The 56,627-nt window shown below is 71.3% G+C and carries 52 protein-coding genes, 3 tRNA genes and 1 pseudogene (1 of these 56 only partly in view); 18 read left to right on the forward strand and 38 right to left on the reverse strand.

The genetic code is table 11. From position 1 onward, the window contains the following. The first annotated feature begins 114 nt into the window (after window positions 1–114). Window positions 115–1,341, forward strand: a complete 1,227-nt coding sequence (locus tag ACZ4TV_RS01660) for a pyridoxal phosphate-dependent aminotransferase (RefSeq protein WP_468129517.1) — start codon at window positions 115–117, stop codon at window positions 1,339–1,341. A gap of 283 nt (window positions 1,342–1,624) precedes the next feature. Further along, window positions 1,625–2,644 carry an adenosine deaminase gene (locus ACZ4TV_RS01665; protein WP_468129519.1) on the forward strand — a complete coding sequence of 340 codons (1,020 nt, stop codon included), beginning with the start codon at window positions 1,625–1,627 and terminating at the stop codon, window positions 2,642–2,644. Here ACZ4TV_RS01665 and ACZ4TV_RS01670 read toward each other — a convergent pair. From ACZ4TV_RS01670 to ACZ4TV_RS01700, 7 genes are all read right to left on the reverse strand, one after another. After that, window positions 2,634–3,050: a hypothetical protein gene (locus tag ACZ4TV_RS01670; RefSeq protein WP_362395262.1), complete on the reverse strand. Its 417-nt coding sequence runs from the start codon at window positions 3,048–3,050 to the stop codon at window positions 2,634–2,636. The genes ACZ4TV_RS01665 and ACZ4TV_RS01670 overlap by 11 nt on opposite strands. Window positions 3,051–3,066: 16 nt before the next feature. After that, entirely contained in the window at window positions 3,067–4,182 is a 1,116-nt protein-coding gene (locus tag ACZ4TV_RS01675) for a UDP-N-acetylmuramate dehydrogenase (protein ID WP_468129902.1), read from the reverse strand. A gap of 448 nt (window positions 4,183–4,630) precedes the next feature. Next, window positions 4,631–5,059: a MaoC family dehydratase gene (locus ACZ4TV_RS01680; protein WP_468129521.1), complete on the reverse strand. Its 429-nt coding sequence runs from the start codon at window positions 5,057–5,059 to the stop codon at window positions 4,631–4,633. Between the two features lies 1 nt (window position 5,060). Next, window positions 5,061–5,513, reverse strand: coding sequence for an FAS1-like dehydratase domain-containing protein (locus tag ACZ4TV_RS01685; protein WP_468129523.1), 453 nt, complete (start codon window positions 5,511–5,513; stop codon window positions 5,061–5,063). Between the two features lie 159 nt (window positions 5,514–5,672). Further along, window positions 5,673–5,837, reverse strand: coding sequence for a 50S ribosomal protein L33 (gene rpmG, locus ACZ4TV_RS01690; protein ID WP_003956487.1), 165 nt, complete (start codon window positions 5,835–5,837; stop codon window positions 5,673–5,675). A gap of 88 nt (window positions 5,838–5,925) precedes the next feature. Then, window positions 5,926–5,998: transfer RNA gene (locus ACZ4TV_RS01695), tRNA-Met, on the reverse strand. A gap of 48 nt (window positions 5,999–6,046) precedes the next feature. Beyond that, window positions 6,047–6,119, reverse strand: a tRNA-Thr gene (locus ACZ4TV_RS01700). Between the two features lie 364 nt (window positions 6,120–6,483). Between ACZ4TV_RS01700 and ACZ4TV_RS01705 the strand changes: the two genes are divergently transcribed. Further along, complete coding sequence (locus tag ACZ4TV_RS01705) at window positions 6,484–7,752, forward strand: amidohydrolase family protein (RefSeq protein WP_468129525.1); 1,269 nt, start codon at window positions 6,484–6,486, stop codon at window positions 7,750–7,752. A gap of 53 nt (window positions 7,753–7,805) precedes the next feature. Next, window positions 7,806–8,462: an SDR family oxidoreductase gene (locus ACZ4TV_RS01710; protein ID WP_468129527.1), complete on the forward strand. Its 657-nt coding sequence runs from the start codon at window positions 7,806–7,808 to the stop codon at window positions 8,460–8,462. A gap of 24 nt (window positions 8,463–8,486) precedes the next feature. Here the strand turns inward: ACZ4TV_RS01710 and ACZ4TV_RS01715 are convergent, their stop codons facing one another. Further along, complete coding sequence (locus tag ACZ4TV_RS01715) at window positions 8,487–8,927, reverse strand: DUF3574 domain-containing protein (protein ID WP_468129529.1); 441 nt, start codon at window positions 8,925–8,927, stop codon at window positions 8,487–8,489. 412 nt (window positions 8,928–9,339) lie between these two features. Then, window positions 9,340–9,421 (reverse strand) — tRNA-Tyr (locus ACZ4TV_RS01720). A gap of 200 nt (window positions 9,422–9,621) precedes the next feature. On the opposite strand from ACZ4TV_RS01720, the gene ACZ4TV_RS01725 reads away from it, so the two are divergent. The 3 genes from ACZ4TV_RS01725 to ACZ4TV_RS01735 all read left to right on the forward strand — a co-directional run bounded on the left by ACZ4TV_RS01725 (window position 9,622) and on the right by ACZ4TV_RS01735 (window position 12,987). Continuing rightward, entirely contained in the window at window positions 9,622–10,110 is a 489-nt protein-coding gene (locus ACZ4TV_RS01725) for a YajQ family cyclic di-GMP-binding protein (protein ID WP_030009008.1), read from the forward strand. 195 nt (window positions 10,111–10,305) lie between these two features. Next, window positions 10,306–11,733, forward strand: coding sequence for a SulP family inorganic anion transporter (locus tag ACZ4TV_RS01730; protein ID WP_468129531.1), 1,428 nt, complete (start codon window positions 10,306–10,308; stop codon window positions 11,731–11,733). A gap of 18 nt (window positions 11,734–11,751) precedes the next feature. Beyond that, window positions 11,752–12,987, forward strand: coding sequence for an APC family permease (locus tag ACZ4TV_RS01735; protein WP_468129533.1), 1,236 nt, complete (start codon window positions 11,752–11,754; stop codon window positions 12,985–12,987). On the opposite strand, the gene ACZ4TV_RS01740 is transcribed toward ACZ4TV_RS01735, so the two are convergent. From ACZ4TV_RS01740 to ACZ4TV_RS01800, 13 genes are all read right to left on the reverse strand, one after another. After that, window positions 12,971–13,495 carry an SMI1/KNR4 family protein gene (locus ACZ4TV_RS01740; RefSeq protein ID WP_468129535.1) on the reverse strand — a complete coding sequence of 175 codons (525 nt, stop codon included), beginning with the start codon at window positions 13,493–13,495 and terminating at the stop codon, window positions 12,971–12,973. The genes ACZ4TV_RS01735 and ACZ4TV_RS01740 overlap by 17 nt on opposite strands. Before the next feature lie 88 nt (window positions 13,496–13,583). Beyond that, window positions 13,584–13,976 (reverse strand): YccF domain-containing protein, encoded by a 393-nt coding sequence (locus ACZ4TV_RS01745; protein ID WP_468129537.1) that lies wholly within the window; start codon window positions 13,974–13,976, stop codon window positions 13,584–13,586. Further along, entirely contained in the window at window positions 13,973–14,836 is an 864-nt protein-coding gene (gene htpX / locus ACZ4TV_RS01750; protein ID WP_468129904.1) for a zinc metalloprotease HtpX, read from the reverse strand. The genes ACZ4TV_RS01745 and htpX overlap by 4 nt, the downstream gene beginning before the upstream one ends. Before the next feature lie 200 nt (window positions 14,837–15,036). Continuing rightward, the gene (locus ACZ4TV_RS01755; protein ID WP_468129539.1) at window positions 15,037–16,596 is read right to left on the reverse strand and encodes an NADH-quinone oxidoreductase subunit N; all 1,560 of its coding nucleotides are present in this window, start codon (window positions 16,594–16,596) and stop codon (window positions 15,037–15,039) included. Then, the gene (locus ACZ4TV_RS01760; protein WP_468129906.1) at window positions 16,593–18,146 is read right to left on the reverse strand and encodes a complex I subunit 4 family protein; all 1,554 of its coding nucleotides are present in this window, start codon (window positions 18,144–18,146) and stop codon (window positions 16,593–16,595) included. The genes ACZ4TV_RS01755 and ACZ4TV_RS01760 overlap by 4 nt, the downstream gene beginning before the upstream one ends. Before the next feature lie 38 nt (window positions 18,147–18,184). Beyond that, on the reverse strand, window positions 18,185–20,212 hold the full coding sequence (locus ACZ4TV_RS01765) for an NADH-quinone oxidoreductase subunit 5 family protein (RefSeq protein WP_468129541.1): 2,028 nt from the start codon (window positions 20,210–20,212) through the stop codon (window positions 18,185–18,187). Continuing rightward, window positions 20,209–20,556 (reverse strand): NADH-quinone oxidoreductase subunit NuoK, encoded by a 348-nt coding sequence (nuoK, locus tag ACZ4TV_RS01770; protein ID WP_030726044.1) that lies wholly within the window; start codon window positions 20,554–20,556, stop codon window positions 20,209–20,211. The genes ACZ4TV_RS01765 and nuoK (ACZ4TV_RS01770) overlap by 4 nt, the downstream gene beginning before the upstream one ends. Next, a complete protein-coding gene (locus ACZ4TV_RS01775; RefSeq protein ID WP_468129544.1) occupies window positions 20,556–21,164 on the reverse strand; it encodes an NADH-quinone oxidoreductase subunit J family protein in 609 nt (202 codons plus the stop codon). The genes nuoK (ACZ4TV_RS01770) and ACZ4TV_RS01775 overlap by 1 nt, the downstream gene beginning before the upstream one ends. After that, window positions 21,161–21,775 (reverse strand): NuoI/complex I 23 kDa subunit family protein, encoded by a 615-nt coding sequence (locus ACZ4TV_RS01780; protein ID WP_468129908.1) that lies wholly within the window; start codon window positions 21,773–21,775, stop codon window positions 21,161–21,163. Before ACZ4TV_RS01780 ends, ACZ4TV_RS01775 begins: the two co-directional genes overlap by 4 nt. Next, complete coding sequence (locus ACZ4TV_RS01785; RefSeq protein WP_468129546.1) at window positions 21,772–22,740, reverse strand: complex I subunit 1/NuoH family protein; 969 nt, start codon at window positions 22,738–22,740, stop codon at window positions 21,772–21,774. Before ACZ4TV_RS01785 ends, ACZ4TV_RS01780 begins: the two co-directional genes overlap by 4 nt. Then, a complete protein-coding gene (locus ACZ4TV_RS01790; RefSeq protein WP_468129548.1) occupies window positions 22,737–24,065 on the reverse strand; it encodes an NADH-quinone oxidoreductase subunit C in 1,329 nt (442 codons plus the stop codon). Before ACZ4TV_RS01790 ends, ACZ4TV_RS01785 begins: the two co-directional genes overlap by 4 nt. Beyond that, complete coding sequence (locus ACZ4TV_RS01795) at window positions 24,062–24,664, reverse strand: NADH-quinone oxidoreductase subunit B (RefSeq protein WP_468129550.1); 603 nt, start codon at window positions 24,662–24,664, stop codon at window positions 24,062–24,064. Before ACZ4TV_RS01795 ends, ACZ4TV_RS01790 begins: the two co-directional genes overlap by 4 nt. Next, a complete protein-coding gene (locus ACZ4TV_RS01800; protein WP_030710243.1) occupies window positions 24,655–25,062 on the reverse strand; it encodes an NADH-quinone oxidoreductase subunit A in 408 nt (135 codons plus the stop codon). Before ACZ4TV_RS01800 ends, ACZ4TV_RS01795 begins: the two co-directional genes overlap by 10 nt. 147 nt (window positions 25,063–25,209) lie before the next feature. On the opposite strand from ACZ4TV_RS01800, the gene ACZ4TV_RS01805 reads away from it, so the two are divergent. The 8 genes and pseudogenes from ACZ4TV_RS01805 (at window position 25,210) to ACZ4TV_RS01840 (ending at window position 35,042) form a co-directional block, all read left to right on the forward strand. Then, window positions 25,210–26,388, forward strand: coding sequence for a sensor histidine kinase (locus ACZ4TV_RS01805; RefSeq protein WP_468129552.1), 1,179 nt, complete (start codon window positions 25,210–25,212; stop codon window positions 26,386–26,388). A 242-nt stretch (window positions 26,389–26,630) separates the two neighbouring features. Next, a complete protein-coding gene (locus tag ACZ4TV_RS01810) occupies window positions 26,631–27,935 on the forward strand; it encodes a sensor histidine kinase (protein WP_468129554.1) in 1,305 nt (434 codons plus the stop codon). Window positions 27,936–28,200: 265 nt separating this feature from the next. Further along, complete coding sequence (locus ACZ4TV_RS01815) at window positions 28,201–28,860, forward strand: response regulator transcription factor (protein WP_468129910.1); 660 nt, start codon at window positions 28,201–28,203, stop codon at window positions 28,858–28,860. Window positions 28,861–29,012: 152 nt separating this feature from the next. Beyond that, on the forward strand, window positions 29,013–30,956 hold the full coding sequence (locus ACZ4TV_RS01820; RefSeq protein WP_468129556.1) for a 2-oxoacid:acceptor oxidoreductase subunit alpha: 1,944 nt from the start codon (window positions 29,013–29,015) through the stop codon (window positions 30,954–30,956). Further along, the gene (locus ACZ4TV_RS01825) at window positions 30,949–32,037 is read left to right on the forward strand and encodes a 2-oxoacid:ferredoxin oxidoreductase subunit beta (protein WP_468129558.1); all 1,089 of its coding nucleotides are present in this window, start codon (window positions 30,949–30,951) and stop codon (window positions 32,035–32,037) included. Before ACZ4TV_RS01820 ends, ACZ4TV_RS01825 begins: the two co-directional genes overlap by 8 nt. Before the next feature lie 73 nt (window positions 32,038–32,110). Then, a pseudogene (locus tag ACZ4TV_RS01830) lies at window positions 32,111–32,386 on the forward strand (KR domain-containing protein); the annotation flags it as partial. A gap of 124 nt (window positions 32,387–32,510) precedes the next feature. Continuing rightward, window positions 32,511–33,455, forward strand: coding sequence for an EamA family transporter RarD (gene rarD, locus ACZ4TV_RS01835; protein WP_468129560.1), 945 nt, complete (start codon window positions 32,511–32,513; stop codon window positions 33,453–33,455). A 270-nt stretch (window positions 33,456–33,725) separates the two neighbouring features. Continuing rightward, window positions 33,726–35,042: a M28 family metallopeptidase gene (locus ACZ4TV_RS01840; protein WP_468129563.1), complete on the forward strand. Its 1,317-nt coding sequence runs from the start codon at window positions 33,726–33,728 to the stop codon at window positions 35,040–35,042. A gap of 26 nt (window positions 35,043–35,068) precedes the next feature. Here the strand turns inward: ACZ4TV_RS01840 and ACZ4TV_RS01845 are convergent, their stop codons facing one another. The 4 genes from ACZ4TV_RS01845 to ACZ4TV_RS01860 form a co-directional block, all read right to left on the reverse strand. Then, complete coding sequence (locus ACZ4TV_RS01845) at window positions 35,069–35,467, reverse strand: hypothetical protein (protein ID WP_468129565.1); 399 nt, start codon at window positions 35,465–35,467, stop codon at window positions 35,069–35,071. Then, window positions 35,464–35,667, reverse strand: coding sequence for a hypothetical protein (locus ACZ4TV_RS01850; RefSeq protein WP_234343264.1), 204 nt, complete (start codon window positions 35,665–35,667; stop codon window positions 35,464–35,466). Before ACZ4TV_RS01850 ends, ACZ4TV_RS01845 begins: the two co-directional genes overlap by 4 nt. Before the next feature lie 128 nt (window positions 35,668–35,795). Next, entirely contained in the window at window positions 35,796–37,025 is a 1,230-nt protein-coding gene (locus ACZ4TV_RS01855; RefSeq protein ID WP_468129567.1) for a LolA family protein, read from the reverse strand. 220 nt (window positions 37,026–37,245) lie between these two features. After that, window positions 37,246–38,256 (reverse strand): polyprenyl synthetase family protein, encoded by a 1,011-nt coding sequence (locus tag ACZ4TV_RS01860; protein ID WP_468129569.1) that lies wholly within the window; start codon window positions 38,254–38,256, stop codon window positions 37,246–37,248. Window positions 38,257–38,511: 255 nt separating this feature from the next. Here ACZ4TV_RS01860 and ACZ4TV_RS01865 point away from each other — a divergent pair, with 255 nt between their 5' ends. Beyond that, entirely contained in the window at window positions 38,512–40,545 is a 2,034-nt protein-coding gene (locus tag ACZ4TV_RS01865; protein WP_468129571.1) for a CocE/NonD family hydrolase, read from the forward strand. 72 nt (window positions 40,546–40,617) lie between these two features. Here the strand turns inward: ACZ4TV_RS01865 and ACZ4TV_RS01870 are convergent, their stop codons facing one another. After that, complete coding sequence (locus tag ACZ4TV_RS01870; RefSeq protein WP_468129573.1) at window positions 40,618–41,436, reverse strand: Cof-type HAD-IIB family hydrolase; 819 nt, start codon at window positions 41,434–41,436, stop codon at window positions 40,618–40,620. Window positions 41,437–41,577: 141 nt separating this feature from the next. Between ACZ4TV_RS01870 and fahA the strand changes: the two genes are divergently transcribed. Both fahA and ACZ4TV_RS01880 read left to right on the forward strand, forming a co-directional pair. Continuing rightward, window positions 41,578–42,801 (forward strand): fumarylacetoacetase, encoded by a 1,224-nt coding sequence (gene fahA / locus ACZ4TV_RS01875; RefSeq protein WP_468129575.1) that lies wholly within the window; start codon window positions 41,578–41,580, stop codon window positions 42,799–42,801. A gap of 178 nt (window positions 42,802–42,979) precedes the next feature. Continuing rightward, window positions 42,980–43,555 (forward strand): hypothetical protein, encoded by a 576-nt coding sequence (locus ACZ4TV_RS01880; RefSeq protein WP_468129577.1) that lies wholly within the window; start codon window positions 42,980–42,982, stop codon window positions 43,553–43,555. A 93-nt stretch (window positions 43,556–43,648) separates the two neighbouring features. On the opposite strand, the gene nuoN is transcribed toward ACZ4TV_RS01880, so the two are convergent. The 11 genes in view from nuoN to ACZ4TV_RS01935 are tightly spaced (at most 9 nt apart) and all read right to left on the reverse strand, a layout consistent with a single transcriptional unit that may run on beyond the window. Beyond that, window positions 43,649–45,304, reverse strand: coding sequence for an NADH-quinone oxidoreductase subunit NuoN (gene nuoN / locus ACZ4TV_RS01885; RefSeq protein ID WP_468129579.1), 1,656 nt, complete (start codon window positions 45,302–45,304; stop codon window positions 43,649–43,651). Further along, window positions 45,301–46,872, reverse strand: coding sequence for an NADH-quinone oxidoreductase subunit M (locus ACZ4TV_RS01890; RefSeq protein ID WP_468129581.1), 1,572 nt, complete (start codon window positions 46,870–46,872; stop codon window positions 45,301–45,303). Before ACZ4TV_RS01890 ends, nuoN begins: the two co-directional genes overlap by 4 nt. A gap of 1 nt (window position 46,873) precedes the next feature. Beyond that, on the reverse strand, window positions 46,874–48,814 hold the full coding sequence (nuoL, locus tag ACZ4TV_RS01895; RefSeq protein WP_468129583.1) for an NADH-quinone oxidoreductase subunit L: 1,941 nt from the start codon (window positions 48,812–48,814) through the stop codon (window positions 46,874–46,876). Window positions 48,815–48,823: 9 nt separating this feature from the next. Continuing rightward, the gene (gene nuoK, locus ACZ4TV_RS01900; protein WP_045946785.1) at window positions 48,824–49,123 is read right to left on the reverse strand and encodes an NADH-quinone oxidoreductase subunit NuoK; all 300 of its coding nucleotides are present in this window, start codon (window positions 49,121–49,123) and stop codon (window positions 48,824–48,826) included. Continuing rightward, on the reverse strand, window positions 49,120–49,938 hold the full coding sequence (locus tag ACZ4TV_RS01905; RefSeq protein ID WP_468129585.1) for an NADH-quinone oxidoreductase subunit J: 819 nt from the start codon (window positions 49,936–49,938) through the stop codon (window positions 49,120–49,122). Before ACZ4TV_RS01905 ends, nuoK (ACZ4TV_RS01900) begins: the two co-directional genes overlap by 4 nt. Beyond that, window positions 49,935–50,555 (reverse strand): NADH-quinone oxidoreductase subunit NuoI, encoded by a 621-nt coding sequence (nuoI, locus tag ACZ4TV_RS01910; RefSeq protein ID WP_468129587.1) that lies wholly within the window; start codon window positions 50,553–50,555, stop codon window positions 49,935–49,937. The genes ACZ4TV_RS01905 and nuoI overlap by 4 nt, the downstream gene beginning before the upstream one ends. Before the next feature lie 3 nt (window positions 50,556–50,558). Further along, window positions 50,559–51,932, reverse strand: a complete 1,374-nt coding sequence (gene nuoH / locus ACZ4TV_RS01915; RefSeq protein ID WP_468129589.1) for an NADH-quinone oxidoreductase subunit NuoH — start codon at window positions 51,930–51,932, stop codon at window positions 50,559–50,561. Continuing rightward, window positions 51,929–54,436 (reverse strand): NADH-quinone oxidoreductase subunit G, encoded by a 2,508-nt coding sequence (locus tag ACZ4TV_RS01920; RefSeq protein ID WP_468129591.1) that lies wholly within the window; start codon window positions 54,434–54,436, stop codon window positions 51,929–51,931. The genes nuoH and ACZ4TV_RS01920 overlap by 4 nt, the downstream gene beginning before the upstream one ends. Then, window positions 54,433–55,782 (reverse strand): NADH-quinone oxidoreductase subunit NuoF, encoded by a 1,350-nt coding sequence (gene nuoF, locus ACZ4TV_RS01925; RefSeq protein WP_468129593.1) that lies wholly within the window; start codon window positions 55,780–55,782, stop codon window positions 54,433–54,435. The genes ACZ4TV_RS01920 and nuoF overlap by 4 nt, the downstream gene beginning before the upstream one ends. Next, window positions 55,782–56,573, reverse strand: coding sequence for an NADH-quinone oxidoreductase subunit NuoE (nuoE, locus tag ACZ4TV_RS01930; protein WP_468129595.1), 792 nt, complete (start codon window positions 56,571–56,573; stop codon window positions 55,782–55,784). The genes nuoF and nuoE overlap by 1 nt, the downstream gene beginning before the upstream one ends. Next, window positions 56,570–56,627 carry the final stretch of an NADH-quinone oxidoreductase subunit D gene (locus ACZ4TV_RS01935; RefSeq protein WP_468129597.1) on the reverse strand. 1,286 nt of this gene lie beyond the right edge of the window, so the window shows 58 of its 1,344 coding nt (coding positions 1,287–1,344); its start codon lies beyond the right edge, outside the window; its stop codon occupies window positions 56,570–56,572. The genes nuoE and ACZ4TV_RS01935 overlap by 4 nt, the downstream gene beginning before the upstream one ends.

Raw genomic sequence — 56,627 nt, forward strand, 5'->3', positions numbered from 1 at the left:
GGTGAGTGTACGTGAACCACGCCCTGACGTCGAACAGAACCCTTCCCGCCATGCTCCGGTCCGGTAACTGAAACGTTGTGCGGCGCATCTTGGCCGTCTGGGACGATTGCCCGCATGACCTCTGACACGCCTTCCTCCGAGCGCCGGGTGTCCGCCCGTATCGGCGCCATTTCCGAGTCCGCCACCCTCGCCGTCGACGCCAAGGCCAAGGCCCTCAAGGCCGCCGGGCGCCCGGTGATCGGTTTCGGCGCCGGCGAGCCCGACTTCCCGACCCCGGACTACATCGTCGAGGCCGCGGTCGAGGCCTGCCGCAACCCCAAGTACCACCGCTACACGCCGGCCGGCGGCCTGCCCGAGCTGAAGGCCGCGATCGCCGCCAAGACGCTGCGCGACTCCGGCTACGAGGTGGACGCGTCGCAGGTCCTGGTGACCAACGGTGGCAAGCAGGCGATCTACGAGGCCTTCGCCGCCATCCTGGACCCGGGTGACGAGGTCATCGTCCCGGCTCCGTACTGGACCACCTACCCGGAGTCCATCCGTCTCGCCGGCGGTGTCCCGGTCGAGGTCGTCGCCGACGAGACCACCGGCTACCGGGTCTCCGTCGAGCAGCTGGAGGCCGCGCGCACCCCGCGCACCAAGGTCGTCCTCTTCGTCTCCCCGTCCAACCCGACGGGCGCGGTCTATAGCGAGGCGGAGACCGAGGCGATCGGCCGCTGGGCCGTCGAGCACGGCCTGTGGGTGCTGACGGACGAGATCTACGAGCACCTGGTCTACGGCGACGCGTCCGCCGCCTCCCTCCCCGCGGTCCTGCCCGAGCTGCGCGACAAGTGCATCGTGGTCAACGGTGTCGCGAAGACGTACGCGATGACCGGCTGGCGCGTGGGGTGGATCATCGGCCCGAAGGACGTGGTGAAGGCCGCGACCAACCTGCAGTCGCACGCCACGTCCAACGTGAGCAACGTGGCACAGGTGGCCGCGCTGGCGGCCGTCTCGGGCAACCTGGACGCGGTCGCGGAGATGGGGCGCGCCTTCGACCGGCGCCGCCAGACGATCGTGCGGATGCTCAACGAGATCGAGGGCGTCATCTGCCCCACCCCCGAGGGCGCGTTCTACGTGTACCCCTCGGTCAAGGCGCTCCTCGGCAAGGAGATCCGCGGCAAGCGCCCGCAGACCTCCGTAGAGCTCGCCGCCCTGATCCTGGACGAGGTGGAGGTCGCGGTCGTCCCCGGCGAGGCCTTCGGCACCCCCGGCTACCTGCGCCTGTCCTACGCCCTGGGCGACCAGGACCTGGTGGAGGGCGTCTCCCGCATCCAGAAGCTCCTGTCCGAGGCCAAGTCCTAGCCCCCCACACCCAAGCCCTGAGCGGCGCCCTCCCCCAAGGGAAGGCGCCGCTCAGGCACATCCAGCCCCGCCGGCGCTTGAGGCGCGGGGTCTGGGGCGGAGCCCCGCTCTCTCAGCCCCGCCGGGCACAATCCAGCCCCGCCGGCGTTTGAGGCGCGGGGTCTGGGGCGGAGCCCCAGGAAGCCGGCCCGCAGGGCGCACACACCCCGCTCGCACGTTCGGGCAAGCCCCCGATCGGTAAAACCCCCTCCCGCCAAGCGCAGCGGTACGGCAGGATCACCCAATGGAGCACGCACGCGATCTCACGCTTCTGCCGAAGGCCCACCTCCACCTCCACTTCACCGGCTCGATGCGACCATCGACCCTCCTCGAGCTCGCCGACAAGTACGGCGTGCGCCTCCCCGACGCCCTCACCGCCGGCGAGCCCCCCAAGCTCCGCGCCACCGACGAGCGCGGCTGGTTCCGCTTCCAGCGGCTCTACGACGCGGCCCGCTCCTGCCTGCGCGAGCCCGACGACATCCGCCGCCTGGTGCGCGAGGCCGCGGAGGAGGACGTACGGGACGGCAGCGGCTGGCTGGAGATCCAGGTCGACCCCACCTCGTACGCGCCCCTGCTCGGCGGGATGATCCCGGCCGTCGAGATCATCCTCGACGCCGTGGACGCGGCCTCCCGCGAGACCGGCCTCGGCATGCGGGTCCTCATCGCCGCCAACCGCATGAAGCATCCCCTCGACGCCCGCACCCTCGCCCGCCTCGCCGTCCGCTACGCCGACCGCGGCGTCGTCGGCTTCGGGCTCTCCAACGACGAGCGCCGCGGCATGGCCCGCGACTTCGACCGGGCCTTCGCCATCGCCCGCGAGGGCGGCCTCCTCGCGGCCCCGCACGGCGGCGAGCTCACCGGCCCGGCCTCGGTCCGCGACTGCCTCGACGATCTGCACGCCGCCCGCATCGGCCACGGCGTACGGGCCGCGGAGGACCCCCGCCTCCTCAAGCGCCTCGCCGACCGGCAGGTCACCTGCGAGGTCTGCCCGGCCTCCAACGTCGCCCTCGGCGTCTACGAACGGCCCGAGGACGTCCCGCTGCGCACCCTCTTCGAGGCCGGAGTCCCCATGGCCCTCGGCGCCGACGACCCCCTCCTCTTCGGTTCCCGGCTGGCGGCCCAGTACGAGATCGCCCGCCGCCACCACGCCTTCACGGACGCGGAGCTCGCCGAGCTGGCCCGGCAGTCGGTACGCGCTTCGGCCGCGCCGGACGACGTACAGGCCAAGCTGCTGGCCGGGATCGACCACTGGCTCACCGGGTGAGCCGCAGGTCCCCCTCGTAGCAGTCGGCCCGCACCCGGCCACCGTCCGGAAAGCCGATCTCCAGGTGGGTGCGGCCCTGCTCGGGCAGCGCGAACTCGGCGACCGAGGCGACGGTCTCGCCGAGGTGCCGCAGGAAGGGGTGGTCACCGAGGTCCTCGCCGACCTCGATGCGGCCCCACTCCCCCATGTCGTACGGCTCGTGCGGCGCGGCGGACTCGACGATGAGGCACTGGTCGGACCCGGTGGTGATGCGGATGGAGTCGCCGACGCTGTCGATCAGCCAGACGTCGAGGGGCGCCTCGGAGCGTTCGCCGTCGCTGATGTGCCAGGACGCGACGACTCTGCTGAGCGTGCGACCCACGAGCCGGGTGGGGTCCGTACCGGCCCCGTGCAGGGGACAGAGCATGGGCGGCCGGCGCTCCTCAGATGCTGACGCCGACCGTCACCGGCTCGTTGACCAGGGTGACGCCGAAGGCCGCGTGGACGCCCGCGACGACCTCGCGGGCCAGGGCGAGGAGGTCCTCGGTGGTGGCCTCGCCGCGGTTCGTCAGCGCGAGGGTGTGCTTGGTGGAGATGCGCGCGGGGCCGGCGCCGTAGCCCTTGGTGAAACCGGCCTTGTCGATCAGCCAGGCCGCGCTGGTCTTCGTACGGCCGTCGCCGGCGGGGTACGCGGGCGGGGCGGTGTCGGGGCCGAGGCGGTCCTGGACGCGGCCGAGGAAAGCGGCGTACGCCTCGTCGGTCAGGATCGGGTTGTGGAAGAAGGAACCGGCCGACCAGGTGTCGTGGTCCGCGGGGTCGAGGACCATCCCCTTGCCGGCACGCAGGCGCAACACGATCTCGCGGGCGGTGGCGGCGGGCACCCGGTCACCGGCCTCGACGCCGAGGGCGCGGGCGGTCTCCGGGTACTTGATCGGCGCGGACATGCCCCCGGCGTCCTCCAGGGCGAAGCGCACGCGCAGGACGACGTACCGCTCGGGCCGGTGCTTGAAGAGGCTGTCGCGGTACGAGAACGCGCACTCGGCGGCGCTCAGCGTGACCGTCTCGCCGCGGGTGCGGTCGTAGGCGACGACCTCGGTGATCGTGTCGCAGACCTCCTGGCCGTACGCCCCCACGTTCTGGATGGGGGTGGCGCCGGCCGAGCCGGGGATTCCGGCCAGGCACTCGATTCCGGCGAGGCCGGCCTCGACGGTGCGGGCGACGGCGTCGCTCCAGTTCTCGCCGGCCGCGAGCTCCAGGGTGGTGCCGTCCAGGACGAAGCCGGTGGTCGCGATGCGCAGGGCGGTGCCGTCGAAGCCCTTGTCTCCGATGACCAGGTTGCTTCCGCCGCCGATGATCAGGAGCGGGGTGCCGCTCTCGTCCGCGGCGCGCACGGTGTCGACCACTTCGGCGTCGGTGGTCGCGATGACCAGGCGGGCGGCGGGGCCACCGAGGCGGAAGGTGGTCAGCGGGGCGAGGGGGGCATCGTGGAGTTCCTGCACGTGGACAAGAGTACGGTCCGTACCCCTCGCATCCCTGCGGGGCCACGGACCGTGGCTCAGTAGCCCGACCGCGCCATCAACGAGAGGCGTAGCAATCGGTGGCGGCCCACTCCCACCCCCAGACGGCCGTCGGTCGCCGTCGTCGAGAAGCGCGTAGCGATCCGTGGCGGCCTACGCCCAGCCCCACACGGCGGCCGGACGCCAAGCCGTGCGAAGCGCGTAGCGATCGGACGCGCCCCCCGCCCCACCCGTCCACCGCCGACCGCCCCGTCCCTGAAAAGGAACCCCCGGCCCGTTCCTTTGGGGGTTTCCCGGCTGTCCTCGTATGTCCGTGGCGGGACGGCCTGTCAAGGGTGGCCGAAGGCCATCGCGCAGCGACGCGACGAAGGAGCGCCCTTTACTGGCCGGCCCGACACGGAGAGACGATGGGACTGACGGGAAACCCCCAAACCCTCCCTGATCCCGCCCCAGGACAACAGGCCCGACGAAGCCCCCGCCGGACCGTCCCTCACGCCAGTTCGACCACCGCGCGGGACATCCCCAGGACCTTCTGGCCCCCGCTCATCGCCGTCAGGTCGACCCGGACGCGGTTGTCGTCCAGTTTCGCTGCGACCTTGGCGGTGACTTCGATCAGTCCGCCCTGGTCATCGTTCGGGACCACGACGGGCTTGGTGAAGCGCACGCCGTACTCGACCACCGCACCCGGGTCGCCCACCCAATTGGTGACCACGCGGATCGCCTCGGCCATGGTGAACATGCCGTGCGCGATCACGTCCGGCAGTCCGACCTCCTTGGCGAACCTCTCGTTCCAGTGGATCGGGTTGAAGTCGCCCGAGGCACCTGCGTACTGGACCAGCGTGGCCCGCGTCACAGGGAAGGACGCCGCCGGCAGCTCGGTGCCGACCTCGACATCGTCGTAACGAATCTGCGCAGTCATGTCAGGCCTCCTCGGGGGCGCGGGAGACGAGCTTCGTCCACGCCGTCACCACGTGCTCGCCGGTCTCGTCGTGGACCTCGCCGCGGATGTCGATGATGTCGTTGCCCGCGAGCGACTTGACGGCCTCGATGGTGGAGGTCACGGAGAGCCGGTCACCGGCACGCACCGGGCGGGAGTACGCGAACTTCTGGTCCCCGTGCACGACCCGGCTGTAGTCCAGCCCCAACTGCGGGTCCTCGACGACCTGGCCGGCCGCCTTGAAAGTGATGGCAAACACAAAAGTCGGCGGAGCGATCACATCGGAGTAGCCGTACGACTTGGCGGCTTCGGGGTCGGTGTAGACGGGATTGGTGTCACCCACCGCAACCGCGAATTCGCGGATCTTCTCCCGGCCGACCTCGTACGGATCGGTGGGCGGGTAGCTCCGCCCCACGAAGGACTGGTCGAGAGCCATGACTCACTACCTCCTGATGAAGGGACACGAAAGACGAAAGACACGAGAGGAACGAGGAACCAAGAACCAAGACAGGGACCGACACAGAAACGACACAAGGCCGCCCCCAATGAAGGGGACGACCTCATGACGGTGCCTGTATACGAGACTTCGCTGGGGTCAGCGGGTCTCGCGGTGCGCGGTGTGCGAGTTGCAACGCGGGCAGTGCTTCTTCATCTCAAGACGGTCCGGGTTGTTACGCCGGTTCTTCTTGGTGATGTAGTTCCGCTCCTTGCACTCCACGCAGGCCAGCGTGATCTTCGGGCGGACGTCGGTGGCAGCCACGTGAGTGCTCCTTGACGGAAATTGGGACGGATGAACGCATACAAGAGTAGCCGACCGGGAGACCGACCCCGCAATCGGCTACTGTGTGTAGCGGCGACCGGACTTGAACCGGTGACACAGCGATTATGAGCCGCTTGCTCTACCGACTGAGCTACGCCGCTTTGATGTGATCAGCTCCCCACCCGAGGGTGGGGAACCTCTCTCACCAGAGCCCCAATGCGGAATCGAACCGCAGACCTTCTCCTTACCATGGAGACGCTCTACCGACTGAGCTATTGGGGCGAGCGATGAAGACATTACACGGTTGCCCGCCGATCGCCCAAATCCTTTGCGGGGACAGGCCTCGGACGGGCTCCTGAAGCCCTCCTTGATCAACTCACGCCCCACTCACGCGCCACTCACGCGTCACTCAGGTCCCACTTCCCAGCCGAATAGTGCGCAGGCTCACACTCCCACCGAGGCCGATCCGACCCACGGCGGTCGTGGGCCGTGGCTGGCGCGGCTGCAGGGCACCACACCGGTACGACTATTGCGCTCTTCCGTGAAGCGGGGTGCGCCGCACCCTAGGCTCTGAGCACGCTGCGTGATCTTGGGCCGCGGGCCGCGGCCACGGCCCAGGAACCGCCCGAGCCACCGCAGGAGCGCGATGTCCGACAGCCAGCCGCAGCAGCCGTTCCAATCCCCCCGCAGTGGCAACGGCAACGCGGCCGCAGCCGAGGCCACCACCCTGCTGCTCGCCGGAGCCCGCCTCACCGACGGCCGTACCGTCGACGTCCGCCTCAGCGGCGGCCGGATCCAGGCCGTCGGCACCGCGGGCAGCCTCCCCTCGCCCGCGCTCTCCCGGGTGGACCTGAGCGGCTACCTGCTGCTCCCCGCCCCCGCCGAGCCGCACGCCCACGGGGACACCGCGCTGACCGCCGACGGCGAGGGGCCCGTCTCGTCCACCCCCGACGAGGTCCAGCGCCGGGCCACCGAAGCGGCCCTGCTCCAGCTCGGCCACGGCGCCACCGCCGTGCGCTCCCACGTACGGATCGGGGACGTGCACGGCCTCGGGCCCATGGAGGCCGTGCTCCAGGCCCGCCGTTCCCTGCGCGGGCTCACCGACCTCACCGCCGTGGCCGTCCCCCGGCTGCTGACCGGGGTGGCCGGCGCGGACGGGCTCGCGATGCTGCGGGACGCGGTCAAGATGGGCGCCTCCGTGATCGGCGGCTGCCCGGACCTGGACCCGGATCCGACGGGCTTCCTGGAAGCCGTCCTGGAAGTCGCCGACGAGCACGGCTGCCCCGTGGACCTGCACACGGACGGTGACGACCCGGCCCGCCTCTCCCGGCTCGCGGCGATGGCCGGCGGCCTTCGCCCCGGGGTGACCATCGGCCCCTGCGGCGGTCTGTCCCGGCTCCCGCTGGACGCCGCGGGCCGCGCCGCCGACCAGCTGGCCGCGGCCGGCGTACGGGTGACCTGCCTGCCCCAGGGCGACTGCGCGGCCCTGGAACGCCGCGGCCTGCGCACCGCGCCCGTACGCCTGCTCCTGGGCGCCGGAGTCCGGGTCGCGGCCGGCAGCGGGGCGCTGCGGGACGCCGGGAACCCGGTCGGCCGCGGCGACCCGCTGGAGGCCGCGTACCTGCTCGCCTCCCAGGGCGGGCTCCGGCCGGGCGAGGCCTACGCGACGGTCAGCGCCTGCGCCCGCGAGGCCATGGGCCTGCCGGAGGTGCGGGTGGAGGCCGGTTTCCCGGCGGAGCTGCTCGCCGTGCGCGGGGAGCGGATCGCGGGCGTGCTCTCCCTCGCGTACAGCCGGATCGTGATCCACCGCGGGCGCGTGGTAGCCCGTACGAGTGCCGTACGGGAATACTGCGACTCCGCCGTCGCGGTGGCTCTCGACCTGCCGCGCCAGGGCCGTACGGAGCCCGGACCCTGAAGTTCGTCTCGCGTTCGCGGGCGTGAGCGCCCGGCTCGTCGTACGGTCGGGACATGCGCATCGTCATCGCGGGTGGACACGGTCAGATCGCGCTGCGGCTGGAGCGCCTGCTCGCCGCGCGCGGGTACGAGGTCGCGGGCATCATCCGCGACCTGGCACAGGGCAACGACCTCAGGGAGGCGGACGCCGAGCCGGTGCTCTGCGATCTGGAGACGGCCTCGGTGGAGCACGTGGCGGGGATCCTGCAGGGCGCGGACGTGGCCGTCTTCGCGGCCGGCGCGGGTCCCGGCAGCGGTATCGCGCGCAAGGACACCGTCGACCGGGCCGCGGCGGTGCTGTTCGCCGACGCCGCCGAGCGGGCCCGTGTGCGGCGCTTCCTGATGGTCTCTTCAATGGGCGCGGACGCGCACCGCGAGGGCGACGCCGTCTTCGACGCCTATCTGCGCGCCAAGGGCGAGGCCGACGACCACGTACGGACCCGGCTGGGCCTGGAGTGGACGGTCCTGCGCCCGGGCTCGCTGACCGACGACGCCGGGACGGGCCTGGTCCGTCTGGAGGCGCACACGGGCAACGGGGCCGTCCCGCGTGACGACGTGGCGGCGGTACTGGCCGAGCTGATCGAGACCCCGGCGACGGCGGGCCTGACCCTGGAGCTGATCTCCGGTTCGGCCCCGGTGGCCGTGGCCGTCAAGGCCGTGGCGGGCAACTGACGGGCGCCCGCCCGGTGCGGCGGCTCAGAACCCCGCGTTGACCTTGTCGTCGGACCGCCCGACCGAATCCTGCTGGTACCGGTCCTCGTACGCCTGCCGGATCCGCTCGATCCGCTCGCTGCGCTCGCCGGCCTCCTTCTCGGGGTACAGCAGGACCACTTCGTAGGAGGCCTCGCGGACGATCTTGCCGTCCTGGCCGCGCCACTGGCCGTACCCGTCGTGGAGGGTCAGCCCCTCGGGGAAGGCGGGGGTGATCTCCAGGTCGAGGAACCGCATGAACTCCCGCTCGGCGACCTGGCCCCGGCCATCGGCGCGTTCGGTGCCGAAGTACAGCCGGGTCTCCTGGTACGGCTCTCCGACGTCTGTCTGGAGCGCCGCCCCCATCAGAGCCGGAATTCCCGCGCCGAGCAGGGCGATGAGCACCCCGCCGCCGACCTTCCCCCGCGTGTCATATGTCCACTTCACCCCCGGTGAACGAACAGGAACCCCTGACGATGCGGTCATTGCCGGCCCGGACCTCGAACGGACGGCGGCCGCGGCCGTAGCCTTGCGACCCGGCGGGCTTCGCGGCGACGGACGTGGCGGAGCCGCTGCCGCGTGGGCGCGGCGGGCGGCGCTCACGAATGCTCCAGCCGCCGACGCCACCACGGATCGCGGGGCGAGGCGTACGGATCGTTGAGGGTGCGCGCGAGGAAGCGCTCGTCGAGCGGGGCGAGCACGGCGGTCGCGGCGCTCGATGCGGGCGATCTCGACGAGGGCCTTGGCGGAGAGCCCGGAGATGACGGCCCGGCCGTCCTCTCGGCGTGGCATGCGGAGCAGGTCCGATCGGAGCATGCGAGAAGACCCCCGCTACGAGTAACGGGGGTCTCACATCGCGTGGCGGCGCCAGGATTCGAACCTGGGTAGGCTAAGCCGACGGATTTACAGTCCGCTCCCATTGGCCACTCGGGCACACCGCCATGGGATGTCGCCGGTGAGGCCGCTTTGGGGCGGCGCTCTGTGGCAACGACGTAAACGATACCTGATGACCGAGGGTGCTTCGCCACCGGATTGATCAGCGCTGCGGGTGGGTGTGGTGGCTAGGCTTTGCGGAGCGGGCCGGGCATGTCCGGCCGCGCCCTCCGGGGTGATCACAACCGACTTCAAGGAGCCACAGCACATGGCCGACTCCAGTTTCGACATCGTCTCGAAGGTCGAGCGGCAGGAGGTCGACAACGCCCTCAACCAGGCCGCCAAGGAGCTCTCGCAGCGCTACGACTTCAAGGGCACCGGCGCCACGATCGCCTGGTCCGGCGAGAAGATCCTGATGGAGGCGAACTCCGAGGAGCGCGTCAAGGCCGTCCTCGACGTCTTCGAGACCAAGCTGGTCAAGCGCGGTATCTCGCTCAAGGCGCTGGACGCCGGCGAGCCGCAGCTGTCCGGCAAGGAGTACAAGATCTTCGCCACGATCGAGGAAGGCATCTCCCAGGAGAACGCCAAGAAGGTCGCGAAGATCATCCGGGACGAGGGTCCCAAGGGTGTCAAGGCTCAGGTCCAGGGCGAGGAGCTGCGCGTCAGCTCCAAGAGCCGTGACGACCTGCAGGAGGTCCAGGCGCTGCTCAAGGGCAAGGACCTGGACTTCGCGATCCAGTTCGTGAACTACCGCTGACCCAGGTCCGCGACCTGCCTCCCACGCCGGCCCGGCGGTCTTCCCCGACCGCCGGGCCGCGGCGGTTGCGGGGGGTGTGTGTGCGGGGCGTGTGCGGCGCACGCGCCACCGCGGGCTCCTGTGTGCACTAGGCGGCGATGAATGCGCCCAGCACGCTGAGGGCATCACATCACCGCGTGGCAGGGGGGTTCTCGCATGCCTGGGGCCGGCACGTTTCGCGAAGACTTCGGGGCGTCCGTCGTCGTCGCGCTGGTCGCCTTACCCCTGTGCGTGGGGGTGGCGGTCGCTTCCGGGGTGCCGGCCGAGCTGGGGATCGTCACCGGGGTGGTCGGCGGGCTGGTCACCGGGTGGTTCCGGGGAAGCTCGCTCCAGGTGAGCGGGCCCGCGGCCGGGCTCACCGTGCTCGTCTACGAGGCGGTGCAGGCGTACGGTCCGGCGGCGCTCGGGGTGCTGGTGCTGGCCGCGGGGGCGGTGCAGCTGGGCATGGGGGTGCTGCGGCTCGGGCGGTGGTTCCGGGCGATCTCCGTGGCTGTCGTGTACGGGATGCTGGCCGGGATCGGGCTGGTACTGATCTCCGGGCAGTTGTACGCCTTGGGCGGGATGGAGGCTCCGGGGCAGACCTTGGCGAAGCTGCGCGGGGTGCACGAGCTGGGGGCGCAGGCCGACTGGTCCGCCGTGCTGCTCGGGGTCGGGACCATCACCGCCATGGTCGCCTGGCGCCGGATGCCCGCCAGGCTGCGGCTCGTGCCCGGGCCGCTCGTCGGGGTGGCCGCCGCCACCGCCGCGGCCGCGCTGCTGCGGCTGCCCGTCGAGAAGGTGCGGGTGACGGGGGTACTGGAAGCCGTGTCCCCGCCCGCCTGGGGCGATTTCGGTGTGCTGGCCTCCGTCGGCGCGGTCGGGACCGTGGTCGCGCTGGCGCTGATCGCTTCCGCCGAGACGCTGTTCAGCGCGGCCGCCGTGGACCGCATGCACGACGGGCCGCGGACCGAGTACGACCAGGAGCTCATCGCCCAGGGCGTGGGCAACAGCGTGTGCGGGCTGCTCGGGGCGCTGCCGATGACCGCCGTGATCGTGCGCAGCGCCGCCAATGTGGAGGCCGGAGCGCGCACCCGGGCGGCCAGGGTGCTGCACGGCGGCTGGCTGCTGCTCTTCGCCGTGGCGTTCCCCCGGGTGCTGGAGAGCGTCCCGCTCGCCGCGCTGGCCGGGGTACTGCTGCACGCGGGGTGGAAGCTGCTGCCGGCCAGGGCGGTGGCCGCGCTGTGGCGGACGCACCGGGGCGAGGCGGTGGTGCTGCTGGCCACGGCCTCCGCGATCGTGGTCACCAATCTCTTCGAGGGGGTGCTGATCGGGCTGGGGCTCGCTGTCGCCAAGGCGGCCTGGGAGACCTCCCACGTGCACATCGAGGAGGTGCGGGAGGGCGAGGTGCTGTGCGTGCGGGTCGTGGGGAACGCGAGCTTCCTGCGGCTGCCCAAACTGCTCGACGCACTGGACGCGCTGCCGCACGGACAGCCGGTGCGGCTGGATCTGAGCGGGCTGCGCCACCTCGACCACGCCTGTCTGACCGCCCTGGAGGGGTGGGAGCGCACCCGGACGCCGCTCCCCGGCCGGGAAGGCGTCATCTAGCCGGGCTACCCTCCGCCCGTGGAACCACAGCTGAAGCGCACCCTGGGCGTCACCGACGCCGTCGTCGTCGGGCTCGGCGCGATGGTCGGCGCCGGTATTTTCGCCGCCCTCGCCCCGGCGGCGCGGGCGGCGGGCGGCGCACTCCTCGCCGCTCTCGCCCTGGCGGCCGTCGTCGCCTACTGCAACGCGCACTCCTCGGCGCGGCTCGCCGCCCGGTACCCGTCCTCCGGCGGCACGTACCTCTACGGGCGCGAGCGGCTCGGGCCCTTCTGGGGGTACCTGGCCGGCTGGGGATTCGTCATCGGCAAGACCGCTTCCTGTGCGGCGATGGCCCTCACCGTGGGTGCGTACGTCTGGCCCGGGCAGCAGCATGCCGTGGCCGTCGCGGCGGTGGTGGCGCTGACCGCCGCGAGCTACGGCGGCGTGCAGAAGTCCGCCGGGATCGCCCGGCTGATCGTGGCGGCGGTACTGGCGGTGCTGGCCGGGGTGGTCGTGGTGTGCCTGTCCTCCGGCGCGGCCGAACCGGGGCGGCTGAGCGGCGCGGACTGGGGCGCCGTGGGGCTGTTGCAGGGCGCCGGTCTGCTGTTCTTCGCGTTCGCGGGCTACGCGCGGATCACCACCCTGGGCGAGGAGGTGCGTGACCCGGAACGGACGATCCCGCGGGCGGTGCCGCTCGCCCTGGGGATCGCCCTGCTGGTGTACGCCGCGGTGGCGGTGGCGGCGCTGTCGGTGCTCGGCGCCGACGGGCTGGCGCAGTCGTCGGCCCCGCTCGCCGACGCGGTCCGGGCTGCCGGGTGGCCCGAACTGACCCCGGTCGTCCGGGTGGGCGCGGCCCTCGCCGCGCTGGGCTCGCTGCTTGCCCTGGTGCTGGGGGTTTCGCGGACCACGCTGGCGATGGCCCGGGACGGCCATCTCCCCCGCGCGCTGGCCGCCGTACATCCCCGGCGTCAGGTGCCGCACCATGCCGAGCTGGCAGTGGGTGCGGTCGTGGCGGTGCTCGCGGCCACCGCCGATCTGCGGGACGCGATCGGTTTCTCCTCCTTCGGCGTGCTCGCCTACTACGCGATCGCGAACGCCTCGGCGTGGACTCTCGATTCAGTTGTCAAGGGTCGGGCCGTGGCAGCGGTCGGGTTGTCCGGCTGTGTGGTGCTGGCGTGCACGCTGCCCCTTGGATCCGCGGTGGCGGGGGCGGCGGTGCTGGCGGTGGGCGCGCTGGCCTACGGGGTGCGGAGCCGGCTCAGATCCGGGATCTGAACTCGGCCCAGGGCGCCAGCTCCAGGTCGCACTCCTCCCCCAGGGCTGATTCCTCGCAGAACCAGGCGGTGCCGTCGAGCCAGCCGCGCAGCCAGCCCGCGAGGCTCGGGGTGTCGATGGACCAGGCGAGGTCCGGCTCCCCCGGATTCGGGTCGAACAGCAGGATCTGAGCGGAATCGGAGCGACAGTCCACGCAGGCGTACATGGCGCAGCCGAAGTCGGCTATCGGCAGCACGCCCTCGGGCCAGCGCCACCCCGACCCGCGCTGTGCCTCGTACGTCCGGACGGCCTGACGCAGGGGCAGCAGGCCGCTCCCCGGGCCGTATCCGCCGTCGCCGACGCGGGTGTGGAGCGCGGCGAGCAGCGGCGGCAGCGCGAAGCCGAGTATGCCCTCGGCCCGGGCGATCTCCCACGTGCCCAGCGGCGCGGGCGGGGGCTTTCCCTGCCCGCGCGCGGAGTTGCGTACGCGCTCTGCGACTTGCTCCAGCAACTGCTCGATCTCGTCCATGCGTTCATGGTGACGCACCCCACTGACAGCCCGCTCTGCCTGTGGATAACTCAGCCACCGGTCGGATGGGTGGCAGTGAGGTCCTGGGTCACCGAGAGGCGAACGGGGCGTCCGTCGGGACGATTTCGCGGCCCAGCGGGAGCAGGGCGAGCGGGACCATCTTGAAGTTGGCGATGCCGAAGGGGATGCCGATGAGCGTGATGCAGAGCGCGATGCCGGTGAAGATGTGGCTCAGGGCGAGCCACCAGCCCGCCAGGATCAGCCACAGGACGTTGCCGATGGCGGACCCGGCGCCCGCGTCGCGGCGCTCGACCGTGGTGTAGCCGAAGGGCCAGAGGGCGTACACCGCGATGCGGAAGGCCGCGATGCCGAAGGGGATGCCGATGATGGTGACGCAGAGCAGCACGCCTGCGAGGAGGTAGCCCAGGAACAGCCAGATCCCGCTGAGGATGAGCCAAATGACGTTCAGGATTGTCTTCACTGCCGGCGGCCTGCCATCTGTTCGAGCCGGGCGATGCGCTCGGCCATCGGAGGGTGTGTGGAGAACATCTTAGAAAGCCCCTGGCCCGGACGGAACGGGTTGGCGATCATCATGTGGCTCGCCGTTTCCAGCCGGGGCTCCGGCGGCAGCGGGAGCTGCTTGGTGCCCGCGTCGAGCTTGCGCAGGGCGCTGGCCAGGGCGAGTGGGTCGCCGGTGAGCTGGGCGCCGGACGCGTCGGCCTCGTACTCGCGCGAGCGGCTGATGGCCAGCTGGATCACGGAGGCGGCCAGCGGGCCCAGGATCATGATCAACAGCATGCCGAAGAGGCCGGGTCCCTCGTCGTCGTCCGATCGGCCGATCGGGATCAGCCAGGCGAAGTTCACCAGGAACATGATCACCGAGGCGAGCGCTCCGGCGACCGACGAGATCAGGATGTCGCGGTTGTAGACGTGACTGAGCTCGTGGCCGATGACCCCGCGCAGCTCCCGTTCGTCGAGTATGCGCAGGATGCCCTCGGTGCAGCAGACCGCGGCGTTGCGCGGGTTGCGGCCGGTGGCGAAGGCGTTGGGGGCCTCGGTGGGCGAGATGTAGAGCCGTGGCATGGGCTGGCGCGCGGACGTGGAGAGCTCGCGCACCATGCGGTAGAGCTGGGGGGCCTCGAACTCGCTGACGGGGCGGGCGCGCATCGCGCGTAGAGCCAGCTTGTCGCTGTTCCAGTACGCGTAGGCATTCGTCCCGAGGGCGATGAGGACGGCGATGATCAGGCCGCCCCGTCCGAAGAAGCTTCCGATGAGGATGATGAGTGCGGACAGCCCGCCGAGGAGTACGGCGGTCTTGAGCCCGTTGTGCCGGCGGTGCACGGTGCGCCCTCCTTGTGGTGCGGCAGGGGAGCCCGTCATGGATCCGAGGGTCTACGGTCCAGTGGACCCTCCCTTCCTGGTCAACGCGAGGTGAGGGCGTCCGGTTCCCAGGGCGCGTGGGGGCGACCGCCTGCCGCCGCCCCTTCCCGGGGGCGGCGGGGCGGCGGCGAGCGCTACTCCGTACGGGTGATTCGTACGGGCTATTGGGCGAAGAGGCTGCCCGACGCGACGCGCAGGACCAGCTGCGGGGCGCCCGAGAGGACGACGGCCGTGATCGCGGTGACGACGATCGCCGCCGCCACCGGCCAGGGGGTCTTCGCACGGGCCTCGGTCGCGGTAGCGGCAGCGGCAGCGGTCGCGCCCTCGATGCCTTCGGGCACGCGGAAGAGCAGGGCCGTCCACCGCAGGTAGTAGTACAGGGCGACGACGACGTTGACCGCCATGACCACGGCCAGCCAGCCCAGGCCCGCGTCGACCGCGGACCGGAAGACGGCGACCTTGGCGAAGAGTCCGATGATGCCCGGCGGCAGGCCTGCCAGGCAGAGCAGGAAGAAGGCCAGCGAGAGGGCGGCGAGCGGGCGCTCGGCGTAGAGGCCGCGGTAGTCGCTGATCCGGTGGAGCGGCTTGGTGCGGGCCACGAGGGCGGCCACGGCGAAGGCGCCGAGGTTCACGGCGGCGTACATCAGGGCGTAGGCGACGGTGGAGCCGATCTGGTCGCGTTCGGCGTACGCGGCGGCGGCGATCGGGACCAGCAGGTAGCCGGCCTGGCCGACCGAGGACCACGCGAGGAGCCGTACGGCACTGTTCGGCCGGTCCGCGGACTGGCGCAGCGCGGCGGCGTTGCCCAGGGTCATGGTGAGCGCGGCGAGGACGGCGAGGGCCGGGCCCCAGATCTCGGAGTACGCCGGGAAGGCGATCACCGTGACGAGGATGAGGCCGGTGAAACCGACGGCCTTGCCGATCACCGAGAGGTAGCCGGCGATGGGCAGGGGGGCGCCGACGTAGGTGTCGGGGACCCAGAAGTGGAAGGGGACGGCCGCTGTCTTGAAGGCGAAGCCGACGAGGGTGAGCGCGACGCCGGCCATGGCGAGGGTGTCGAGCTGCCCGGGGACCTCTTCGAGACGGTCGGCGACCTGGGTGAGGTGCAGGGAGCCGGTGGCGCCGTAGACGAAGCTGACGCCCATCAGCGACACGGCGGTGGCGGTGACGGAGGAGAGGAAGAACTTGAGGGCGGCCTCGGAGGAGAGCCGGTCGCCGCGGCGCATGCCGACGAGGGCGAAGGCGGGCAGCGAGGCGACCTCGAGGGCGACGATCAGGGTGGCGAGGTCGCGGGAGGCGGGCAGCAGGGCCGCGCCGGCGGCGGAGGAGAGCAGCAGGAACCAGTACTCGCCGGCGGGCATGCGCGTGTCGCGGACCGCGGTGACCGACAGCAGGGCGGTGACCAGGGCGCCGGCCAGCACCAGGAACTGGACGACGAGCGTGAAGTGGTCGGCGGCGTAGCTGCAGGCCGCCGGGTCGCCGATGAGGCAGAAGGTGGTGCGGTCGCCGGCGCGCAGCGGCAGCAGGGTGGCGGTCGCGGCGGCCAGGCCGGCCACGGAGATCCAGCCGAGGACGGGCTTGTGGCGCTCGGGCATGAAGAGGTCGGCGATCAGGACGACCAGGCCGACGGTGGCGGTGATCACCACGGGCGCGATGGCGAGCCAGTCGACGGACTGGACCAGGCTGGGGGTCTCGGCGGAGAGGACCGTCAGGGCCGTCATGAGTTGCCTCCTGCGAGGAGCTTCTGAACGGCCGGGTCGGTGAGGCCGAGGAGGACCGCGGGCCACAGGCCGGCGAGGACGGTGAGGGCGACGAGCGGGGTCCAGGCGGCGAACTCGTAGCGCTGGATGTCGGCGACGGCGAGCTTGGGACCGGCTTCGGGGTCTCCCATGCAGACGCGCCGTACGACGATCAGCAGGTAGGCGGCGGTGAGCAGGGTGCCGAACGCGCCGACGGCCGTGTACGTGAGGAACGCGGGGCGGGACAGGCCCTCGGCGGGGTCGAAGGCGCCGAAGAGGGCCAGCATCTCGCCCCAGAAGCCGGCCAGGCCCGGGAGGCCGAGGGAGGCGACGGCGCCGAAGGCGAGGAAGGCGCCGAAGCGGGGGGCGCGGCCGTAGAGGGCGGCGCCGGTCGCCCCGGCGAGGGTGTCGAGGTCGGCGGTGCCGTAGCGGTCCTTGAGGGCGCCGACGAGGAAGAAGAGGAGGCCGGTGATCAGGCCGTGGGCGATGTTGGCGAAGAGCGCGCCGTTCACTCCGGTGGGGGTCATGGACGCGATGCCGAGGAGGACGAAGCCCATGTGGCCGACGGAGGAGTACGCGATGAGGCGCTTGAGGTCGCCCTTGTTCCCCTTGCGGGCCAGCGCGAGGCAGGCGAGCGATCCGTAGACGATGCCGATGGCGGCGAAGGCGCCCAGGTAGGGGGCGAAGGTCTGCATGCCGTCGGGGGTGACGGGGAGCAGGATCCGGACGAACCCGTACGTGCCCATCTTGAGCAGGACACCGGCCAGCAGGACGGAGCCGACGGTGGGCGCGGCCGTGTGCGCGTCCGGCAGCCAGCTGTGCAGCGGCCACATGGGGGTCTTCACGGCGAGGCCGATTCCGATGGCGAGAACGGCCAGCAGCTGGGTGGTGTGGGTCAGTTCGCGGCCGTTGTCAGTGGCGAGTGCCACCATGTCGAAAGTGCCGCTCTTCAGTCCGATGAGCAGCAGACCGAGCAGCATGACGACGGAGCCGAGGAGGGTGTAGAGGATGAACTTCCAGGCGGCGGCCTGCCGCTGAGCACCGCCCCAGCGGGCGATGAGGAAGTACATCGGGATGAGGACCATCTCGAAGGCGAGGAAGAAGAGCAGCAGGTCGAGGACGGCGAAGGTGGCGAGGGTGCCGGACTCGAGTACGAGGAGCAGCGCGACGAAGGCCTGCGGGGAGGGGCCGTCGGGGAGCTTGAAGTAGCTGTAGAGCGCGCAGAGGAAGAACAGCAGCGCGGTCATCAGGAGGAGGGGGAGCGAGATGCCGTCGATGCCGAGGTGGATCCGGACGTTCAGCGCCTGGATCCAGCTGATGTCCGTCGTCGCCTGGAAGCGGGACGGGGCGTCGTGGTCGAAGCCCAGGGCGAGGGCGATCGCCGCGGCGAGGATCACGCCGGTCACGGTCACGCCGTGGCGCAGCACGGCCTGTTCGGGGCTGCGGCCCTTGAGGCCGGGCGGGGCCGGCAGGAGGGCCGCGGCGGCGCCGAGGAGCGGTGCGGCCACGATGAACGCCAGAAGGAACTGCATCACGGACGGGCTGATATCAATCACGGCTGACTCACGGCTCACGATCCGGCGTTGACGTTGGCGAGGACGGCGGTGGCGATCGCCAGGACCACGGCGCCGGCGAGCAGGGCACTCAGGTAGCTCTGCACGTTGCCGGTCTGGGCCCGGCGTACGAGGCTGCCGAGCAGCCGGGGGCCGGCGCCCGCGCCGCGGACGTACGTGTCCACGACCTCGCGGTCGAGGAAGCGGACGAGGCTCGCCGCCGCCCGGACGGGGCGCACGAAGAGCCGGTCGTAGACGGCGTCGAGGTGGAAGCCGTGGGCCGCGTGGCGGTACAGCGGGCCGAGGAGCGCGCGTCCGGGGTCGGGGGCGGTCCCGGCCGGGACGGCGGGGTGGTCGTGGGTGACCTCGGCGACCTCGGGGGTCTCGGCGGCGGACTCGGCGACCGCGGCGGCCACGCTGGCGTCCGGCGCGGGGCCGGTGCTGGGGGCGCCGGCGAGGGCGGCACCGGCGGGGACGCGGGCGGCGGCGCGCTGCCAGAGGGCGTAGGTGAGCATCGCGCCGATGGCCGCGGCGCCCGTTCCGAGGACCGAGGTGGTCAGGGTCGGGGTGAGTTCCCTGCCATCGAACCAGTCGGCGAGGGGGCCCGCCGCGAGGCCGAAGCCGATCGACGGGATCGCCAGCAGCCACAGCACGCCGGTCATGGCGACGGGCTCCTTGCCGTGGTCGGGGGCGGCGGCGCCCCGGCCGCGGAAGGCCATCAGCCACAGCCGGGTGGCGTAGGCGGCGGTGAGCAGGGCGGTCAGCACGCCGGCGGCCAGCACCACCCAGCCGGCAGCGCCGGGAGCGAGGTCCGAGTGGCCGGTCGCGGTGTGCTCGGCGGCGACGAGGACGGCTTCCTTGGAGAAGAAGCCGGCGAAGGGCGGGATCGCGGCGAGCGCGAGCAGCGCGATCGTCATCGTCCAGAAGGCGTCGGGGATGCGCTTGGCCAGGCCGTCCATCCGGGACATGGCGGCCAGGGAGTTCGTACCGGCGGCGTGGATGATCACGCCCGCGCCGAGGAAGAGGAGCGCCTTGAAGGCGCCGTGGGACAGGAGGTGGAAGACGGCGGCGCCGCGGTCGCCGACGGCCAGGGCGCCGGTCATGTAGCCGAGCTGGCCGACCGTGGAGTAGGCGAGCACCCGCTTGATGTCGTCCTGGGCGAGGGCGGCGAGGGCGGAGCCGATCATCGTGACGGCCGCCATGACGGCCATGACCACCAGCGCGGCGCGGGAGGCCGCGAAGACGGGCAGGAGGCGGGCGATGAAGTAGACACCGGCGGCGACCATCGTCGCGGCGTGGATCAGCGCGGAGACCGGGGTGGGGCCCGCCATGGCGTCGGGGAGCCAGGTGTGCAGCGGGAACTGCGCGGACTTGCCCGCGACGCCGGCGAGCAGGAGCAGCGCGATCAGCGTCGGGTGGTCGAGCCCGCCCGCGGCGACGGTGCCAAGGATCTTCGTGATCCGGAAGGAGCCGGCGTCGGCGGCGAGCGCGAACAGGCCGATGAGGAAGGGGACGTCACCGAGCTTGGTGACGAGGAAGGCCTTCAGGGAGGCGGAGCGGGCCGCCTCGGTCTCCCAGTAGTGGCCGACCAGGAAGTACGAGCAGATGCCCATGATCTCCCAGCCGACCAGCAGCACCATCAGGTCGCCGGAGTAGACGACGAGCAGCATGGCGGAGGTGAACAGTGAGACGAGAGCGGCATACGACGGGTAGCGCGGGTCCTCACGGAGGTACGCCGTCGAGTAGAGCTGTACGCACGTGGCGACGACACCGACCAGGACGGCGACCAGCACGGCGAAGCCGTCCAGGTGGAGCGAGAGCTCGATCGGCACCGAGCCGGTCGGGGTCAGCTCGGTCGCGGTGTCGATCGCTTTGCCGCCGCCGTGCCGGAAGGCGACGAGCACGGCCAGTACGGCGGCGCCGAGCGTCGGCAGGATCGCGAGCGGCCGGACGAATCCGGGGGCGCTGCGGCCGAACAGCAGTCCCGCCACCGCGCCCAGGAAGGGGAGCAGCGGGACGAGGACCGCGAGGGTCGTGGTGCTCACGCGGTGACCTCGCTCTGGTTGTTCGCGGCGGGCTCGTGGCCCTCGGCGGTGTCGCGCAGCCGGTCGACGTCCGAGGTGCCCCGGTTGCGGTACACCATCAGCACGATCGCGAGGCCGATGCCGATCTCGGCGGCGGCGATGGCGATGGTGAAGAGGGTGAGGGCCTGGCCGGCGTGCAGGGCGTCGCGCAGCCAGACGTCGAAGGCCACCAGGTTGAGGTTGACGGCGTTGAGCATCAGCTCGACGGACATCAGGACCAGGATGGCGTTGCGGCGGGCGAGTACTCCGTACAGGCCCGTGCAGAAGAGCAGCGCCGCGAGCACGGCGGGGTAGGCGAGGTGCATCAGCGCTGACCCTTCTTCTCGCCGGAGCCGGCCGGGGTGGCGGCATCGGCGGGGTCGTCCCTGCGGGACAGCATGATGGCCCCGATCAGGGCCGCGAGGAGGAGGACGGAGAGCGCCTCGAAGGGCAGCACCCAGTGCTGGAAGAGGATCTCGCCGGAGACCTTCGTGGAGCCCTGGACCGGGCCGTCGAGGTCGATCCAGGTCGTGCGGAAGGCGTCGACGACGACCCAGACCAGCGCCACGGCCGAGACGGCGGCCACGCCGAGCGCGATCCAGCGGTTGCCGGAGTCCGCGTCCGGGGAGCGGCCGATGGGCGCCTTGGTGAGCATCAGCCCGAAGAGGAGGAGGACGACCACGGAACCGAGGTAGATGAGGACCTGGACCCAGGCGATGAACTCGGCGGTCAGCAGCAGGTACTCGACGGCGATGCCGCCGAGCGCGACGACCAGCCAGAGGGCGGCGTGCACCAGCTGCTTGGTGGTGACCGTGACGAGGGCCGCGCCGAGGGTGGCGAGGCCGACGAGGACGAAGGAGATCTCGACGCCGGTCGGGGAGAGGAAGCCGGGCCCGTTGGCGGCGGCTGCGGCCAGGGTGGCGGCGGGGGTCACGCGTCTCCCTCCGGGGTCGGGGTGGTCGGCGGTTCGGTTTCGGCGGCCTGGGCAGCGGCTTCGGCTTCGGCAGCGGCGGCGGCTGCCGCGGCGGCTTCGGCCTTCTCCACGGCCTTGCGGGCGGCGGCGATCTCCTTGGGCTCCTCGGCGGCCGGGTCCAGCGCGGGCGGGGCCGGGACGGTCCACATCCACTCGCGGAGCTTGTCGCGCTCGTGGGTCAGCTCGTGGATGTCGGTCTCCGCGTACTCGAACTCCGGCGACCAGAAGAGGGCGTCGAAGGGGCACACCTCGATGCAGATACCGCAGTACATGCAGAGGGAGAAGTCGATGGCGAAGCGGTCGAGGACGTTACGGCTGCGCTCGCGGCCACCGGGGGTGGACGCGGGGACCGTCTCCTTGTGGGAGTCGATGTAGATGCACCAGTCGGGGCACTCACGGGCGCAGAGCATGCAGACCGTGCAATTCTCCTCGAACAGTCCGATGACGCCGCGGGAGCGGGGCGGGAGTGCGGGCTGGACGTCGGGGTACTGGGCCGTGTGCGAGCGCTTCGTCATCGTGCGCAGCGTGACGGCCAGACCCTTGGCGAGGCCGGATCCGGGGATGGGCATCAGTTGATCGCCACCTTCACGATGCCGGTGAGCGCGATCTGGGCGAGCGCGAGCGGGATGAGTGTGGTCCAGGCGAGCTTCTGGAGCTGGTCCTCGCGCAGGCGTGGGTAGCTGACGCGGAGCCAGATCACGACGAAGGCGAGGATCGCGGTCTTGAGCAGGGTCCAGACCCAGCCGAGGCCGTCGGCGCCGAAGGGGCCCTGCCAGCCGCCGAGGAAGAGGACGGTGGTGAGGGCGCAGAGCACGACGATGCCGGCGTACTCGGCGAGGAGGAACAGTGCGAAGCGCAGGCCCGTGTACTCGGTGTACGCGCCGAAGATGATCTCGGAGTCGGCGACGGGCATGTCGAAGGGGGGCCGCTGCAGTTCGGCGAGGCCGGCGGTGAAGAAGACGAGCGCGCCGACGATCTGCCAGGGCAGCCACCACCACTCGAAGCTCTCGACGATGCCGGGGAGGGAGACCGTCCCGGCGGCCATGGCCACGGACGCGGCAGCCAGCAGCATGGGGAGTTCGTAGGCGAGCAGCTGGGCGGCGGTGCGCAGGCCGCCGAGCAGGGAGAACTTGTTCGCGGAGGCCCAGCCGGCCATGAGGGAGCCGAGGACACCGACGCCCATGACGGCGAGCACGAAGAACACGCCCGCGTCGATGATCTGGCCGACGGCGCCCTCGCCGGGGCCGATGGGGATGGCGAGGAGGACGAGGAGGTACGGCAGCAGGGCGACGGCGGGAGCCAGCTGGAAGATCCGGCGGTCGGCGTTGGCCGGGACGATGTCTTCCTTCTGCGCGAACTTCACGCCGTCGGCGACGAGCTGGGCCCAGCCGTGGAAGCCGCCGGCGTACATGGGGCCGAGGCGGCCCTGCATGTGGGCCATCACCTTGTGCTCGGTCTGCCCGACGACGAGCGGGAGCACGAGGAAGACGGCGAAGACGACGATCAGCCGCAGGGCGACGTCGAGGACGTCGTTCACGCGTCGCCTCCGGGGTCGTTGGTGGGCCGGTCGCCTGCGGCGGGCTCGGCAGGGGGGGTGGGTGGCGTGGCCGTCGACTGCTTGCCTGCGGCGGGCTCGGGCTTCGTCTCGGCGGAGACGGGGCCGTCGCCTGCGGCCGGCTCGGCGGAGACGGGGGCGGCGCCTGGCCTGGGCTCGGGCGGCGCGTCCTTCGGGGTGGCCGGGGGCGGGCTCGTGGGGCCTTCGCCGGTTGGGGTGGTTCGGCCGGGCTGCGGTTCCTCGAAGGCGGGCTTCGGGTCGTGCCAGGGGGCGTCCGCGCTGCGGGGGGCCCGCCGCCGGGTCGGCTGCGGCTCGGGCGCGGGGGTCTGGCTCGCCGAGCCGTCGCCCGCCGAGCGGGTGCGGCGGGGCGGACGCGGGGCGTCGGCCTCCGGTGCTGCCGGAGCGGCCTGGCTCGCCGAGCCCTCCGCGACCGAGCGGGTGCGGCGCGGCGGGCGCGGCGGAGCCTCGGTCCCCGGGGTCTGCGAAGCCGAGGTCTGCGAAGCCGGGGTCTGCGTAGCCGGGGTCTGCGAAGCCAGGGTCTGGGAAGCCAGGGTCTCCGTCGCCCCGGTTTCCGTCGCCGGGGACAGCGTGCCGGGGGACTGCGTGGCCGAGCCTTCGGTGGCCGAGCGGGTGCGGCGGGGCGGGGTGCCCTCGCGCGGGGTGCGGGCGGCCGCACCGGCGGCGCCGGCCGCGCGCGGGGTACGGGCCGGGCGGGCCGCGGCAGGCGGGAGCTGGCCCTTCATCGGGCCCCAGTCATTGGGATCCGGGACGCCCGGCGGGAGCATCTGGCGGCGCTTCGGGGCGTCCGGGTCATGGGCCTCGCCCGGTTCCTTGGCGCCGGGCCAGGCCTTGGCGACGCGCGCGGCCAGCACGAAGTCCTTGCGCAGCGGGTGGCCCTCGAAGTTCTCCGGCAGGAGGAGGTGCACCAGGTGCGGGTGGTCGGTGAAGACGACCCCGAACATCTCGAAGGTCTCGCGCTCGTGCCATTCCGCGCCCGCGTACACGGCGACGGCCGAGGGCAGCGAGGGAGAGGCGTGCGGGACGGTCGTGCGCAGCAGGAGTCGGCGTACGCGGTGGTTCTCCAGCGAGACGACGTGCGCGCAGATCCGGAAGCCGGTGCCGGGCTCGTCCACCGCGCTCAGCCAGTCGAAGTACGTGCAGCCCAGCTTGTCCCGGGCGATTTCGAGGGAGGAGATCCAGGAGCCGACCGGAACGTCGACCGTCAGGACATCGTACGCGTACGAGCCCACGGCCTCCTCGCCGAAGACCGTCGGCGCCGCGTCCGGAAGGGAGTCGTAGAGGTTCATGCCTGAGCTCCCGGCGCGGACGGGGGCGTGACCAGGCCGCTCGTGAGCTGGGAGACCGACGGCCCCGCCGCGTAGCGGTCCGCCAGCGACTCGCGGGCGATCTTCTCCTGGAGCTTGAGGATGCCCTGGAGGAGCGCCTCCGGGCGCGGCGGGCAGCCCGGGACGTAGACGTCGACCGGGATGATCTGGTCGACGCCCTTGGTCACGGAGTACGAGTCCCAGTACGGGCCGCCGCAGTTGGAGCAAGCGCCGAAGGAGATGACGTACTTCGGCTCGGGCATCTGCTCGTAGAGGCGCTTCACGGCCGGGGCCATCTTGTCCGTGACGGTGCCCGAGACGATCATGAGGTCCGCCTGGCGGGGACCCGGCGCGAAGGGGATCACGCCGAGGCGGATGAAGTCGTGCCGGGCCATGGACGCGGCGATGAACTCGATCGCGCAGCAGGCCAGGCCGAAGTTGAAGACCCACAGGCTGTACCGGCGGCCCCAGTTGAGGACCACCTTCATCGGTTCCGGGGCCAGGCGGGAGAGGACTCCGAGCCGCTTGGGCTCCGGGAGCAGAACGCCCTCGGTCGGCGTCACAGCCGGTGTCACGTCCATTCGAGGACGCCCTTCTTGTACGCATAGAGCAGGCCGACGGCCAGGAAGCCCAGGAAGATGAACATCTCCACCAGGGTCGTGGCGCCGTAACCGGCGGCGGCGAACACCGTCGCCCACGGGAACAGGAAGATCGAGTCGACAGCGAAGATGACGTAGAGGAAGGCGTAGACGTAGTAGCGGACCTGGGTGTGCGCCCAGCCCTCGCCGACCGGGTCCACGCCGCATTCGTACGTCAGCAGCTTCTCGTGCGTCGGGACCACGGGCCGCAGCAGGCGGCCGGCGCCGAAGGCCACGGCCACGAAGAGCACACCGAGGGCGGCCAGCAGACCCACGACCGAATAGCTCCGGAAGTAGTCCGCCGCGAGCACGGTTACGGTCGATACCGTTGGTTCGGGCACGTCCGTTCCTCGCTCCTCGGTCACTGTCGACGATCTGGTACGGACGGGAGTCTAGGGCCTGCCTCACACGGGGTGGGGTTATCCCCCGTTCACAGCACCCCGGCCACCCCATGGCATCACCTGCCCGCGCTTGACAGGCTGTGGCGCATGACCACGAGCCGTGCCCTCCCCGACAACGACCGGCCTCCCTCCGTGCGCGCCGTCTTCAGCGCCGTGACCTGGAAGGAGATCGCGTATCTGGTGACCAATCTGCCGGTGGCGATCGTCGGTTTTGTTTACGCAGTTGTCATGGTTTCCGGCACGGGCGGTCTTTCCGTGACCGCGGTCGGACTTCCGCTGCTCGCATGCGGTCTCTATCTGTCTCGGCAATTGGGACGGCTGGACCGGGCACGCGCCCGCGCGCTGCTGGGCGTACGGGTGGACGAGCCGACCCCGATCCCCGGTCCGAAGCGGTCCGGCGGATTCTTCCCCTGGCTGTGGACGAGCATCAAGGACCCGGTCGGCTGGCGGACCGTGCTCTACCAGCTGGTCCGGCTGCCGTGGGGGGTACTCACCTTCACGGTAGCGCTGACCGGCCTGTTCGTGCTGTGGCCGGTGCTGCCGTACTTGGTGCGGCTGATGGCGAACGCGGACCGGGCGATGGTACGGGGGCTGCTGTCGCCCTCCGACGACCTGGAGCGGCGGATCGCGGAGCTGGAATCCGACCGGGGCGTGGTGGTGGACACCGCGGCGGCCGACCTGCGGCGCATCGAGCGGGATCTGCACGACGGGGCGCAGGCGCGGCTGGTGGCGCTGGCCATGGGGCTGGGCCTGGCGAAGGAGAAGCTGCTGGAGGACCCGGAGGGCGCGGCGGCGATGGTCGACGAGGCCCACGGGGAAGTGAAGCTGGCGCTCCAGGAGCTGCGGGACCTCGCGCGGGGGATCCACCCGGCGGTGCTGACGGACCGGGGGCTGGACGCGGCGCTGTCGTCGGTGGCGGCGCGGTGCGTGGTGCCGGTGAAGGTGTCGGTGGACCTGCCGGCGGCTCGGCCGGCGGAGGCGATCGAGGGGATCGCGTACTTCGTGGTGTCCGAGCTGCTGCAGAACGTGAGCAAGCACGCGGGGGCGGGGGCGCGGGGCGCGAGCGTGGAGGTGTGGCGGGCGGGGGCGAGGCTGCTGATCCGGGTGTCGGACGACGGGCGGGGCGGGGCGGCCATGTCGAAGGGGACGGGGTTGGCGGGGCTCGCGGAGCGGTTGGGGGCGGTGGACGGGGTCCTCGTGCTGGACTCTCCCGAGGGGGCGGGGACGGTGGTCACGGCGGAGCTGCCGTGGCGGGACCGGGGGTGAGCCCCCGGGCCCCGCGCCTCAAACGCCGGCGAGGCTGGAATGTGCGGCGCCGCTTCCTGGGGCTCCGCCCCAGACCCCGCGCCTCAAACGCCGGCGGGGCTGGAGTTGTGCGGCGGGGGACGGGTGAGGGGGCCTGGTGGGGTTAACCCCCGGGTGGAGATGCCTACTCGCCGCATGGTTCGGGTGGGGGCGGGGCGGCAGGGTGAGGGAGTAGCGGAAGACCGGAGAGGCGGGGCGGGATCATGGACAACGGCAAGGGCACGGGCGGTGGTGTCGGTGCGGTGCTTCGGGCTCCGGTCGCGGGGCGGACCTGGCGGGAGTTCGCGTACCTGCTGGTCGGGCTGCCGCTGAGCACGCTGTACTTCTCGCTCACCGTCACGGGCGTGAGCCTCGGCGCCGGGCTGCTCGTCACCTTCCTCGGTGTTCCGGTCCTCGCCGGGGTGCTCGCCATGTGCCGCGGTTTCGGACAGCTGGAGCGGGTCCGGGTGCGCGCGCTGCTCGGGGCGGACATCGCCGGCCCGGCGCCGATCCGGGCGAAGAAGCCCGGCCCCCTCGCCGCCATGGGTGCCCTGCTCAAGAGCGGGAGCGCGTGGCGCCACGCGCTGTACAGCGTCGTCCACTTCCCGTGGGCGCTGTTCGGCTTCTGCCTGGCACTGACGTTCTGGGCGTGCGGTTGGGCCCTCCTGCTGTACCCGGTCTGGTTCTGGGTCTTCCCGGCCTACACCGACCAGCCCGGTCTGCAGCTCTTCCAGAACGACGACTACGCCTTCTACCTGGACTCTCCCTTCGCGATCGCCCTCACCTGTCTGGTCGGACTGGCCTTCACCCTCGCCACCCCGTGGGTGATCCGGGCCCTGACCACCGTCGACCGGGTCATGGTCGGCGGCCTGCTCGGGCGGTCCCGCCTGGCCAGCCGCGTCACCGAGCTGGAGTCCGACCGGGGGGTGGTCGTGGACACCGCCGCCGCCGACCTGCGGCGCATCGAGCGCGATCTGCACGATGGGGCGCAGGCCCGGCTGGCGGCGCTCGCGATGGATCTGGGCCTGGCGAAGGAGAAGCTGACCGAGGACCCGCGGGCCGCAGCCCGGCTGGTGGACGAGGCGCACGGAGAGGTGAAGATCGCCCTCCGGGAGCTGCGCGAGCTGGCCCGCGGGATCCACCCGGCCGTACTGACCGACCGCGGACTCGACGCGGCGTTGTCGTCGGTGGCCGCGCGCTGCACGGTGCCGGTACGGGTGGCCGTGGATCTCCCGGCCCGGCCCGCGGCGGCGATCGAGGGGATCGCGTACTTCACGGTCTCGGAGCTGCTGCGGAACATCAGCGAGCACGCCCGGGCCCGGTCGGCCTCGGTGGACGTGTGGAAGTCGGGCGACCGGCTGCTGATCCAGGTCGCCGACGACGGCCGGGGAGGCGCGAGCCCCCGGGCCGGGACGGGGCTGGCGGGCCTGACGGAGCGGCTGGACGCCGTGGACGGGGTGCTGGTCGTCGACTCTCCCGCGGACGGCGGGACGACGGTCACGGCGGAGCTGCCCTGGCGCGCCGCCTGACACGTAACGTACCTCTTGACGTACCTCTTGCGGATCTTGCCGGCTCCAGCCGCCCCCGCCCATGCCCACGCCGCCCCGCCCCGCCCCGGCCCGTGGCCACCCCCGCCCGCGCCGCCCCTCGGCCCCGTACGAGAAAACTCTCCCCGTACGCCCACGTCTTGTCCCGGCTCTGCCTTCACTGGGACTTAAGGCTGGGATGCTTGGCTGAGTCCGGTAGAACGGGAAAACGAGTGGACGCGGGAGCTGCTGAGTCGTGGAAGACAGCGTGCGGGTGGTCATCGCCGAGGATTCAGTGCTGCTGCGTGAGGGCCTGACCCGGCTGCTGACCGACCGGGGGCATGACGTCGTGGCGGGCGTCGGGGACGCGGAAGCCCTGCTCAAGACGGTGGCGGAGCTGGCGGCCGAGGACGCGCTGCCGGATGTGGTCGTGGCCGACGTACGGATGCCGCCCACCCACACCGACGAGGGCGTACGGGCCGCCGTGCGGCTGCGCCGCGCCTACCCCGGGATAGGCGTGCTCGTGCTGTCTCAGTACGTGGAGGAGCAGTACGCCACCGAGCTCCTGGCCGGTTCCAGCACCGGGGTGGGGTACCTGCTCAAGGACCGGGTGGCCGAGGTGCGGGAGTTCCTGGACGCGGTGGTGCGGGTGGCCCGGGGCGGTACGGCCCTGGACCCCGAGGTCGTCGCCCAGCTGCTCGGCCGCAGCCGGAAGCAGGACGTCCTGGCGGGTCTGACCCCGCGCGAGCGCGAGGTGCTCGGGCTGATGGCCGAAGGCCGCACCAATTCCGCCGTGGCGAAGCAGCTGGTCGTGAGCGACGGAGCGGTGGAAAAGCACGTCAGCAACATCTTCATGAAGCTGGGCCTCTCACCGAGTGACGGGGATCACCGGCGTGTACTGGCCGTTCTCACCTATCTGAAATCTTGATCGACTGACAATCTGTCAGATACGGCATACCGGTCGGGCCGTCCCAACGGGCGGTCCTACGGTCCAGAATGTGGCCGCTCCTGGGGACCTGAATCCTGCCGACGTAGGGTTGGTTCTAGGGGGTGCTCACGCCTCGAAGGAGGTCCAGTTCAGTGACCAGCCAGGTCAGCAGCCCAGCCGAGCAGGCCGACGGGGCTGGGGGTGCGGTTGTCGGTGGACAGCGCTCCCCGGCGAGTCCCGGCGGCAAGGAAGTACGCCGTCTCGATCGTGTGATCATCCGATTCGCGGGTGACTCCGGTGACGGTATGCAGCTCACCGGTGACCGGTTCACCTCGGAGACGGCGTCGTTCGGTAACGACCTGTCCACGCTGCCGAACTTCCCCGCCGAGATCCGCGCCCCCGCCGGAACCCTGCCGGGCGTCTCCTCCTTCCAGCTGCACTTCGCCGACCACGACATCCTCACCCCGGGCGACGCCCCGAACGTGCTGGTGGCGATGAATCCGGCGGCGCTGAAGGCGAACATCGGGGACGTGCCGCGCGGCGGGGAGATCATCGTCAACACCGACGAGTTCACCAAGCGCCCCATGGCCAAGGTCGGCTACGAGACCTCGCCGCTGGAGGACGGCTCGCTGGCGGCGTACAACCTCCACCCGGTGCCGCTGACCACCCTGACGGTCGAGGCGCTGAAGGACTTCGGGCTCTCCCGCAAGGAGGCCGAGCGCAGCAAGAACATGTTCGCGCTGGGCCTGCTGTCGTGGATGTACCACCGGCCCACCGAGGCCACCGAGGCCTTCCTGCGCCAGAAGTTCGCGAAGAAGCCCGAGATCGCCGAGGCGAACATCGTCGCCTTCCGGGCCGGCTGGAACTTCGGCGAGACGACGGAGGACTTCGCGGTCTCCTACGAGGTCGCCCCCGCGACCAGCGCCTTCCCCACCGGCACCTACCGCAACATCTCCGGCAACCTGGCCCTCTCGTACGGACTCATCGCCGCGAGCCAGCAGGCCGACCTGCCCCTCTACCTGGGCTCCTACCCGATCACCCCGGCCTCCGACATCCTGCACGAGCTGTCGAAGCACAAGAACTTCGGCGTGCGGACCTTCCAGGCCGAGGACGAGATCGCCGGTATCGGCGCGGCGCTCGGCGCGGCCTTCGGCGGGGCGCTCGGGGTGACCACCACCTCCGGGCCCGGTGTGGCGCTCAAGTCGGAGACGATCGGTCTCGCGGTGTCGCTGGAGCTTCCGCTGCTGATCGTGGACATCCAGCGCGGCGGTCCCTCCACCGGCCTGCCGACGAAGACGGAGCAGGCGGACCTCCTCCAGGCCATGTTCGGCCGCAACGGCGAGGCCCCCGTCCCGATCGTGGCCCCGCGGACCCCCGCGGACTGCTTCGACGCCGCCCTCGACGCGGCCCGGATCGCCCTCACCTACCGGACCCCGGTCTTCCTGCTCTCCGACGGCTACCTCGCCAACGGATCCGAACCGTGGCGGATCCCGGAGGTCACGGACCTGCCCGACCTGAAGGTCAAGTTCGCCACGGACGCGAACCACACCCTCGCCGACGGCACCGAGGTGTTCTGGCCCTACAAGCGGGACCCGGAGACCCTCGCCCGGCCCTGGGCCGTCCCCGGCACCCCGGGCCTGGAGCACCGCATCGGCGGCATCGAGAAGCAGGACGGCACCGGCAACATCTCCTACGACCCGGCCAACCACGACCTCATGGTCCGTACCCGCCAGGCCAAGATCGACGGCATCGAGGTGCCCGACCTCGACGTGGACGACCCGGACGGAGCCACCACCCTGGTCCTCGGCTGGGGGTCCACCTACGGCCCCATCACGGCCGCCGTCCGCCGGCTGCGGAGCGCCGGACTCCCCATCGCCCAGGCCCATCTGCGCCACCTCAACCCCTTCCCCAGGAATCTCGGGGAGGTCCTGAAGCGTTACGAGAAGGTAGTGGTGCCGGAGATGAACCTCGGGCAGCTCGCCACCCTGGTCCGGGCGAAATACCTGGTCGACGCCCAGTCGTACAACCAGGTCAACGGAATGCCGTTCAAGGCGGAGCAGCTCGCCACGGTTCTCAAGGAGGCCATCGATGACTGAGGTGACCGAAGGGGCTCGGGTCACCGAGGGAGCCCGCACGCTGCTCTCGCTGGTGCCCAAGGCCGAGTCCAAGCAGTCCATGAAGGACTTCAAGTCGGACCAGGAGGTCCGCTGGTGTCCCGGCTGCGGTGACTACGCCGTGCTCGCCGCCGTCCAGGGCTTCATGCCCGAGCTGGGGCTGGCGAAGGAGAACATCGTCTTCGTCTCCGGCATCGGGTGCTCCTCGCGCTTCCCGTACTACATGAACACGTACGGGATGCACTCCATCCACGGCCGCGCGCCCGCCATCGCCACCGGCCTCGCCACGTCCCGCCGCGACCTGTCCGTCTGGGTCGTCACGGGCGACGGCGACGCGCTGTCCATCGGCGGCAACCACCTCATCCACGCCCTGCGCCGCAACGTCAACCTCAAGATCCTCCTCTTCAACAACAGGATCTACGGCCTGACCAAGGGGCAGTACTCCCCCACGTCGGAGATCGGCAAGATCACCAAGTCGACGCCGATGGGCTCGCTGGACGCGCCCTTCAATCCGGTGTCGCTGGCGATCGGCGCCGAGGCCTCGTTCGTCGCCCGCACCGTCGACTCCGACCGCAAGCACCTGACCGAGGTGCTGCGCCAGGCGGCCGACCACCAGGGCACGGCCCTCATCGAGATCTACCAGAACTGCAACATTTTCAACGACGGCGCCTTCGAGGTCCTCAAGGACCAGGACCAGGCGCGCGACGCCGTGATCAGGCTGGAGCACGGCCGGCCGATCCGCTTCGGCACGGACGACGCGAAGGGCGTCGTGCGCAATCCGGCCACCGGAGACCTGGAAGTCGTCGAGGTCACCCCGGCCAATGAGGCGCAGGTCCTGATCCACGACGCGAAGGCCGCCAGCCCCACCACTGCCTTCGCGCTCTCCCGCCTTGCCGACCCGGACACCCTGCACCAGACCCCCATCGGGGTCTTCCGCAGCGTCGAACGGCCCGTCTACGACACCCTCATGGCCGACCAGCTCGACACGGCCATCGACCAGAAGGGCAAGGGCGACCTCGGCGCCCTGCTGACCGGCAACGACACGTGGACCGTCGTCGGCTGACCTGCCCGACGCGACACGGCCGCCTCGAAGCCCGGATCTCCCAGGAGATCCGGGCTTCGGCGTGGTGACCGGCGAGCTCTCCGGCGACACCGCCTGGAGCCTCACGGAGTACACGGCCGAGGTGTCGGCGCAGAGCGGCAAGGAGATCGCGTACACCGAGGTCCCGGCCGACGAGCACCTGTCGATCCTGACCGGCGCCGGAGTGCCCGAGGGCTTCGCGGCCATCCTCGTCGACGTGGACGCGGCGATCGCGCGGGGCCGGCTGGCGGGCACCAGCGGGGACCTGGCCCGGCTGATCGGGCGGCCGACGACCCCGGTGGCCGAGGCGATCAGCTCCGCGCTGGCCTGACCCGTGGCGGACGCGGCCCCGCACGCCCCGAAAGTGTCATGAGTATCTCGCGATAACGGGCATGACATCCGGCCCGTGCAGCGATACGGTCGTGAAGTTGGCTGGAAGTCGCACAGGAGGCCCCGTGAAGGCGGAGAACGAGCAGCGCACGGGTTTGCTCTACGGATTCGGCGCATACGGGATGTGGGGGCTGGTCCCCCTCTTCTGGCCGCTCCTCAAGCCTTCCGGGGCCGTCGAGATCCTCGCCCACCGCATGGTCTGGTCCCTGGCCGTGGTGGGGCTGGCGCTGCTCGCGCTGCGCCGCTGGGGCTGGATACGGGAGCTGGTCCACCAGCCCCGCAAGCTCGGCCTGACCGCGCTGGCCGCCCTGATCATCACCGTGAACTGGGGCGTCTACATCTGGGCCGTCAACAACGGACAGGTCGTCGAGGCGAGCCTCGGCTACTTCATCAACCCGCTGGTCAGCATCGCCATCGGGGTGCTGGTGCTCGGTGAGCGGCTGCGCCACGCGCAGTGGGTGGCGGTCGGCCTCAGTTTCGTCGCCGTGCTGGTGCTCGCCATCGGCTACGGGCGCCCGCCGTGGATCTCGCTGATCCTGGCCTTCTCCTTCGCGACGTACGGGCTGATCAAGAAGAAGCTCAACATGGGTGGCCTGGAATCGCTGGCCGCCGAGACGGCCGTACTGTTCCTGCCCGCCCTCGGATACGTGCTGTGGCTGGGCGTCCAGGGCCAGTCCACCTTCGCCTCGCACGGCGTCGGACACGCGCTCCTGCTGGCCGCGACCGGGCTGGTCACCGCGATCCCGCTGGTGTGCTTCGGGGCGGCCGCCATCCGGGTCCCGCTGTCCACCCTCGGACTGCTTCAGTACATGGCCCCGGTGTTCCAGTTCGGGCTCGGCGTCCTGTACTTCCACGAGGCCATGCCGCCCGAGCGCTGGGCCGGCTTCTCCCTGGTGTGGGCCGCGCTCGCCCTCCTGACCTGGGACGCGCTGCGTACGGCGCGGCGGACGCGGGCCGGCTTCGAGGTGGCGCCGGCCGTCGTGCCGGCACCGGCCCGCGAGCCCGCGTAACGGGCGGCTCCACGGCCGCGCAACGGGCCAGGCGCGGGCCACGCGCGGGCCACGCGCGGGCCACGCACCAGCAAACGCTCCACCCTCACGATCCCCGGCACGGACCACCCGTGCCGGGGATCGTCCGTTTTCCGAACTGCCCTGACCGAATTATGGTCTTGACGGACAGTCACACTCTCGCTGACCATCAGGCTCGCACTGACGCACGAACGCTCACCTGCTCTATCCCGCACGTTCCGTCAAATCCCCGCGGAATCCCGGAGCCCCCACATGAGCCTGTCCGTCTCCCGGCGCCTTGCTGCCGTGACCGTTTTCGCGGTCGCGGGCCTGTTCGCCTCCACCGCCCCCGCCGCACTCGCCGCCCCCACGGCGGTCGCCGCGGCGCCGACGCCGCCCGACATACCGCTGGCCAACGTCAAGGCCCACCTGTCGCAGCTCTCGACCATCGCCGCCAACAACGGCGGCAACCGCGCCCACGGCAGGGCCGGCTACAAGGCGTCGATCGACTACGTGAAGGCCAAGCTCGACGCGGCCGGTTTCACCACCACCCTGCAGACCTTCACCACCAGCGGCGCCACCGGCTACAACCTCATCGCCGACTGGCCGGGCGGCGACCCGAACTCGGTCCTGATGGCCGGCGCGCACCTGGACTCGGTGTCCTCGGGAGCGGGCATCAACGACAACGGCTCCGGCAGCGCGGCCGTCCTGGAGACGGCCCTGGCCGTCTCCAGGGCCGGCCTGCAGCCCACCAAGCACCTGCGCTTCGGCTGGTGGGGCGCGGAGGAGCTGGGCCTGGTCGGGTCGAAGTACTACGTGAACAACCTGCCGACCGCCGAGCGGGCCAAGTTCGCCGGGTACCTGAACTTCGACATGATCGGCTCGCCGAACCCGGGCTACTTCGTCTACGACGACGACCCGACGATCGAGCAGACCTTCAAGAACTACTACGCCGGCCTCGGGGTCCCGACCGAGATCGAGACCGAGGGCGACGGCCGCTCCGACCACGCCTCCTTCAAGAACGTGGGCATCCCCGTCGGCGGCCTGTTCACCGGCGCCAGCAACACCAAGACCTCCGCGCAGGCCCAGAAGTGGGGCGGCACCGCCGGTCAGGCCTTCGACCGCTGCTACCACTCCTCCTGCGACGGCCTGTCGAACATCAACGACACCGCCCTCGACCGCAACGCCGACGCCGTCGCGTACGCGATCTGGCACCTCGGCGCGGCCACCCCGGTCCCGCCGGGCCCGTCCTTCGAGAACACGACGGACGTGAGCATTCCGGACTCCCCCGCCCCCGCGGTGAGCTCGTCGATCACGGCTTCCGGTGTCACCGGCAACGCGCCCGCCACCACCAAGGTCGACGTGAACATCGTCCACACCTACCGCGGTGACCTGGTGGTCGACCTGGTCGCCCCCGACGGCACCGTCTACAACCTGCACAACCGCAGCGGTGGCAGCGCCGACAACCTCGTCCAGTCCTACACCGTCAACGCCTCCGCGGAGGTGGCCAACGGGATCTGGAAGCTCCAGGTCAAGGACGTGGCCGCGCAGGACGTCGGCTACATCAACAGCTGGAAGATCACCTTCTAGGGCTGCCGGCACCAGGGGGACACCCCCTAGCCGCGCGACGCGGGCTGCGGGTCCTGTATGCGGGCCCGCAGCTCCTCGGCGACCGCGCCGATGTCCGCCCGGCCCAGCTTGGCCGCCTCGACCAGGTCGCCGAGGACCTCCGGTGAGGGCAGTTGCCTGGCCCCGGCGACGCGCAGGTACGAGCGGGTCGCGGCGGCCGCGTAGAACTCGTTCATCGGGGATTCCAGCGCCGGGCACACCGCGAGGGTGTGCAGAAACGCGGCGGCCCGCCACGCGGTGTCCGGGGCGGGCTGTTCGGGCACCAGGACGAGGTCGTTCTGGTGCCGGGCGACGGCGGCTGCCACCCCGGAGGGGTCCCACACGGCGGGATCGGACGGGAGATGGTGGGCCAGAGCGGTCCAGGCCCACTCCATGGTGATCTTCAATTGCCGAACCGCTCCTGGAAGTAGCCCCAGTGGTCGGCGAACTCCTCTATGCCGGAAAGGAAGTTCTCCCGGTCCTCGTCGAGTTCGCGTTCCGTGACCTCGGTGATCAGCGCGGTGACCGTCGTCCCCAGTGCCGCCGCGCGCGCCTTCAGGCGTTCGTGGAACTCTTCGTTCAGGCGGATGGTGACGTGTCTCGACATGCCCAACACCGTACAGCGGGCGCGCTGTACGGGCAGCAGGAAAGCCGGAAGGGTGGGCAGGGACACATCCCCGCCCACCCTTCCGGCGCGCTCTCGCGTCGGGCGACTACTCCTCGACCACGTGGTGCCTACTTGTTGGCGTCGGCCGCCTTCACCAGCGCGTCCTTGGTCACCGCGCCGACGTAGACCTTGCCGTCGTCCGTGACCAGGGCGTTGACCAGGCGGGTCGACAGGACCCGGCCCTCACCGAACTTCCCGGTGACCTTGTCCCCGAGGGAGTCGAGGAACTGCTTGGCCTCCTTGGGGGCGTTCTTGTCGTTCTCCAGGTCCTTGAGGCCCTTGCCCGCCCCGGAGTCGATCCGCGCGATGGTCGCCCAGCCCTCGCCGAGCACCTTCACGTCGCCGTCGCCGTTCGCCCCGCCCATCAGGCCGCTCAGGCCCGGGAAGGACTCCAGCGCCTTGAACTCCTTGCCCTCGTCGAGGCCGGACCCCTTCCCGCCCTCGGTCAGCTTGGCGCCCTTGGGCACGGTGAAGGCGAAGGTGTCGGCGGACGGCTTGGCGAAGTCGACCTTGGTGAAGCCGGCGTCCACGATCGGCTTGCCGCCCTGGGCGGAGAGCAGCTGCACGCGCAGCGGTACGCCGTTCTTGGCGTCCACCGCGATCTGCACCGAGCCGACCGTGGAGCCGCTCTGCTTCGGCTTGAGCACCAGCTGGTAGGCGTCCCGTCCGGCCACCTGCGCGGTGTCGCCCACGCTGATGTCGGTGGTCGGGCCCGCGGCCTTCAGGATCTCCTCGGCCAGCTGCTGGGGCGAGGCGGCCAGCCGGTCCCCCGTCTTGTGCTCCTTGCCGTTGCCCTTGCCCGCGCCCTTGCCGTTGCCCTCGCCCTTGCCCGCCTCGGGGCTCTTCTCGTGGAAGACCTCGTTGGACTTGGAGTCGTAGCCCCACACGTCGTCGCCGTTGTGGATGAGGCTGTACTCGTCCTTGCCGTCCAGGAACGTGAGCCTCTGGCGGTCCGGGCCGTCGGCCGCGACGCGGAAGGTGTGCGTACCGTTCGCCAGCTGCGCGAGCTTGTCCTCCGGGTTGGCCGAGCCTCCCGCGACGCCACCGCCGCCGAGCAGCCCGGTCGCGATCTTCGGCAGGCCCAGGTCCGTGCTGATCTTGGCCGTGCCCGACAGCTGCTGCACCTCCGAGGCGGCGACCTTCTCGATGAGCTGCTGCGCCGTCACCTTCGGCAGGTCGGGCCCGCCGGCGTTGGCGAAGGCCGGGACCATCGCTACGGTCGCCGCGGCCACACCCGCCACCGCGACCGGTACGGCGTACCGGGCGACCTTGCGAGAAGTCTTCGTGTTCGCTGCCATGTCAGTGCCCTGCCCTCTGTGTCGACGGCGGCGACCCCCGTGTCGCCGCGCTCACCCGATCTGGTGGGGTTGATGAATCCATCTCACCAAACCGGCGGCGCGCGGGCGTCAGTCCCCGGACGCAACTGCGCGTACGACCGTGGGATGACATGCGAAGGGCCCTCCCGCCCCGACCCGTAGGGGTCATGGGGCGGAAGGGCCCGTTCCGCAACTGCCGGTTCTAGCCGGCGCGGTGCACGACCGCGTCGCAGAGCTCTTCGAGCGCCGACTTCGCGAAGCACTCGGGCAGCGGCGCGAGCGTGGCCCGCGCGTCCTGCGCGTACCGGATGGTGTCGCGGCGGGCCTGCTCCAGGGCCGGGTGCGCCCGCAGCCGGGCGAGCACCTCGGCGTGGCGGGCGTCGTCCGTCAGGTCCCCGTCCAGGAGGCCTACGAGCTCCAGGTCCTCCGGGGCGCCGCCCTGGGCGGCCATCTCGCGCAGCCGCAGCACGGGCAGCGTCGGGATGCCCTCGCGCAGGTCGGTGCCCGGGGTCTTGCCGGACTCGTGCGCGTCGGAGGCGATGTCCAGGACGTCGTCGGCGAGCTGGAAGGCGGTGCCGAGCCGCTCGCCGTACTGGGTCAGGATGTCGACGACGGACTCGTCCGCGCCGGACATGAGCGCGCCGAAGCGGCCGGAGACCGCGATCAGCGAACCCGTCTTGCCCGCGATGACGTCCAGGTAGTGGGCGACCGGGTCGCGGCCGTCGCGCGGACCGGCCGTCTCCAGGATCTGCCCCGTCACCAGCCGCTCGAAGGCCTCGGCCTGGATGCGTACGGCCTCGGGCCCGAGGTCGGCCAGGATGTGCGAGGCGCGGGCGAACAGGAAGTCACCCGTGAGGACGGCCACCGAGTTGCCCCAGCGGGTGTTGGCGCTGTCCACTCCCCGGCGCACGTCCGCCTCGTCCATGACGTCGTCGTGGTAGAGCGTCGCCAGGTGCGTGAGCTCGACCACCACGGCGGACGGCACGATTCCGGGCGCGTACGGATCGCCGAAACGGGACGCGAGCATCACGAGCAGCGGCCGGAACCGCTTGCCTCCGGCCCGGACCAGGTGTTGTGCGGCCTCGGTGATGAAGGGGACTTCGCTCTTGGTGGCCTCCAGCAGACCCGCCTCGACGGCGGCCAGTCCGGCCTGGACATCGGTCTCAAGAGCCTGGTCCCGCACGCTCAGTCCGAACGGCCCGACGACGGTCACGAGGGGTACTCCTGTCTGCTGACGATCACGCTGACGATCACATGGATTGTCGATGTGTCGCTGCCATCACTCAAGCCAGCGTATCGGGTCTGTTTTCGATCACCGAGAGCGCCTTCCCGGCCACCCTCCCCACACTGCCCGATGAGCACCGGTATGTTCTTGTAGAGCCGAAAAAGCCGGAGAATCCATTTTGCCCAGAATGGCAACCGGCGCGGAGGAGCCCGCTGAGCCCGAGGCGATGGGTGGCTGACCCTGATGATCATCCGTACCGACTTCCCGTACGAGACCACCCGCGAGGATGTCCGGATCCCGCTCCCCGACGGCGTGGAGCTGTACGCCCGGATCTGGCGCCCGGTGACGGACGAGCCGGTTCCGGCCCTGCTGGAGTACCTCCCGTACCGGCTCACCGACTGGACCGCGCCGCGTGACTGGCAGCGCCACCCCTGGTACGCGGGGCACGGCTACGCCTCCGTACGGGTCGACGTGCGCGGGCACGGGTGCAGCAGGGGCCGCCCCGGCGACGCGTACGACGCCCGCGAGCTGGCCGACGGGGTCGCGGTGGTGGAGTGGCTGGCGGCGCAGCGGTGGTGCACCGGGTCGGTGGGGATGTTCGGGATCTCCTGGGGCGGATCCAACTCCCTCCGGATCGCCGCTCTGGCCCCCGAACCGCTCAAGGCGATCGTCACCGTCTGCTCGACGGACGACCGGTACGACAACGACGTGCACTCCATGGGCGGCTCGGTGCTGGCCGTGGACACGCACGCCTGGGCGGCGGCCATGCTGGCCTTCGCCTCCCGGCCGCCGGACCCGCTGTTCGTGGGCGACGGCTGGCGCGGGCAGTGGCTGGACCGGCTGGAGGCGGTGGAACCGCTGATCCACACCTGGCTCTCCCACCAGACGCGCGACGGCTACTGGCGCCGCGGCAGCGTCCGCGAGGACTATGGGGCGATCGGCGCCGCGGTGCTCGCGGTGGGCGGCTGGCACGACCCGTACCGGGACACGGTGCTGCGGCTGGTCGAGCACCTGCCGCCGGGCCGCGTACGGGGCCTGATCGGGCCCTGGTCGCACCAGTACCCGGACCGCGGGCTGCCGCCCGGGCCGGCGATCGGCTTCCTCCAGGAGACCCTGCGCTGGTGGGACCACTGGCTCAAGGGGGCGGACAACGGGGTGATGGAGGAGCCGCTACTGCGCGCCTGGATCAGCGGCTCGCACCCGCCGGCGACGGTGTACGAGGAGCTCCCGGGCCGCTGGGTCGGGGAGAGGGCCTGGCCCCCGGCGTCCGTGACCCCCGTCCCGTACGTGCTCCAGGGCGCGCCGGTGGCCGTCGCCTCCCCGCAGCACACCGGGCTGGACGCGGGCCGGTTCATCCCCTTCGGCAAGGACGCCGACCTGCCGCCGGACCAGCGGGAGGAGGACGCGAAGTCGGCCTGCTTCGAGTTCCCGGTGGGGGGCGAGGGGCCGGTGGAGGTCCTGGGCCGGCCGTCGGTGAGCCTGCGGCTGCGGCTCGACGTGCCGTACGGGCAGGTCGTGGCCCGGCTGTGCGACGTCGCCCCGGACGGCGCCTCCACCCTGGTCACGCGGGGCGCGCTGAACCTCTCCGCCCGCCAGGGCCGGGACCGGGCGGTCCCGTGGCCGGTGGGCTCGTACGAGGACGTCACCTTCGAGCTGAACGGCATCGGGCACGCCTTCGCGCCGGGGCACCGGATCCGCCTCGCCGTGTCCTCCGCGTACTGGCCGTGGATCTGGCCGCGGGCCGGGTCCGAGGCCGGCTGGACGCTGGACCCGGTGGGCAGCGCGCTGACCCTCCCGGTCCGGGCCGGCTCCGCGGGGTCCGCCGCGTCCGCCGGGTCCGCCGCCGTGGACGGGGGGATCGTTTTCGAGGCGCCGGAGCAGGCGCCGCCGCTGGGGGTCGCCGTCCCGGCCACGCTGGACGAACCGCGCCCGGAACGGCTGGTCGTACGGGACGTCGCGCGCGGGACGTGGCGGCTGGAGGTGGACCCGCGGTACGGGGGCACCCGGGTGTACCCGGACGGCCTGGAGTGCGACGAGGACGCGGTGGAGGTGTACGAGATCCAGGACGGCGACGCGTTGTCGGCGCGGACCCGGTCGCAGTGGCGGATCCGGCTCCACCGGCCCGAACTGGGGTGGGACGCGCGGGTGGAGACCCGGTCGGAGATCTCGTGCGACGAGGGCGGCTTCCTGACGTCGAACGAGGTGGTGTGCCGGGAGGGGGACGAGGTGGTCTTCCACCGCACGTGGGAACGCCGCCTGCCGCGTGCCGCGGGCTGAACCGCCCTGGCGGGCGGCCCCGGGGCTCCGCCCCAGACCCCGCGCCTCAAACGCCGGCGGGGCTGGATTTGGTCAGCCGAACAACCGCTCCAGGACCACCGCGATGCCGTCCTCCTCGTTCGAGAGGGTCACCTCGTCGGCCACCGCCACCAGCTCCCGGTGCGCGTTCGCCATCGCCACCCCCCGCGCCGCCCACGCGAACATCGGGATGTCGTTCGGCATGTCGCCGAAGGCGATCGTCGACGACGGTCCGAGCCCCAGGACCGCCGCCGCCAGTGCCAGCCCGCTCGCCTTGTCGACGCCCGGCGGCTGGAGTTCCACGGTGTGCTCCCCGGCCATCGTCACGTTGACCAGGTCGCCCACCACCGACCGTGCGACGCGCGTCAGCTCGTCGTCGTCCAGCTCCGGGTGCTGGAGCAGCACCTTGTTGATCGGCGAGGCCCACAGGTCGGCCCGCCTCGGCACACGCACCGTCGGCAGGTGCGGGTGCCACATCCGGTAGCCAGGCCCTATCAGCATCTCGGCGTCCACCCCCTCCTGGTTGACCGCCGCGTAGACCTCGCCGATCTCCGCCTCGATCTTGCCGAGGGCCACCTCGGCCAGTTCCCGGTCCATGGACACGGAGTGCAGCAGGCGTCCGCACGCCGCGTCGTACACCTGCGCGCCCTGCCCGCACACCGCGAGCCCCGTGTACCCGAGCCCGTCCAGGACATGTCGGACCTGTGGAACCGGGCGGCCGGTGACGATGATGTGCTGGGCGCCGGCCGCGCGAGCCGTCGCGAGCGCCTCGTACGAGCGGGCGGAGACGGTGTCCCCGGCGCGCAGCAGAGTCCCGTCCAGGTCAGTGGCGATCAAGGCATAGGGGAGGGCCGGAGGCGGGGCGGAAGTCACGGCGCCAAGGATACGGACCCCTTTGGACAAGTCCTACAAATAGAACCCGAATCCGGCCTCCCGCACGCCCCACTGGCCACGTAACGTGTCAACCAGCCCCCGGGACACCCCCGGACCGCGTCGAAAGCGAGGCAGTACCCCATGCCCCAGCAGAGCCCCCTCGATGTTCCCGAGGGCGACCCGTTCGGGCCGCACAACCTCCCGTACGGCGTCTTCTCGACCGCCGGGGAAGGCCGTCGCCGGATCGGCGTGCGGATCGGCGGGCACGTGCTCGACGCGGGGGCGGCCGCGGCCGCGCTCGGTTCGCCGTACGCCGGGCTGCTCGGGCAGTCCTCCCTCAACCCGCTGCTGGCCGCCGGGCGCACCGCCTGGCGCGACGTGCGCCGCGCGCTGACCGCCTGGGTGACCGACCCCGGCCACCGGCCCACGGTCGAGCCGCACGTGCTGCCGCTCGACGAGGTCACGCTGCACCTGCCGTACGAGGTCGCCGACTACGTCGACTTCTACGCGAGCGAGCACCACGCCACCAACGTGGGGAAGATCTTCCGGCCCGACGGGGACGCGCTGACCCCCAACTGGAAGCACCTGCCGATCGGTTACCACGGCCGCTCCGGCACGATCGTGGTCTCCGGCACCGATGTCGTACGGCCCTCCGGGCAGCGCAAGGCGCCCGCCGACCCGGCGCCCGTCTTCGGCCCCTCCGTCAAGCTCGACATCGAGGCCGAGGTCGGCTTCGTCGTCGGCGCGCCCTCCGAACTGGGCCACCCGGTGCCGCTCGGCGCGTTCGAGGACCACGTCTTCGGGCTGTTCCTGCTCAACGACTGGTCGGCGCGCGACATCCAGGCCTGGGAGTACGTGCCGCTCGGCCCCTTCCTCGGCAAGTCCTTCGCCACCTCCGTCTCCGCCTGGGTGACCCCGCTGGAGGCCCTGGACTCCGCCCGTGTCACCCCGCCCGCCCGGGACTTCCCGCTCCTGCCCTACCTCGACGACGCCGCCCTCGACCGCCCCGGCGGCTTCGACCTGCACATCACCGTCTCCATCAACGGGCAGGAGGTGGCCCGGCCGCCGTTCGCGTCGATGTACTGGACCGCCGCCCAGCAGCTCGCGCACATGACCGTCAACGGTGCCTCCCTGCGCACCGGCGACGTCTTCGGCTCCGGCACCGTCAGCGGTCCGGAGACCGGCCAGCGCGGCTCGCTGCTGGAGCTGACGTGGAACGGCCGCGACGCCATCGAGCTCGCGGACGGCAAGCGCACGTTCCTGGAGGACGGGGACACCGTCACCCTCACCGCGTGGGCCCCCGGCCCGGACGGTACGCGCGTCGGCCTCGGCGAGGTCACCGGCCGCATCGTGGGAACCCGCTAGTCGCGCTGCCCACGCGGGGTCCAGGGGGTCCACGGAGGGCCGCGGGGAGCCACGGGGGCCGCGGTGGCGGCCCCCGGGGCCCCCGGGGCCGCGTGCCCCCGTTTGGTGGTGTGCGGAGTGCACGCCTCACGCGGTCCCGTGATGGTGGTCTCAAAGCCCCATCACGGCAGGAGCCCCGATGCCCTCACTGCGTCTGAAGACCACTCTCCTCTGCGCCGCCGCCGGGTCGATAGCCCTGGCCGCACTGGCCCCGGCCCGGGCGGTGGACGGCCCCGCGCCCGACCCGAAGGACCGCAAGGCGATGCTCGACATGGCGGCGGCCTACCGGGTGACGGCGAAGTACGAGGACGAGCGGGCGGCCATCGCGGACGGCTACAAGCGCACCGACGACTGCATGGCCAATCCGCGCGGTCCCGGCGCCATGGGCTACCACTACATGAACGACGCCCTCTGGGGCTCGACCGACCCGACGAAGCCGGTGGCCTTGATCTACGGCGCGGAGAAGGGCCCGGGCGGTGGCCGCAAGCTCTACGCGGTCGAGTGGATGGTCTCGGACCCCGATCAGAACCTGGCCACGAAGGCGGGCCGCCCCACGATGTTCGGCCTCCCCTTCGACGGTCCGATGCCGGGCCATACCCCCGGCATGCCGATCCACTTCGACCTCCATATGTGGGCCTACAAGGACAACCCGGCGGGCCCCTTCCACAACTGGAACCCCGCCATCAAGTGCCCCACCGCCCACAAGCACCCATGAGCGAAGGGCTCGTCCCCCCGAGGGGGACGAGCCCTTCGCCATGAGCCGACCGGATCAGCGGACCGGATCAGCGGACCGGATCAGCGGACCGGATCAGCGGACGAACGTACTCGCCTGCCCCGCCAGGTCCAGGAAGTACTGCGGGGCGAGGCCCAGGACCAGGGTGACCGCGACGCCCACCGCGATGGTGGTCATCGTCAGCGGCGAGGGAACCGCCACCGTCGGGCCGTCGGCCTTCGGCTCGCTGAAGAACATCAGGACGATCACCCGGATGTAGAAGAACGCGGCGATCGCGGACGAGATGACACCGACCACGACCAGCGCTCCCGCGCCGCCCTCCGCCGCCGCCTTGAACACCGCGAACTTGCCGGTGAAGCCCGACGTGAGCGGGATGCCGGCGAAGGCCAGCAGGAACACCGCGAAGACGGCCGCCGTCAGCGGCGAACGACGGCCCAGCCCCGCCCACTTGGACAGGTGCGTCGCCTCGCCACCCGCGTCGCGCACCAGCGTGACCACCGCGAAGGCGCCGATCGTCACGAAGGAGTACGCGCCCAGGTAGAAGAGGACGGACTTGACGCCCTCCGCCGAGGTCGCGATCACACCGGCCAGGATGAAGCCCGCGTGCGCGATCGAGGAGTACGCCAGGAGCCGCTTGACGTCCGTCTGGGTCACGGCGATCACCGCGCCCGCCAGCATCGTGACGATGGCCACCGCCCACATCACCGGCCGCCAGTCCCACCGCAGCCCCGGCAGGACCACGTAGAGGAGACGGAGCAGGGCGCCGAAGGCGGCCACCTTCGTCGCCGCCGCCATGAAGCCGGTGACCGGGGTCGGGGCGCCCTGGTAGACGTCCGGGGTCCACATGTGGAAGGGGACCGCGCCGACCTTGAAGAGCAGGCCCATCAGGATCAGCGCGCCGCCGATCAGCAGCAGCGCGTCATTGCCCATGGTGGAGGCCAGCGCCGGGTCGATCCTCGCGACCGTGCCGTCGACCACGTCGGCGATCGCCGCGTACGAGACCGAGCCCGCGTACCCGTAGAGCAGCGCGATGCCGAAAAGGAGGAAGGCGGAGGAGAAGGCACCCAGCAGGAAGTACTTCACCGCGGCCTCCTGCGACATCAGCCGCTGGCGGCGGGCGAGGGCGCAGAGCAGGTACAGCGGGAGGGAGAACACCTCCAGGGCGATGAACAGCATCAGCAGGTCATTGGCCGCCGGGAAGATCAGCATCCCGGCGATCGCGAACAGTGCCAGCGGGAAGACCTCGGTGGTGCTGAAGCCCGCCTTGACCGCGGCCTTCTCGCTCTCGCTGCCCGGTACGGAGGCCGCCTGCGCGGCGAAGGAGTCCACCCGGTTTCCGTGCGCGGCGGGGTCCAGGCGCCGCTCGGCGAAGGTGAAGATCGCGACGATCGAGGCCAGCAGGATGGTGCCCTGCAGGAAGAGCGCCGGGCCGTCCACGGCGATGGCGCCCATCGCGGCGACGCCGGCCTTGGTGGACCCGTACCCGCCTGCCGCGAGGCCGACGACCGCCGCGAAGGCCGAGGCCAGCGCGGCGAGCGCGAGGAACACCTGCACGTAGTAACGGGCCTTGCGGGGCACGAGGGCCTCGACGAGGATCCCGAGGACCGCCGCGCCCACCACGATCAGCGTGGGCGCGAGCTGCGCGTACTCGATGGTCGGTGGCTGGATCCGGTCGACCGGCGCCTGTGCCGCCAGCGTCCACAGGCTGTGGGCGGAAGTCAGTGTGCTCACTTCGCCGCCTCCACTTCAGGTGCGGGGTCGGTCTGCTTCACGTCCGACATGGTGTGCTTCACCGCCGGGTTGACGATGTCGGTCAGCACCTTCGGGTACACGCCCAGCCCGATCAGCAACGCGATCAGCGGGGCGACCACCAGCACCTCCCGCAGGCGCAGGTCCGGCATGGTGCGGACCTCCTCCTTCACCGGGCCGGTCATCGTGCGCTGGTAGAGCACCAGCGTGTAGAGCGCGGCCAGCACGATGCCGATGGTGGCGATGATGCCGACGACCGGGTACCGGGCGAAGGTGCCGACCAGGACCAGGAACTCACTGACGAAGGGCGCGAGCCCCGGCAGCGAGAGGGTGGCGAGGCCGCCGACCAGGAAGGTGCCCGCCAGGACCGGGGCCACCTTCTGGACGCCGCCGTAGTCGGCGATGAGCCGCGAGCCGCGCCGCGAGATCAGGAAGCCGGCCACCAGCATCAGCGCCGCCGTCGAGATCCCGTGGTTGACCATGTAGAGCGTCGCGCCGGACTGTCCCTGGGAGGTCATCGCGAAGATGCCCAGGATGATGAACCCGAAGTGCGAGATGGAGGCGTAGGCGATTAGTCGCTTGATGTCGCGCTGTCCGACCGCGACCAGCGCGCCGTAGACGATGCTGATCAGGGCCAGGACCAGGATCACCGGCGTGGCCCACTTGCTGGCCTCGGGGAAGAGACCGAGGCAGAAGCGGAGCATCGCGAAGGTGCCGACCTTGTCGACGACCGCGGTGATCAGTACGGCGACCGGGGCGGTGGCCTCGCCCATCGCGTTCGGCAGCCAGGTGTGCAGCGGCCACAGCGGGGCCTTCACCGCGAAGGCGAAGAAGAAGCCGAGGAACAGCAGCCGCTCGGTGTTGGTCGCCATGTCGAGCGTGCCCGCGGCGCGGGCGGCGGCGATCTCCTGGAGCGAGAAGTTCCCGGCGACCACGTACAGCCCGATGACGGCGGCCAGCATGATCAGGCCGCCGGCCAGGTTGTAGAGGAGGAACTTGACCGCCGCGTACGAGCGCTGCGCGGCCGCGTTCTCGTCGGAGCCGGAGTGAGCCCGGTCCCCGAAGCCGCCGATGAGGAAGTACATCGGGATGAGCATGGCTTCGAAGAAGATGTAGAAGACGAAGACGTCGGTGGCCTCGAAGGAGATGATCACCATCGCCTCGACCAGCAGGATCAGGGCGAAGAAGCCCTGTGTCGGCCGCCAGCGGGAGGACTTGGTCTCCAGGGGGTCGGCGTCGTGCCAGCCGGCCCCGATCACGAAGGGGATCAGCAGCGCGGTGAGCGCGATGAGCGCCACCGCGATGCCGTCCACGCCCAGTTCGTAGCGGACGCCGAAGTCGGTGATCCACGCGTGGGACTCGGTGAGCTGGTAGCGCTCGCCGCCGGGCTCGAAGCGGATCGCGACGAGCACGGCCAGGACCAGGGTCGCCAGCGAGAAGAGCAGGGCGAGCCATTTGGCGGCGGTCCTGCGGGCGGCCGGGACGGCCGCCGTCAGGATCGCGCCGACCGCGGGGACCGCGGCCGTCACCGTCAGAAGCGGGAAACTCATCTCACACCGCCCTCATCAGCAGGGTCGCGGCGATGAGGATCGCCGTGCCCCCGAACATCGAGACCGCGTAGCTGCGGGCGTAGCCGTTCTGCAGCTTGCGCAGCCGGCCCGAGAGCCCGCCCACCGAGGCGGCCGTCCCGTTGACCACGCCGTCGACCAGGCTGTGGTCCACGTACACGAGCGAGCGGGTCAGGTGCTCCCCGCCGCGCACCAGCACGACGTGGTTGAAGTCGTCCTGGAGGAGGTCCCGTCGGGCCGCCCGGGTGAGGAGCGAGCCGCGCGGGGCGACGACCGGGACGGGCCTGCGGCCGTACATCGCCCAGGCGATGCCGACGCCGACGACCAGGACCACCACGGTGGACAGGGTCACCGTCATGGCGCTGACCGGCGGGTGGCCGTGCGCGTACCCGGTGACGGGCTCCAGCCACTTCAGGAAGCGGTCGCCGGCACCGAAGAGGCCGCCGGCGAACACCGACCCGAAGGCCAGCACGATCATCGGGATGGTCATGGACCTCGGGGACTCGTGCGGGTGCGGCATCTCCCCGGGGTGGACCTCGATGCCGGGCTCCACGCCGGGCGTCGTGTCCGGGTCCGGGGCGGGCTGCCAGCGCTTCTCGCCGAAGAAGGTCAGGATCATCACGCGGGTCATGTAGAAGGCGGTGATGCCCGCGCCCAGCAGGGCCACCGCGCCGAGGATCCAGCCCTGCGTGCCGCCCTTGGCGAAGGCGGCCTCGATGATCAGGTCCTTGGAGAAGAAGCCGGACAGGCCCGGGAAGCCGATGATGGCCAGGTACCCGAGTCCGAAGGTGACGAAGGTGACCGGCATGTACGTGCGCAGCCCGCCGTACTTGCGCATGTCGACCTCGTCGTTCATCCCGTGCATCACGGAACCAGCGCCGAGGAAGAGGCCCGCCTTGAAGAAGCCGTGCGTCACCAGGTGCATGATCGCGAAGACGTAGCCGATCGGGCCGAGGCCCGCGGCGAGGATCATGTACCCGATCTGCGACATCGTCGAGCCCGCCAGGGCTTTCTTGATGTCGTCCTTCGCGCAACCGACGATCGCACCGAAGAGGAGCGTGACCGCGCCCACGACGGTGACCGCCAGCTGGGCGTCCGGCGCCCCGTTGAAGACGGCGCCCGAGCGGACGATCAGGTACACGCCCGCGGTCACCATCGTCGCCGCGTGGATCAGGGCCGAGACCGGGGTCGGGCCCTCCATCGCGTCACCGAGCCAGGACTGCAGCGGGACCTGGGCCGACTTGCCACAGGCGGCCAGCAGCAGCATCAGGCCGATCGCCGTCAGCATGCCCTCGCTCGTCTCGTCCACCGCGCCGAGCACCGGCCCGAAGGCGAAGGTCCCGAAGGTGGTGAACATCAGCATGATCGCGATCGACAGGCCCATGTCGCCGACCCGGTTGACCAGGAAGGCCTTCTTCGCGGCCGTGGCCGCGCTGGGCTTGTGCTGCCAGAAGCCGATCAGGAGGTACGAGGCGAGGCCCACGCCCTCCCAGCCGAAGTACAGGAGCAGGTAGTTGTCGGCGACGACCAGCAGCAGCATGGCCGCGACGAACAGGTTGAGGTAGCCGAAGAAGCGGCGGCGGCGCTCGTCGTGCTCCATGTACCCGATCGAGTACACGTGGATGAGCGTGCCCACCCCGGAGATCAGCAGGACGAAGGTCATCGACAGCTGGTCGAGCTGGAAGGCGATGTCCGCCTGGAAGCCCTCCACCGGCACCCAGCTGAACAGGCGCTGGTGCAGGGTCCGGTCCTCGGCGCCGCGCCCCAGCATGTCGGCGAACAGGGCGGCGCCGATCACGAAGGAGACGGCCGCGAGGCCGGTGCCGATCCAGTGGCCGGACTTGTCGAGGCGCCGGCCGCCGCACAGCAGCACCGCCGCTCCGAGCAGGGGCGCTGCCACCAGCAGCGCAATCAGGTTCTCCACAGCGACCCCTTACAGCTTCATCAGGCTGGCGTCGTCGACCGAGGCCGAGTGGCGGGTACGGAACAGCGACACGATGATCGCCAGGCCGACCACGACCTCCGCGGCGGCGACGACCATCGTGAAGAACGCGATGATCTGGCCGTCGAGGTTGCCGTGCATCCGCGAGAAGGCGACGAAGGCGAGGTTGCAGGCGTTGAGCATCAGCTCGACGCACATGAACAGCACGATCGCGTTCCTGCGGATCAGCACCCCGGCCGCACCGATGGTGAACAGCAGGGCCGCCAGGTACAGGTAGTTGACCGGATTCACTTCGAGGCCTCCTCACGGCCGAGGCGCTCCGAGGACCGCTGCTCCAGCGCCTTGAGGTCGTCGAGCGCCTCGTCGGAGACGTCCCGGATCTGACCACGGGCCCGCAGCGTCCTGTTGACGGTCAGCTCGGACGGGGTGCCGTCCGGCAGCAGACCGGCGATGTCCACCGCGTTGTGCCGGGCGTAGACGCCGGGCGCGGGCAGCGGCGGGAGCTGCACGCCCTCGCGTACGCGCCGCTCGGCCAGCTCGCGCTGGGTGGCGGCTCGTTCGGTGCGCTCGCGGTGGGTGAGCACCATCGCGCCGACGGCCGCGGTGATCAGCAGCGCGCCGGTGATCTCGAAGGCGAAGACGTACTTGGTGAAGAGCAGCTGCGCCAGGCCCTCGACGTGCCCGGCGGAGTTGACCCGGCCGAGCCCGTTGAAGTGGGTGAGCCTGGCGTTGCCGATGCCGGCGATCAGCAGGACGCCGAAGCCGAGCCCGCACAGGACGGCCAGCCAGCGCTGGCCCTTGATGGTCTCCTTCAGGGAGTCGGCGGCGGTGACGCCGACGAGCATGACCACGAAGAGGAACAGCATCATGATCGCGCCGGTGTAGACGATGATCTGGACGACGCCCAGGAAGTACGCCCCGTTGGCGAGGTAGAAGACCGCCAGGATGATCATCGTCCCGGCCAGGCTGAGGGCACTGTGCACGGCCTTCTTCATGAGGATCGTGGCCAGTGCGCCGATGACGGCGATGGTGCCGAGGATCCAGAACTGCACGGCCTCACCGGTGGAGGTGAGCGAGGTGGCCGCCGCGGCGAGCGAAGCGCTCATCGTCCGATCACCTCCTGCGACGCGGGCTCGTTCGGACCGGAGTCGGAGGCGGCCTCCTGAGGGGCCGCCGTGTCGGTGGGGACCTGCCGGACCGTGCCCGGGGCGGCCCCCGTCACCAGGCCGCGGTAGTAGTCCTGCTCGTCCGCGCCGGGGAAGATCGAGTGCGGTGCCTCGACCATGCCCTCGGTCAGGCCGGCGAGCAGCTGCTCCTTGGTGTAGATGAGGGATTCGCGGCTGGCGTCGGCCAGTTCGAACTCGTTCGTCATGGTCAGCGCCCTCGTCGGGCACGCCTCGACGCACAGCCCGCACAGGATGCAGCGGGCGTAGTTGATCTGGTAGACCCGGCCGTACCGCTCGCCCGGGGAGTAGCGCTCCTCCTCGGTGTTGTCCGCGCCCTCCACATAGATGGCGTCGGCGGGACAGGCCCAGGCGCACAGCTCGCACCCGATGCACTTCTCCAGACCGTCGGGGTGCCGGTTGAGCTGATGCCGTCCGTGGAAGCGCGGGGCGGTCGTCTTCTGCTGCTCCGGGTACTGCTCGGTGAGGCGCTTCTTGAACATGGCCTTGAAGGTCACGCCGAAGCCCGCAACCGGGTTCTGCCACTTCTCGTCAGACATTTCTCAAGCCTCCTCTCGGTCACTGTCAGTATTCGCCCCGCCACTGACAATCAGCTCCCGCTCGCCGCGGGGCCGCCTGCGCGGTACGGGTGCCAGGTGCTGGCCGGGCTTGGGCGGTACGGGATATCCGCCCGCCAGGGGATCGAAGGGCTCCTGCGCCGCGGTCTTGCCGGCCTCCTCGGCGGCGGCCTTCTCCCGTTTGTCGCGGAAGAGGTCCGCGACGAAGGAGAGCAGCAGGATCGCCACGACGGCGCCGCCCACGTAGAGGACGATCTCGCTGAAGTCGTACGCCTCGTTGCGCAGCGCCCGGACGGTGGCCACCAGCATCAGCCAGACCAGGGAGACCGGGATCAGCACCTTCCAGCCGAGCTTCATCAGCTGGTCGTAGCGCACGCGCGGCAGCGTGCCGCGCAGCCAGATGAAGAAGAAGAGCAGCAGCTGCACCTTGAGGACGAACCAGAGCATCGGCCACCAGCCGTGGTTCGCGCCCTCCCAGTACGTCGAGATCGGCGCCGGGGCCCGCCAGCCGCCCAGGAAGAGGGTGACCGAGACCGCCGAGACGGTGACCATGTTGACGTACTCGGCGAGCATGAACAGCGCGAACTTGATGGACGAGTACTCGGTGTTGAAGCCGCCGACCAGGTCGCCCTCGGACTCCGGCATGTCGAAGGGGGCGCGGTTCGTCTCGCCGACCATCGTGACAACGTAGATGATGAAGGAGACCGGCAGCAGGATGATGTACCAGCGGTCCGCCTGGGCCTCCACGATCGCCGAGGTCGACATCGACCCGGAGTAGAGGAAGACCGAGGCGAAGGCCGCGCCCATCGCGATCTCGTAGGAGATCATCTGCGCGCAGGAGCGCAGTCCGCCGAGGAGCGGGTAGGTGGAGCCGGAGGACCAGCCCGCCAGCACGATGCCGTAGATGCCGACCGAGGCCACCGCGAGGATGTAGAGCATCGCGATGGGCAGGTCGGTCAGCTGCATCGTGGTGCGCTGGCCGAAGATGGAGACCTCGTTGCCCGGGGGCCCGAAGGGGATCACCGCGATGGCCATGAAGGCGGGGATCGCCGCGATGACCGGGGCCAGGACGTAGACCACCTTGTCGGCCCGCTTGACGATGACGTCTTCCTTCAGCATCAGCTTCACGCCGTCGGCGAGCGACTGGAGCAGGCCCCAGGGGCCGTGCCGGTTCGGGCCGATGCGCAGCTGCATCCAGGCGACGACCTTGCGCTCCCACACGATGGAGAAGAGCACCGTCACCATCAGGAAGGCGAAGCAGAACACCGCCTTGATGACGACGAGCCACCAGACGTCCCGGCCGAAGAGCGACAGGTCCTCGGCGGCGAGCTGTACGAGGTCACCGTGTACCGCGTTCACGCGTCCACCTCCGCAGTGGTGTCGCCTGCGTCGGCCGGGGTCGCCGGTCCGATGCGTACGAGGGTGCCCGGGCGGGCGCCGGCGTCGGCGAGGACGCCGGCGCCGGTGGAGTTCAGCGGGAGCCAGACCACGCGGTCGGGCATCTCGGTGATCCGGAGCGGGAGTTCCACGGAGCCGGCCGGGCCGGTGACCGCGAGGACGTCGCCGTCCTTCACGCCCGTTTCGGCGGCCGTGGCGGCTGACAGCCGGGCACTGGCCTCGTGCCGGGTGCCGGCCAGGGCCTCGTCGCCCTCCTGGAGCCTGCCCTGGTCGAGGAGGAGCCGGTGGCCCGCGAGGACGGCCTCGCCGACGCCCGGGCGGGGCAGCGGCGCGGTGTCGGCGGCCTGCTCGGCGGCGCGCTCCCCGGTCCACGGGCCGAGCCCGTCGAGCTCCCGGCGTACGGCGTGTACGTCGGGCAGGTCGATCGGCCGGTCGGCGGCGTCGGCCAGCATGTGCAGCACGCGGGCGTCGGCCGGGGCGAGCCGGCGGGTCATCTGGTCGGGCTTGAGCGCGGCCTCGAACGGCCGGACCCTGCCCTCCCAGTTGATGAACGCGCCCGCCTTCTCGGCCACCGCGGCGACCGGCAGGACCACGTCCGCGTGGGCGGTGACCTCGCTGGGGCGCAGTTCCAGGGAGACCACGAAGGCCTCCTGGAGGGCGGTCCGCGCGCGGGCCGGGTCCGGCAGGTCGGCGACCTCGACGCCCGCCACCAGCAGGGCCGAGAGCTCCCGGGACGCCGCGGCCTCGACGATCTGGCCGGTGTCGCGCCCGTAGCGGTGCGGGAGTTCGTCCAGGCCCCAGGCGGTGGCGACCTCGTCGCGGGCCCGCGGGTCGGTGGCCGGACGGCCGCCGGGCAGCAGCGACGGCAGCGCGCCCGCCTCGACCGCGGCCCGCTCTCCGGCCCGGCGCGGGATCCACACCAGCTTCGCCCCGGTCGCGGCGGCGGCCCGTACGGCGGCGGTCAGCGCGCCGGGCACCCCGGCGAGACGCTCCCCGACGACGATGACGGCGCCCGGCCGGCGCAGCGCGTCGGCCGCGGCGGCCCCGCCGGCCTCCAGGCCGGTCCGGGAGGCCAGTGCGTCCAGCCACTCGGGCTCGGTGCCGGGGGCGGCGGCCAGCAGGGTGCCGCCCGCCTTGTCCAGGCCGCGGGTGGCGAAGGGGGCGAGGGCGAAGGTCCGCTGCTTGTGCTTGCGGTGGGCCTTGCGCAGCCGCAGGAAGACGCCGGGGGCCTCCTCCTCCGCCTCGATGCCGGCGAGCAGCACGGCGGGCGCCGCCTCCAGCGAGGTGTACGTGATCCCGCTGCCGTCCAGGTCCTTGCCGGTGCCGGCCACGGTGGCGGCCAGGAACTCGGCCTCCTCCGCGCTGTGCACGCGGGCCCGGAAGTCGATGTCGTTGGTGTCCAGCACCACCCGGGCGAACTTGGCGTACGCGTACGCGTCCTCCACGGTGAGCCGCCCGCCGGTCAGCACCCCGGCCCGGCCCCGCGCGGCGGCGAGCCCGTTCGCCGCGGCCTCCAGGGCCTCGGGCCAGCTCGCCGGCTCCAGGACCCCGGCGGCGCTGCGCACCAGCGGGGTGGTGAGCCGGTCGGGGAGCTGCGCGTAGCGGAACCCGAAGCGGCCCTTGTCGCAGATCCACTCCTCGTTGACCTCGGGGTCCTCGGCGGCCAGCCGGCGCATCACCTTGCCGCGCCGGTGGTCGGTGCGGGTCGCGCAGCCGCCCGCGCAGTGCTCGCACACGCTCGGGGAGGAGACGAGGTCGAACGGGCGGGCGCGGAACCGGTACGCGGCCGAGGTCAGCGCGCCGACGGGGCAGATCTGGATGGTGTTGCCGGAGAAGTACGACTCGAAGGGGTCGCCCTCGCCGGTGCCGACCTGCTGGAGCGCCCCGCGCTCCAGCAGCTCGATCATCGGGTCGCCGGCGATCTCGTTGGAGAAGCGGGTGCAGCGCGCGCACAGCACGCACCGCTCGCGGTCCAGCAGCACCTGGGTGGAGATCGGGACGGGCTTCTCGTAGGTGCGCTTCCTGCCCTCGAAACGCGATTCGGCGTTGCCGTGCGACATGGCCTGGTTCTGCAGCGGGCACTCGCCGCCCTTGTCGCAGACCGGGCAGTCCAGCGGGTGGTTGATGAGCAGCAGCTCCATCACCCCGCGCTGCGCCTTGTCGGCGACGTCGGAGGTGAGCTGGGTCTTGACCACCATGCCGTCGGTGCAGGTGATGGTGCAGGAGGCCATCGGCTTGCGCTGGCCCTCGACCTCGACGATGCACTGGCGGCAGGCGCCGGCCGGGGAGAGGAGGGGGTGGTCGCAGAACCGCGGGATCTCGATGCCGATCTGCTCGGCGGCCCGGATGACGAGGGTTCCCTTGGGGACCGACAGCTCGATGCCGTCGATGGTGAGGGACACCAGATCTTCCTGCGGTACGGCGGCCCCTCCGCCACCGGCGGGAGCGTTACTGGTGACGGTCATGCGTTCACCTCCGTGTCAGCCCAGAGGGTCGACTTCCTGGGGTCGAAGGGGCAGCCCTTGCCCGTGATGTGCTGCTCGTACTCCTCGCGGAAGTACTTGAGCGAGGAGAAGATCGGGCTGGCCGCGCCGTCACCGAGCGCGCAGAAGGACTTGCCGTTGATGTTGTCAGCGATGTCGTTCAGCTTGTCGAGGTCGGACATGACGCCCTTGCCGGCCTCGATGTCGCGGAGCAACTGGACCAGCCAGTACGTGCCTTCGCGGCACGGCGTGCACTTGCCGCAGGACTCGTGGGCGTAGAACTCGGTCCACCGGGTCACGGCCCGCACCACGCAGGTCGTCTCGTCGAAGCACTGGAGCGCCTTGGTGCCGAGCATCGAGCCGGCGGCGCCCACGCCCTCGTAGTCGAGCGGGACGTCGAGGTGTTCGTCGGTGAACATCGGGGTGGAGGAGCCGCCCGGGGTCCAGAACTTCAGCCGGTGCCCGGGCCGCATGCCGCCGCTCATGTCGAGGAGCTGGCGCAGGGTGATGCCGAGCGGGGCCTCGTACTGGCCGGGTCCGGCGACGTGCCCGGAGAGCGAGTACAGGGTGAAGCCGGGGGACTTCTCGGTCCCCATCGCCTTGAACCAGTCCTTGCCCTTGTTCAGGATCGCGGGAACCGAGGCGATGGACTCCACGTTGTTGACGACAGTGGGGCACGCGTAGAGCCCCTCGACGGCAGGGAAGGGAGGACGCAGCCGGGGCTGACCGCGCCGGCCTTCGAGGGAGTCGAGCAGCGCCGTCTCCTCGCCGCAGATGTACGCGCCCGCCCCCGCGTGCACCGTGATTTCGAGGTCGAGCCCGCTGCCGAGAATGTCCTTGCCGAGGTATCCGGCCTCGTACGCCTCGCGCACCGCCTCGTGCAGGCGTCGCAGGACCGGCACGACCTCGCCGCGCAGGTAGATGAAGGCGTGCTGCGAGCGGATCGCGTAGCAGGCGATGATCATTCCCTCGATGAGGGAGTGCGGGTTGGCGAAGAGGAGGGGGATGTCCTTGCAGGTTCCCGGCTCCGACTCGTCCGCGTTCACGACGAGGTAGTGCGGCTTGCCGTCGCCCTGCGGGATGAACTGCCACTTCATTCCGGTGGGGAAGCCCGCGCCGCCGCGTCCGCGCAGACCCGAGTCCTTCACGTAGGCGATGAGGTCGTCCGGGGTCATCGCGAGCGCCTTGCGCAGGCCCTCGTACCCCTCGTGGCGCCGGTAGGTCTCCAGCGTCCACGACTGCGGCTCGTCCCAGAAGGCCGACAGGACGGGGGCGAGGAGCTTCTCCGGGCTGGTCCCGTTCTTGCTCAGTTCAGTCGACACGGTCATCACTCCCCTCCCTCGGTGGTGCTGTCGCCACGCGAATCGCCACGCGTCTCGCCACGCGCCTCGGCCCTGGGGTGCACGATCGAGGTGTGCGGGGACTCGCCGCGGGCGAGGCGCAGCCCGATCAGGGAGGCGGGGCCCGCGCCGCCGGTCGCCTCGACAGCGCCCTCGCGCTCGTCCGGGAAGCCGGCCAGGATCCGGGCGGTCTCCTTGTACGTGCACAGCGGCGCGCCCCGGGTCGGCGAGACCTCGCGGCCGGCCAGCAGGTCGTCGACCAGGGCCTTGGCGGATTCGGGGGTCTGGTTGTCGAAGAACTCCCAGTTGACCATCACCACGGGGGCGAAGTCGCAGGCCGCGTTGCACTCGATGTGCTCCAGCGTGACCTTGCCGTCGGGGGTGGTCTCGTTGTTGCCGACCCCGAGGTGCTCCTTGAGCTCCTCGAAGATGGCGTCGCCGCCCATCACCGCGCACAGGGTGTTCGTGCAGACGCCGACCTGGTAGTCACCGGAGGGCTTGCGCCGGTACATCGTGTAGAAGGTCGCGACGGCCGTGACCTCGGCGGTGGTCAGGCCCAGCACCTCGGCGCAGAAGCGGACGCCGGTGCGGGAGACGTAGCCCTCCTGCGACTGGCACAGGTGCAGCAGCGGCAGCAGCGCGGAGCGGCTGTCGGGGTAGCGGGCGATGACGTCCTTGGCGTCCGCTTCGAGGCGTGTCCGGACCTCCGCCGGAAAGTCGGGGGCCGGCAGCTGGGGCATGCCCAGCGAGACCCCTTGGCTCTGAGGACTGGTGGTCATCGGTCGACGCCTCCCATCACGGGGTCGATGGAGGCGACGGCGACGATCACGTCG

Source organism: Streptomyces sp. NPDC028910, from assembly GCF_055564955.1.

Bases quoted from the DNA above. Each gene is read 5' to 3' on its own strand.
- ACZ4TV_RS01805 (WP_468129552.1), top strand. From the start codon at position 25,210: ATGACCACGAGCCGTGCCCTCCCCGACAACGACCGGCCTCCCTCCGTG.
- ACZ4TV_RS01790 (WP_468129548.1), bottom strand. From the start codon at position 24,065: ATGAACCTCTACGACTCCCTTCCGGACGCGGCGCCGACGGTCTTCGGC.
- ACZ4TV_RS01710 (WP_468129527.1), top strand. From the start codon at position 7,806: ATGCGCATCGTCATCGCGGGTGGACACGGTCAGATCGCGCTGCGGCTG.
- nuoI (WP_468129587.1), bottom strand. From the start codon at position 50,555: ATGTCTGACGAGAAGTGGCAGAACCCGGTTGCGGGCTTCGGCGTGACC.
- ACZ4TV_RS01795 (WP_468129550.1), bottom strand. From the start codon at position 24,664: ATGGACGTGACACCGGCTGTGACGCCGACCGAGGGCGTTCTGCTCCCG.
- nuoK (WP_030726044.1), bottom strand. From the start codon at position 20,556: ATGCACCTCGCCTACCCCGCCGTGCTCGCGGCGCTGCTCTTCTGCACG.
- ACZ4TV_RS01740 (WP_468129535.1), bottom strand. From the start codon at position 13,495: ATGGACGAGATCGAGCAGTTGCTGGAGCAAGTCGCAGAGCGCGTACGC.
- ACZ4TV_RS01855 (WP_468129567.1), bottom strand. From the start codon at position 37,025: ATGGCAGCGAACACGAAGACTTCTCGCAAGGTCGCCCGGTACGCCGTA.
- ACZ4TV_RS01760 (WP_468129906.1), bottom strand. From the start codon at position 18,146: ATGCAGTTCCTTCTGGCGTTCATCGTGGCCGCACCGCTCCTCGGCGCC.
- ACZ4TV_RS01850 (WP_234343264.1), bottom strand. From the start codon at position 35,667: ATGTCGAGACACGTCACCATCCGCCTGAACGAAGAGTTCCACGAACGC.
- ACZ4TV_RS01685 (WP_468129523.1), bottom strand. From the start codon at position 5,513: ATGGCTCTCGACCAGTCCTTCGTGGGGCGGAGCTACCCGCCCACCGAT.
- ACZ4TV_RS01905 (WP_468129585.1), bottom strand. From the start codon at position 49,938: ATGAGCGCTTCGCTCGCCGCGGCGGCCACCTCGCTCACCTCCACCGGT.
- ACZ4TV_RS01880 (WP_468129577.1), top strand. From the start codon at position 42,980: ATGCCCTCACTGCGTCTGAAGACCACTCTCCTCTGCGCCGCCGCCGGG.
- ACZ4TV_RS01660 (WP_468129517.1), top strand. From the start codon at position 115: ATGACCTCTGACACGCCTTCCTCCGAGCGCCGGGTGTCCGCCCGTATC.
- ACZ4TV_RS01920 (WP_468129591.1), bottom strand. From the start codon at position 54,436: ATGACCGTCACCAGTAACGCTCCCGCCGGTGGCGGAGGGGCCGCCGTA.
- ACZ4TV_RS01730 (WP_468129531.1), top strand. From the start codon at position 10,306: ATGCCTGGGGCCGGCACGTTTCGCGAAGACTTCGGGGCGTCCGTCGTC.
- nuoF (WP_468129593.1), bottom strand. From the start codon at position 55,782: ATGACCGTGTCGACTGAACTGAGCAAGAACGGGACCAGCCCGGAGAAG.
- ACZ4TV_RS01670 (WP_362395262.1), bottom strand. From the start codon at position 3,050: ATGCTCTGTCCCCTGCACGGGGCCGGTACGGACCCCACCCGGCTCGTG.
- ACZ4TV_RS01810 (WP_468129554.1), top strand. From the start codon at position 26,631: ATGGACAACGGCAAGGGCACGGGCGGTGGTGTCGGTGCGGTGCTTCGG.
- ACZ4TV_RS01840 (WP_468129563.1), top strand. From the start codon at position 33,726: ATGAGCCTGTCCGTCTCCCGGCGCCTTGCTGCCGTGACCGTTTTCGCG.
- ACZ4TV_RS01680 (WP_468129521.1), bottom strand. From the start codon at position 5,059: ATGACTGCGCAGATTCGTTACGACGATGTCGAGGTCGGCACCGAGCTG.
- ACZ4TV_RS01755 (WP_468129539.1), bottom strand. From the start codon at position 16,596: ATGACGGCCCTGACGGTCCTCTCCGCCGAGACCCCCAGCCTGGTCCAG.
- ACZ4TV_RS01665 (WP_468129519.1), top strand. From the start codon at position 1,625: ATGGAGCACGCACGCGATCTCACGCTTCTGCCGAAGGCCCACCTCCAC.
- ACZ4TV_RS01890 (WP_468129581.1), bottom strand. From the start codon at position 46,872: ATGAGTTTCCCGCTTCTGACGGTGACGGCCGCGGTCCCCGCGGTCGGC.
- nuoE (WP_468129595.1), bottom strand. From the start codon at position 56,573: ATGACCACCAGTCCTCAGAGCCAAGGGGTCTCGCTGGGCATGCCCCAG.
- ACZ4TV_RS01725 (WP_030009008.1), top strand. From the start codon at position 9,622: ATGGCCGACTCCAGTTTCGACATCGTCTCGAAGGTCGAGCGGCAGGAG.
- ACZ4TV_RS01825 (WP_468129558.1), top strand. From the start codon at position 30,949: ATGACTGAGGTGACCGAAGGGGCTCGGGTCACCGAGGGAGCCCGCACG.
- ACZ4TV_RS01865 (WP_468129571.1), top strand. From the start codon at position 38,512: ATGATCATCCGTACCGACTTCCCGTACGAGACCACCCGCGAGGATGTC.
- fahA (WP_468129575.1), top strand. From the start codon at position 41,578: ATGCCCCAGCAGAGCCCCCTCGATGTTCCCGAGGGCGACCCGTTCGGG.
- ACZ4TV_RS01705 (WP_468129525.1), top strand. From the start codon at position 6,484: ATGTCCGACAGCCAGCCGCAGCAGCCGTTCCAATCCCCCCGCAGTGGC.